48 protein-coding genes and 1 other RNA gene (2 of these 49 cut by a window edge) are annotated in these 57671 nt (G+C 72.3%); 16 read left to right on the top strand and 33 right to left on the bottom strand.

Annotated features, from left to right (window positions below; genetic code table 11):
- A protein-coding gene (locus tag OOZ19_RS16490; RefSeq protein ID WP_266091004.1) for a cytochrome P450 crosses the window boundary here: on the top strand, positions 1-72 show its final stretch. 1116 nt of this gene lie to the left of the window's left edge; the window shows 72 of its 1188 coding nt (coding positions 1117-1188); its start codon lies beyond the left edge, outside the window; the stop codon is at positions 70-72.
- Between the two features lie 263 nt (positions 73-335).
- Here OOZ19_RS16490 and OOZ19_RS16485 read toward each other — a convergent pair whose 3' ends face one another.
- On the bottom strand, positions 336-1550 hold the full coding sequence (locus OOZ19_RS16485) for a cytochrome P450 (protein WP_266090992.1): 1215 nt from the start codon (positions 1548-1550) through the stop codon (positions 336-338).
- A 351-nt stretch (positions 1551-1901) separates the two neighbouring features.
- On the opposite strand from OOZ19_RS16485, the gene panB reads away from it, so the two are divergent.
- The gene (gene panB, locus OOZ19_RS16480; protein WP_266090991.1) at positions 1902-2768 is read left to right on the top strand and encodes a 3-methyl-2-oxobutanoate hydroxymethyltransferase; all 867 of its coding nucleotides are present in this window, start codon (positions 1902-1904) and stop codon (positions 2766-2768) included.
- Between the two features lie 180 nt (positions 2769-2948).
- Here the strand turns inward: panB and OOZ19_RS16475 are convergent, their stop codons facing one another.
- From OOZ19_RS16475 to OOZ19_RS16425, 11 genes are all read right to left on the bottom strand, one after another.
- Positions 2949-3353, bottom strand: coding sequence for a DUF4326 domain-containing protein (locus tag OOZ19_RS16475; RefSeq protein WP_266090990.1), 405 nt, complete (start codon positions 3351-3353; stop codon positions 2949-2951).
- 59 nt (positions 3354-3412) lie between these two features.
- Positions 3413-4078: an NADPH-dependent F420 reductase gene (gene npdG, locus OOZ19_RS16470; RefSeq protein ID WP_266090989.1), complete on the bottom strand. Its 666-nt coding sequence runs from the start codon at positions 4076-4078 to the stop codon at positions 3413-3415.
- A gap of 384 nt (positions 4079-4462) precedes the next feature.
- On the bottom strand, positions 4463-5944 hold the full coding sequence (locus OOZ19_RS16465; RefSeq protein ID WP_266090988.1) for an RNB domain-containing ribonuclease: 1482 nt from the start codon (positions 5942-5944) through the stop codon (positions 4463-4465).
- A 6-nt stretch (positions 5945-5950) separates the two neighbouring features.
- Positions 5951-6136, bottom strand: a complete 186-nt coding sequence (locus OOZ19_RS16460; RefSeq protein ID WP_266090987.1) for a hypothetical protein — start codon at positions 6134-6136, stop codon at positions 5951-5953.
- A gap of 81 nt (positions 6137-6217) precedes the next feature.
- Positions 6218-6676, bottom strand: a complete 459-nt coding sequence (locus tag OOZ19_RS16455; protein WP_266090986.1) for a hypothetical protein — start codon at positions 6674-6676, stop codon at positions 6218-6220.
- 224 nt (positions 6677-6900) lie between these two features.
- Positions 6901-8010: a C40 family peptidase gene (locus tag OOZ19_RS16450; RefSeq protein WP_266090985.1), complete on the bottom strand. Its 1110-nt coding sequence runs from the start codon at positions 8008-8010 to the stop codon at positions 6901-6903.
- A 1-nt stretch (position 8011) separates the two neighbouring features.
- Positions 8012-8593, bottom strand: a complete 582-nt coding sequence (locus tag OOZ19_RS16445) for a hypothetical protein (protein ID WP_266090984.1) — start codon at positions 8591-8593, stop codon at positions 8012-8014.
- A 197-nt stretch (positions 8594-8790) separates the two neighbouring features.
- Positions 8791-10767 carry a hypothetical protein gene (locus OOZ19_RS16440; RefSeq protein ID WP_266090983.1) on the bottom strand — a complete coding sequence of 659 codons (1977 nt, stop codon included), beginning with the start codon at positions 10765-10767 and terminating at the stop codon, positions 8791-8793.
- Positions 10764-13667 (bottom strand): ATP-binding protein, encoded by a 2904-nt coding sequence (locus OOZ19_RS16435; RefSeq protein ID WP_266090982.1) that lies wholly within the window; start codon positions 13665-13667, stop codon positions 10764-10766. Before OOZ19_RS16435 ends, OOZ19_RS16440 begins: the two co-directional genes overlap by 4 nt.
- Positions 13642-14232, bottom strand: a complete 591-nt coding sequence (locus OOZ19_RS16430; protein WP_266090981.1) for a hypothetical protein — start codon at positions 14230-14232, stop codon at positions 13642-13644. Before OOZ19_RS16430 ends, OOZ19_RS16435 begins: the two co-directional genes overlap by 26 nt.
- 6 nt (positions 14233-14238) lie before the next feature.
- A complete protein-coding gene (locus OOZ19_RS16425; RefSeq protein WP_266090980.1) occupies positions 14239-14547 on the bottom strand; it encodes a hypothetical protein in 309 nt (102 codons plus the stop codon).
- A 567-nt stretch (positions 14548-15114) separates the two neighbouring features.
- On the opposite strand from OOZ19_RS16425, the gene rnpB reads away from it, so the two are divergent.
- Together rnpB and OOZ19_RS16415 are read left to right on the top strand one after the other, a co-directional pair.
- Positions 15115-15512, top strand: an RNA gene (rnpB, locus tag OOZ19_RS16420) — RNase P RNA component class A.
- 742 nt (positions 15513-16254) lie between these two features.
- The gene (locus OOZ19_RS16415) at positions 16255-16794 is read left to right on the top strand and encodes an NAD(P)H-dependent oxidoreductase (RefSeq protein ID WP_266090979.1); all 540 of its coding nucleotides are present in this window, start codon (positions 16255-16257) and stop codon (positions 16792-16794) included.
- Between the two features lie 9 nt (positions 16795-16803).
- On the opposite strand, the gene OOZ19_RS16410 is transcribed toward OOZ19_RS16415, so the two are convergent.
- The 5 genes from OOZ19_RS16410 to cobC form a co-directional block, all read right to left on the bottom strand.
- Positions 16804-17631 (bottom strand): polysaccharide lyase, encoded by an 828-nt coding sequence (locus OOZ19_RS16410; RefSeq protein WP_266090978.1) that lies wholly within the window; start codon positions 17629-17631, stop codon positions 16804-16806.
- 221 nt (positions 17632-17852) lie between these two features.
- A complete protein-coding gene (locus OOZ19_RS16405) occupies positions 17853-18968 on the bottom strand; it encodes a bifunctional RNase H/acid phosphatase (protein ID WP_266090977.1) in 1116 nt (371 codons plus the stop codon).
- A complete protein-coding gene (locus OOZ19_RS16400) occupies positions 18968-19696 on the bottom strand; it encodes a zinc ribbon domain-containing protein (protein WP_266090976.1) in 729 nt (242 codons plus the stop codon). Before OOZ19_RS16400 ends, OOZ19_RS16405 begins: the two co-directional genes overlap by 1 nt.
- Entirely contained in the window at positions 19693-20541 is an 849-nt protein-coding gene (locus OOZ19_RS16395; protein WP_266090975.1) for a Nif3-like dinuclear metal center hexameric protein, read from the bottom strand. The genes OOZ19_RS16400 and OOZ19_RS16395 overlap by 4 nt, the downstream gene beginning before the upstream one ends.
- Before the next feature lie 31 nt (positions 20542-20572).
- Positions 20573-21607: an Rv2231c family histidinol phosphate aminotransferase CobC gene (cobC, locus tag OOZ19_RS16390; RefSeq protein ID WP_266090974.1), complete on the bottom strand. Its 1035-nt coding sequence runs from the start codon at positions 21605-21607 to the stop codon at positions 20573-20575.
- A gap of 147 nt (positions 21608-21754) precedes the next feature.
- Between cobC and OOZ19_RS16385 the strand changes: the two genes are divergently transcribed.
- The 3 genes from OOZ19_RS16385 to OOZ19_RS16375 all read left to right on the top strand — a co-directional run bounded on the left by OOZ19_RS16385 (position 21755) and on the right by OOZ19_RS16375 (position 24103).
- Entirely contained in the window at positions 21755-22213 is a 459-nt protein-coding gene (locus tag OOZ19_RS16385; RefSeq protein ID WP_266090973.1) for a low molecular weight protein-tyrosine-phosphatase, read from the top strand.
- Between the two features lie 87 nt (positions 22214-22300).
- On the top strand, positions 22301-23167 hold the full coding sequence (locus OOZ19_RS16380; RefSeq protein ID WP_266090972.1) for a fructosamine kinase family protein: 867 nt from the start codon (positions 22301-22303) through the stop codon (positions 23165-23167).
- Between the two features lie 105 nt (positions 23168-23272).
- Complete coding sequence (locus tag OOZ19_RS16375; RefSeq protein ID WP_266090971.1) at positions 23273-24103, top strand: SURF1 family cytochrome oxidase biogenesis protein; 831 nt, start codon at positions 23273-23275, stop codon at positions 24101-24103.
- 427 nt (positions 24104-24530) lie between these two features.
- On the opposite strand, the gene OOZ19_RS16370 is transcribed toward OOZ19_RS16375, so the two are convergent.
- Positions 24531-25475, bottom strand: a complete 945-nt coding sequence (locus tag OOZ19_RS16370) for a cobalamin biosynthesis protein (RefSeq protein ID WP_266090970.1) — start codon at positions 25473-25475, stop codon at positions 24531-24533.
- A 360-nt stretch (positions 25476-25835) separates the two neighbouring features.
- On the opposite strand from OOZ19_RS16370, the gene OOZ19_RS16365 reads away from it, so the two are divergent.
- The 4 genes from OOZ19_RS16365 (at position 25836) to OOZ19_RS16350 (ending at position 34189) form a co-directional block, all read left to right on the top strand.
- Entirely contained in the window at positions 25836-27470 is a 1635-nt protein-coding gene (locus OOZ19_RS16365; RefSeq protein WP_266090969.1) for a TIGR02677 family protein, read from the top strand.
- Positions 27467-28720, top strand: a complete 1254-nt coding sequence (locus OOZ19_RS16360) for a TIGR02678 family protein (protein ID WP_266090968.1) — start codon at positions 27467-27469, stop codon at positions 28718-28720. Before OOZ19_RS16365 ends, OOZ19_RS16360 begins: the two co-directional genes overlap by 4 nt.
- 77 nt (positions 28721-28797) lie before the next feature.
- Positions 28798-32910 (top strand): TIGR02680 family protein, encoded by a 4113-nt coding sequence (locus tag OOZ19_RS16355; RefSeq protein WP_416309444.1) that lies wholly within the window; start codon positions 28798-28800, stop codon positions 32908-32910.
- Complete coding sequence (locus OOZ19_RS16350) at positions 32903-34189, top strand: TIGR02679 family protein (protein ID WP_266090966.1); 1287 nt, start codon at positions 32903-32905, stop codon at positions 34187-34189. The genes OOZ19_RS16355 and OOZ19_RS16350 overlap by 8 nt, the downstream gene beginning before the upstream one ends.
- A gap of 39 nt (positions 34190-34228) precedes the next feature.
- Here OOZ19_RS16350 and OOZ19_RS16345 read toward each other — a convergent pair whose 3' ends face one another.
- Together OOZ19_RS16345 and OOZ19_RS16340 are read right to left on the bottom strand one after the other, a co-directional pair.
- Positions 34229-36802: a tetratricopeptide repeat protein gene (locus OOZ19_RS16345; protein WP_266090965.1), complete on the bottom strand. Its 2574-nt coding sequence runs from the start codon at positions 36800-36802 to the stop codon at positions 34229-34231.
- Positions 36803-37028: 226 nt separating this feature from the next.
- Positions 37029-38288 (bottom strand): DegT/DnrJ/EryC1/StrS family aminotransferase, encoded by a 1260-nt coding sequence (locus OOZ19_RS16340; protein WP_266090964.1) that lies wholly within the window; start codon positions 38286-38288, stop codon positions 37029-37031.
- 247 nt (positions 38289-38535) lie between these two features.
- Here OOZ19_RS16340 and OOZ19_RS16335 point away from each other — a divergent pair, with 247 nt between their 5' ends.
- From OOZ19_RS16335 to OOZ19_RS16325, 3 genes are all read left to right on the top strand, one after another.
- Entirely contained in the window at positions 38536-40059 is a 1524-nt protein-coding gene (locus tag OOZ19_RS16335) for a peptide deformylase (RefSeq protein ID WP_266090963.1), read from the top strand.
- Between the two features lie 488 nt (positions 40060-40547).
- On the top strand, positions 40548-41741 hold the full coding sequence (locus tag OOZ19_RS16330) for an alpha/beta hydrolase (protein ID WP_266090962.1): 1194 nt from the start codon (positions 40548-40550) through the stop codon (positions 41739-41741).
- Between the two features lie 104 nt (positions 41742-41845).
- Positions 41846-42415, top strand: a complete 570-nt coding sequence (locus tag OOZ19_RS16325; protein WP_266090961.1) for a VOC family protein — start codon at positions 41846-41848, stop codon at positions 42413-42415.
- Positions 42416-42578: 163 nt separating this feature from the next.
- Here OOZ19_RS16325 and OOZ19_RS16320 read toward each other — a convergent pair whose 3' ends face one another.
- The 8 genes from OOZ19_RS16320 to OOZ19_RS16285 form a co-directional block, all read right to left on the bottom strand.
- A complete protein-coding gene (locus OOZ19_RS16320; RefSeq protein WP_266091003.1) occupies positions 42579-43631 on the bottom strand; it encodes a saccharopine dehydrogenase family protein in 1053 nt (350 codons plus the stop codon).
- A gap of 327 nt (positions 43632-43958) precedes the next feature.
- Positions 43959-44537 (bottom strand): TMEM165/GDT1 family protein, encoded by a 579-nt coding sequence (locus OOZ19_RS16315; protein WP_266090960.1) that lies wholly within the window; start codon positions 44535-44537, stop codon positions 43959-43961.
- A gap of 378 nt (positions 44538-44915) precedes the next feature.
- Positions 44916-45788, bottom strand: a complete 873-nt coding sequence (locus OOZ19_RS16310; RefSeq protein ID WP_266090959.1) for an SAM-dependent methyltransferase — start codon at positions 45786-45788, stop codon at positions 44916-44918.
- Positions 45789-45953: 165 nt separating this feature from the next.
- The gene (locus OOZ19_RS16305; protein WP_266090958.1) at positions 45954-46733 is read right to left on the bottom strand and encodes a putative hydro-lyase; all 780 of its coding nucleotides are present in this window, start codon (positions 46731-46733) and stop codon (positions 45954-45956) included.
- A 4-nt stretch (positions 46734-46737) separates the two neighbouring features.
- Positions 46738-47613, bottom strand: a complete 876-nt coding sequence (locus OOZ19_RS16300; protein WP_266090957.1) for a 5-oxoprolinase subunit C family protein — start codon at positions 47611-47613, stop codon at positions 46738-46740.
- The gene (locus OOZ19_RS16295; RefSeq protein WP_266091002.1) at positions 47610-48221 is read right to left on the bottom strand and encodes a 5-oxoprolinase subunit B family protein; all 612 of its coding nucleotides are present in this window, start codon (positions 48219-48221) and stop codon (positions 47610-47612) included. Before OOZ19_RS16295 ends, OOZ19_RS16300 begins: the two co-directional genes overlap by 4 nt.
- Before the next feature lie 5 nt (positions 48222-48226).
- Positions 48227-48997 (bottom strand): LamB/YcsF family protein, encoded by a 771-nt coding sequence (locus OOZ19_RS16290; RefSeq protein ID WP_266090956.1) that lies wholly within the window; start codon positions 48995-48997, stop codon positions 48227-48229.
- Between the two features lie 25 nt (positions 48998-49022).
- Positions 49023-50231: an NRAMP family divalent metal transporter gene (locus OOZ19_RS16285; protein ID WP_266090955.1), complete on the bottom strand. Its 1209-nt coding sequence runs from the start codon at positions 50229-50231 to the stop codon at positions 49023-49025.
- 310 nt (positions 50232-50541) lie between these two features.
- Between OOZ19_RS16285 and OOZ19_RS16280 the strand changes: the two genes are divergently transcribed.
- Both OOZ19_RS16280 and OOZ19_RS16275 read left to right on the top strand, forming a co-directional pair.
- The gene (locus tag OOZ19_RS16280) at positions 50542-51264 is read left to right on the top strand and encodes a GntR family transcriptional regulator (protein ID WP_266090954.1); all 723 of its coding nucleotides are present in this window, start codon (positions 50542-50544) and stop codon (positions 51262-51264) included.
- Between the two features lie 130 nt (positions 51265-51394).
- Positions 51395-52234, top strand: coding sequence for an SAM-dependent methyltransferase (locus OOZ19_RS16275; RefSeq protein ID WP_266090953.1), 840 nt, complete (start codon positions 51395-51397; stop codon positions 52232-52234).
- A 7-nt stretch (positions 52235-52241) separates the two neighbouring features.
- Here OOZ19_RS16275 and OOZ19_RS16270 read toward each other — a convergent pair whose 3' ends face one another.
- The 5 genes from OOZ19_RS16270 to OOZ19_RS16250 form a co-directional block, all read right to left on the bottom strand.
- Positions 52242-53048: an ABC transporter permease gene (locus OOZ19_RS16270; protein ID WP_266090952.1), complete on the bottom strand. Its 807-nt coding sequence runs from the start codon at positions 53046-53048 to the stop codon at positions 52242-52244.
- Positions 53045-53980, bottom strand: a complete 936-nt coding sequence (locus OOZ19_RS16265) for an ABC transporter ATP-binding protein (RefSeq protein ID WP_266090951.1) — start codon at positions 53978-53980, stop codon at positions 53045-53047. The genes OOZ19_RS16270 and OOZ19_RS16265 overlap by 4 nt, the downstream gene beginning before the upstream one ends.
- A gap of 104 nt (positions 53981-54084) precedes the next feature.
- Complete coding sequence (gene mshB, locus OOZ19_RS16260) at positions 54085-54927, bottom strand: N-acetyl-1-D-myo-inositol-2-amino-2-deoxy-alpha-D-glucopyranoside deacetylase (protein ID WP_266090950.1); 843 nt, start codon at positions 54925-54927, stop codon at positions 54085-54087.
- 112 nt (positions 54928-55039) lie between these two features.
- Positions 55040-56029, bottom strand: coding sequence for a DUF3048 domain-containing protein (locus tag OOZ19_RS16255; protein ID WP_266090949.1), 990 nt, complete (start codon positions 56027-56029; stop codon positions 55040-55042).
- Between the two features lie 423 nt (positions 56030-56452).
- A protein-coding gene (locus tag OOZ19_RS16250; protein ID WP_266090948.1) for a xanthine dehydrogenase family protein molybdopterin-binding subunit crosses the window boundary here: on the bottom strand, positions 56453-57671 show its 3' portion. Its footprint extends 860 nt past the window's final position; the window shows 1219 of its 2079 coding nt (coding positions 861-2079); its start codon lies off the right edge, out of view; its stop codon occupies positions 56453-56455.

Here is a 57671-nt window from a genome sequence, read left to right as displayed (position 1 = left end):
CCCTCGGTGTGGATGCGCGGGCTCGCCGCACTACCGGTGCAGTTCAGCCCTAGTTACACGGTCGGGTCTTGAGCCGGTCGTTCTGCGTAGGGGGCGGGTAGCGGAACCTGAGCGGTCTTCTCGCTGCGGGATCAATTTTCCGAGTGGCTCCCCACACGCAAAATTGCTGTCCTCGCGAGAAGACCGCTCAGAACCCGCCGGTGACCGGCTTTTCGACGTGGGCCATGCGCTTCGCGCATACAAGCACGGCCTACGGCCGCAAGGCAGGCGTGGCTCCGCCCGCCCTACTGCACGGCTTCGCTTCGAGGCAGGCTTCGCCGGTGTTGGGGCTTCGGTCAGTTGGGGGTGAAGCGGACCGGGACCGATTGCGGGCCTCGGGTGAACACGCCCTGTTCGACGGGGTCGAAGCCGGGGGCCAACTCGGCGTCCGGCATCGCGTCGAGCAGGTCGTTGATGCCGACCTCGATCTCGGACTTCGCCAGCAGGGCGCCGACGCAGAAATGCCTGCCCAGGGCGAACGAGAGGTGGTCTGCGGCGGCCGTGAACGCCGTGCGCGCGGGCAGGTCCTCCCGGAACACGTCGAAGCGGTCCGGGTGCGAGTAGTGCCCGTCGTCCCGGTTCGCCGCCCCGATCAGGCAGGTCACCGTGCTGCCCTTGGGCACCACGCCACCGCTGAGCTCAACGTCCTCCGCGGGCTGGCGCATGATCATGTGCACCGGCGGGGAGAAGCGCAGCGTCTCGGCGAAGGCCTGCGGGATCAGATCGCGGTCGGCCTGCACCGCGGCGAACTGGTCCGGGTGCTGCAGCAGGTTCAGGAACAGGGCTGCGATGGCCTTGTCCGTGGTCTCCCCGCCCGCGGCGAGCAGCAGGCTGCAGAACGCCTTGATGTCCTCGTCGCTCATCTGGGTGCCGTCGATCTCCGCGGTGCACAACGTGGAGAGCAGGTCGTCGCCCAGGTTCGCGCGGCGGTCCTGGATCACCGGGATCATGTACTCGGCGAACTCGGTGCGGGTCCGCACGCCCGCCTCGACGACGTCCGGGTCCTGGCTCAGGTTGCCGAGGAACGCGATGATCGCCGTGTACCAGCCCTGGAACCGGCCGCGATCCTCCTCCCGCAGCCCCAGCATGTCGGCGATCACGTTGATCGGGAACTTGGTCGCGTAGTCGGCGACGAGGTCCACGCTCCCGGTGCCGCGGAACCGGTCGATCAACGCCCGGGAGTTCCGCTCGATCACCGGCAGGAACTTCTCGTGCAGTTCGCTGCCGCGGAACGCCGGAGCGACCAGCGCGCGGCGGACGGCGTGCTCCCTGCCGTCCAGCTGCAGGATGGTGCGGCCGTGCACGGGTTCGAGCTGCCAGTCGTAGTTCTGAGTGGTGAAGACCGGTTCGCGGAACGCCCGCTTCACGTCCGCGTAGCGCGACACGATGTAGCTCTGGGTCGCTTCGTGCCAGAGCAGGGGGAAATCATCTCGCAGCACTTGGTAGGACGGGTTCGGATCGATGGCGAATTCCGGGGACAAGATGTCTGGAGCTTCTTTGGCCGCGGTCATGCTGCTCCCTCTTTGGTGCGTTGCAACGCGATCAGGCTAGGCAAAATGCCCGAACCAGGTCCAGTAGATGATCTTGACTTGACCCGGAGGGCCCAACGCGCTGGGCTGAAGGTGCGTACGGACGCCGCTGCCTGCTGCGTTCGGTTGCCACCACCTGGCTCCACTGGGCGCAACGCCGATGCATCGATGCAACACCGGTCTCGCAGCCGCCCCGGCGGCCTCCGCCGAGCTGTGACGTGTGTCGTCGAGGGCTCCTGGGCGGCGCCGGGGCGTGCGACCCTGGCAAGCGCAAGACGTCGCATAACGCCCAGGGACCCGCAGTGCGGGCCTTGAGGAAAGGGACGGTCAAAGATGACTGCTGCACACTCTTCGCAGCCTGCCCAGAGCGAGACCGCCGCCCCGTACGGGAGCACTCCCGCCCGGCGCCGCGTTCGCATCCCCCACCTGCAACAGCTCAAGGAGCGCGGCGAGAACTGGCCGATGCTCACCTCCTACGACATGTACACCGCGCGGATCTTCGACCAGGCCGGGATCCCGGTGCTGCTGGTCGGCGACTCGGCGGCCAACAACGTCTACGGCTACGAGTCCTCGCTACCGGTGACCGTGGACGAACTGCTGCCGCTGGTCCGCGCCGTCACCGGCGCCGCCGAACACGCCCTGGTCGTCGCCGACCTGCCATTCGGCTCCTACCAGGGCTCCCCGGAGCAGGCGCTGGCGACCGCTGCCCGCTTCATGAAGGAAGGCCGCGCGCACGCGGTGAAGCTCGAAGGCGGACGGCGCTACGCCGCGCAGGTCGAAGCGCTCGTGTCCGCCGGGATCCCGGTGATGGGGCACATCGGGTTCACGCCGCAGAGCGAGCACGGGCTCGGCGGCTACCGGGTGCAGGGCCGGGGCGACCAGGCCGCGGAACTGCTCGCCGACGCGCAGGCGCTGCAGGAGGCCGGTGCGTTCGCGGTCGTGCTGGAGATGGTTCCGGCCGAGGCGGCCAAGCACGTCACCGCCGAACTGCGGATCCCCACCGTCGGCATCGGGGCCGGGCCGGACACCGACGGGCAAGTGCTGGTGTGGACGGACATGGCGGGCATGAACACCGGGCGCACCGCCCGCTTCGTGAAGCGCTACGCCGACCTGGGCGGCGTCCTCGCCGACGCCGCGGGCCGCTTCGCCGACGAAGTCCGCGGCGGCTCCTTCCCCGCCGCCGAACACTCCTTCAACTGACGGTGGGGAGTGAACGGACCGTTCGTCCCCTCTCGTTGGGCGAACGGTCCGTTCACCCGATCCCCGGCGGAGCCGGTCTCACGGCGTCGGTCTCACGGCGTCGGTCTCGCGCTCCGGTGGGGAGTGAACGGACCGTTCGTCCCATCGCATCGGACGAACGGTCCGTTCACCCCTGTGCCGTCAATCGGCGCGGTGGGCGAGGACGTCGGCGTGGCAGATCTCCGGGGCGCACCAGCAGCCGAGGGCCCGGCCGCTCAGCTCGCCCTCGCGCAGCCTGCGCACGAGGTCGGGCTGCTGGTCCAGCCACTGCTCGTAGTGGCGGACCATCGCCTCCCGGTCCGCCTTCGCCTCCCGCACGAACGGACTCGCGAACTCGGAGGCCGCCCACGAGTGCCGCGGACCGGAGTGGCCGACGTAGGTCAGCAGCCCCTGCCGCTGCAGCCACGGCACCAGATGCCGGTGCGGCCCCTGCTTGCGCACGTTGACCACGGTGGCGTGGCCGTCGAGCAGCTGGCTGGCGCGTTCCCGCTCGTCGTCGGTCCAGCTCGTCGCCTCCGACGGCAACTGGGTCTGCTGCCGCACCATGCGAGTCCCTCCTCCAGGCCGCGGCTCCTCCCGCGAGGGTGCCCCGCGGGAACGCGAGCTCACACGTCGGTGACCCGCACGCCGGCGTGCGCCTTGTAGCGGCGGTTGATCGCGATGAGGTTCGCCGTGAGCGCCTCCACCTGGTGCGCGTTGCGCAACCGGCCACCGAAGATGCCGCGCACACCGGGGATCGCGCCGGCGAGTTCGCGCACCACGTCGGTGGCCTCGCGGTCATCGCCGAGCACCAGCACGTCCAAGTCGACGTGCTCGACGGACAGGTCCGCCAAGGTCACCGCCGAGACGTGGTGGAACGCCGCGGTCACCCGCGAGTCCGGCAGCAGCGCGGCGGCCTGCTGAGCTGCGCTGCCCTCCGGCACGGCCAGCGCGAACGGGCCCTGCTTGTCGAACCCGAGCGGGTTCACGCAATCGATGACGATCTTGCCCGCCAGCTGCTCGCGCAACGCTCCCAAGGTGTCCGCGTGCGCGTCCCACGGCAACGCGGCCAGGACGACGTCGGCCGCGGCGGCGCAACCCGCGTTGTCCTCCCCGGTGACCTGCCCGTCGGCGGTCTCGGCGATCTCCCGCGCCGCGGCCTGGGCGCGTTCGGCCTTGCGCGAGCCGACCACCACGCGCAGCCCGGCCGCCGCCCACCTGATCGCCAGGCCCTTGCCCTGTGCGCCGGTGCCTCCGAGCACACCGACGGTCATCTCGCGCACCTCAGCCACGCTGGGCCTCCTCGTTGTCACGTTGCGACGCTGCCCTTCCACGATCCGCATCCACCGGAGCCCGCGCTAGACGAGCCCCCTGTGCTTCCCCCCACTGAACAAGCCTCTCAGAACCCGTCTTCGAACTCGTTCCGCGTAGCGGTGCGGGGAGCGGAACCTCAGAGCCCGTCTTCGACCTCCCGTTCCGGCGTGCGCGTGGTCGTCGTCCCGTCAGCGGCGAAGCCGCGGAGCGGCGACCACGCGAGCAACGGGCACCGCCGCGGGTTCCTCGCGAGGACGGCGATTTCGCCGCGCACGGGACGGCGCGTCGCGGCGAGCAGGCCGCTGCGGTTCCGCCACCCGCCCGCCACGCGGCACAAGACCGAAGGCAGGTTCCGGCGGAGGTCACGCCTTCGTGAAGTCGACTTCGCGGCGGTGCGGGTCCGCGCGGGTGAGGCGGACCTGGATGCGCTGGCCCTCGGTGAGGTCGTCGCCGGCGCACCGCGCGATCACGGGCGGCTCCGGGATGAAGACCTCGCCGTCGCCGGAACCCGTCCGCAGCACCGTCGCGGGGAACACCGAACCCACCCGGTTCGCCAGCGACCACGCCTGGGCCTGCGCGAGGCACGCCCGCTCCACCTGGGTCGCCACCCGGTCCGAGGAGCCCATCGCGGAGGGCAGCGCGGGCAGCGCCTCCCGGACCCATGCCGGTACTTCGCGGCCCTCGCCCACCGCCAGGCACACCTCGGCGCCGTACCGATCCACCAACCGCCGCAGCGGAGCCGTCACGTGCGCGTACGGGGCGCCGATCCCGGCGTGGCGCGGTTTCGACGGGGCGGTCGACTCGAACGAGGTGTAGCCCGCTCCGCGCAGCAGCCGCGTCGCCGCGACGTGCACCGCCAGCGCCTCCGGCCGAACCGGGTCGAGCCCCGCCAGCGCCTCCGCCGGCGGCAGGTCCTCCGGCCACTCCACGCCCAGCCGGGCCGCGGAGCGCCGCAGCGCCGCCACCGTCGGCGGCTCCGGATCAGGCACGGTGCGCAAGATCCCGATGCCGGCCTCCAGCATCATCTCGGCCGCGCACATGCCGGTGAGCAGGGAGATCTCCGCGTTCCACTCCTCCACGACCAGCCGTGGCCGCAGCGCGACCCGCCAGCCGCCGGACTCGTCGGCCTCCACCTGCTGCTCCGGCAGGCCCAGTTCGATCGCGCCGCGCCGCAACGCCTGCGCCCGGCGCAACCTCCCGATCACCGGCAGCAGCGCGATCGACGGGTGCGCGAGGCCCGCCCGCAGCGCGCGCTGCACGCCCTCGTAGTCGAGCTGCGCGACCGAGCGCACCAGCGCCCGCCGCACCCGTGTGCGCACCGCCAGCCCGTCCGAGTCCAGGTCGATCGTCCACAGCACCGCGGGCCGCACCTGATCGGGCAGCAGACTCGCCGCGCCCTCCGATAACAGCGTCGGGTGCAGCGGCACGTTCCCGTCAGGCAGGTACAAGGTCTGGCCGCGGCGCCGCACCTCCGCGTCCAACGGGCCGCCAGGGCGCACGTACGCGGCCACGTCCGCGATCGCGTACTCGACGCGGAACCCGGTGCCCCGACGGGTCAGCAGCACCGCTTGATCGAGGTCCTTCGCGCCCACCGGGTCGACCGTGACCAGCGGCAACTCCGTCGCGTCCACCCTGGCCGCCTCGAACACGGGTTGCGCGACGGTCTGCTCCACCTCCGTCAGCGCGGCGGTGGGGAACTCGGCGGGAAGGCTGAAATCCTTGCGCACGGCGGCGAAATCGCACAGTCCGTCCGCGGGGCGGCGGGGGTGTGGCGGCGGCCCGGCACCCAGCCGGGTTGCTGCGACGGCATCGGTGCCACCTCGTGGTACCTGTGCCGTCGCCATCGGAGCTCAGTCCTCCTCGGCCCAGCGCCGATCGGCCTCGTCGGCCGCGTCGGTGCGCTCCTTGGCGAGTTCCAGAGCGTGCTCGGCCGTGGCGCGATCAGGGTAGGGCCCCAGCCGGTCGGCGGCGCGGCATCCCGCAGCGGGCTCGACCTGCTGGTGCTTCAAGCAGAAGTACCAACCTTCGCGGGCCATGCTCCGAGCCTCGCACGGGAGACCGCCTCATGTCACGCCGCCGGACGGTTCACACCGGTGATCACCCGCGGCGACCGCCGCTCACCACGCGGGCGGCGGCGGTGCTCCCGGCGCGGGCGGGCGGCCGTCCGGCTGCCTGCGGGGAATGGGGTCCAGGCAGGACACGAGGACCTGCTGGCTCTCCGGGTTCTCGATGCGGCGGCCGTCGCGCATCCGGTACTCCAGCTCACCGTTGTCGCCGACCTCCACGGTGCAGCCCACCTCGGCGAGCTGGTCGTCGTCGAGGTCCACCAACCGCTCGTACCGGGACGGCACCACCCGGTACACCGGCCACTGCAGGTGTCCGAAGGCCTGGTGGAACTCGGCGAGCAAGTGGCGCATGTGCTGCTGCCACGGCAGCGGCATCGACTCCGCCAGCGAACGGGGCAGCACCGCGTACCCGGAGTCGACCCCGTGCCCGGCGCGGGACAGATAGTCACCCAGGGGCGTGCTCGACGCCGGAGGTGCGGAACGCCTCGGAATGGGGTCTGGGGTGAACATGCTTCCTCCCGGTGTAGGGCGCCGCGGGATCCGCACCGCCACGGCGGTGCTCGTCCTGCGCACGCGGCGGAACGGGCCGCGGACCCGCTGCGCCGCCAGGTCGGGCCATCGGACGGCCCCGCCCAAGATTGCCACAGCGAACCGCCTCGATCAGCGGTCCGAACCTTCCGCGCTGCCCGTGTCGCACCGCGCCGGACGGTGCTGATCCGGTTGCCCGGTACCGGCTACACCGGCTGTCGCACCGGGTGACCGGCCGGCTGCGACCCGGCCGGGCCGGGCGCGGGCAGCACGCCGACGGGTTCCCCGGTGCTCGGCGGAACCGGCTGGATCGAGGGCTGCTGCGGAGCGACCTGCGGCGGCGCCGGGGCGTCACCGCCGGGCCGGACCACCGTCGGCAGCAGCTCACCGCCGTCCCACATCTCGGTGCGCTCCACCGATTCACCGGGCTGCGGCGCGTGCAGGATCTGGTTGTCGCCCAAGTACAGCGCGACGTGGTGGATCGCCCCAGGTTCCCGGCCCGCGCCCCAGAACACGAGGTCGCCGGGCTGGGCCTGCGCCAGCGGGATGTGCGCCCCGCCGTCGGTGTACTGGGACCGCGAGTACTTCGGGATGTGCACTCCGGACTCCTTCCAGGCCATCTGGGTGAGCCCGGAGCAGTCGAACGAACTCGGTCCGGCCGCGCCCCACACGTAGGGCTTGCCGATCTGCTGGTCGGCGAAGGAGATCGCCTTGGTGGCGAGCACGCCCGCCGAGGGCAGGTCCTCGCAGCCGCTGAACCCGGAGACCTGGCCTTCGACGCTGACCAGGTGCGCGGCCATCGGCTCCCACTCGTGGTAGCGCAGCGGGTAGGCGGAGCGCTCCACGCGCTGCGCGGCGGTGCCCGGCTGCAGCCCTTCCCAGTCGGGGACTTCCAGCAGCACGTCGTAGAACTTGTTGATCTGGTACTGCACGTCGGTGACCTGCGCGACGCTGCCCCAGCCCATGGAGGGCCGCATCTGGAAGATGCCCAGCGAGTCGCGGTCGCCGTGGGTCAGGTTCGCCAGGTTCGACTCGGTCTTGCCCGCCTGGATCGCGACCTGCCACGCGCGCGGCGGCAGGTTGCGCTCCTTGCCGATCTTGATGATCTCCTTGGCGATGGCCACGGACTCCTGGTCGAGGCTGCTCGCGTCGCTCTCGCCGCGGCCCCTCCCGTCGCCCGACGGGCCCAGGCCCGCGCTGCACCCCGACCAGCTCTGCGCGCCCTGCATGCCGGAGAGCACGATCACGAACGCGCCCAGTCCGACCAGTCCGGCGAAGCCGGACAACACCACGACCGCCACCAAGAGTTTTCGCATGTCAGCTCACCTTGTTGTAGCCGGAGACGCGCCATCCCTGCGGGGTTCTCATCAGATCTACTTCGATGTCGCCGGCATCGGTCGACAACCGGGCGCTCATCGCGTTGGTGGTGGAACGCAACGGCTGCGGCGGTCCGGTGATCGCCGTCGACGGCACGTTCGCGGGGTCCACCGAGGCCATCTCGGTGATGAACTCGTCGGTGGTGTACGGGCGCAGGCCCTCGACCCACTGCGCCGAGGCGGTGCCCGGCGGGTGCGTCGCCCACTTCTTGCCCCAGGCCTCGACGACCTTCAGCCCGGCGGGGTCGGCGGGCGCGGGCGGCGGCGGGGTGTCGGGCACCGAGAACGTCGGAGGCGCGGGCGTGCGAGTCGGCGACGCGGGGGCCGCCTCGTACTGCTCGGTTCCCTGCGACTGGTCGCGGTAGTTCCGCGCAGGCAGGGGCTCGGGCAGCATGAGCCCGATGATCGTCGCGGCTGCCGCGAGCACGATCACCGCGGTCACCAAGTGCTTCGGCGACCGCAGCGGCCAGCCCCACAGCCTCCGGTAGACCGCGGCGCGCCCCCGATGCGTCCGGATCGGCATGGCCCGTTCTCCTTCACCCCGCCGGCCGGGTTCGCACCCGTCCGGCCCGCTCTCGCCGTTGCGTGGTCCTTGCGGAATGGTCTTCGACCGGCGTCTCGCCGGCGGCGGAGCCGCTGAGCAGCGACCGGCTCGAGCAACCGGTACCCGGCCCGCTGCGCAAGCCATCCCGCACGGACGTCTCAGTCCACTGCGGCCGGTCAGTCCTCATCGGCCACCTCCAGTCCGCGCGACGGCCGGTACACGACGTACACCGGCTTGCCCGCGACTACTTCCATGTCGGCGCGGCGCGGCGCGGTCGCTTCGGCCGGGGCGGGCATCGGCGCGTGGTCCGACAGGGACGGCACCAGCACCGGCTCCTCCTCCCGCCGATCCCACTGGGTGTCGGAGACCGGAGCCGTGTCCACCACGCGGCTGGCCCTGCCCTCCGGCAACGCCGCGGCCGGACCGCCCGGTCGCCGCTCCCCCGCGGGGCCGGACGCGGGCAGCGCGGGCGAACCCATGCCGCCGCCGGTGGGTGCGCCGCTGCCGGGCAACGCCGCCCACGGCCCCCCTTGCCGGTCGAGCCGCTGCGCCGTGGCCGACATCGCCTGGTGATCGGCCTCCGGGCGGGTCTGCCACCGGCCGCGCTGACCAGCGGGGTCCGGCGGCGGGGCGTCCGGATCGGACTCACGCACCTGCTCCCAGAAGTCACCGCTCGGGTCGTCGGCGGGCCTGCTCCCGCGGAACCGGCCGAACACGCCGCGCGAAGCCTGCGCCACGCCACCGGTGCCGCCGACCGAGAGCTGCACCATCTGGCCCATCCGGCGCACCGGCTTGCCGATCATGATGAACACGACCGTCACCAGCCCCGCCAGCAGGATCTGGAGGAGCACGTCGAACGGCGTCGGTCCGTTGAAGATCCACATCAGCACCCAGGTGTGCAGCCCGGCCATCGCGGCGATCACCAGCACGTTCAGCATCGCCGCACCGGCGATCCGCCCGACCGCGCGCAGGATCTGGTGGTTCAGCAACGCCACCAAGCCGATCAGCGGCCCCGCGAGGATCAGCACCCGCAGCAACACCTGCGCCAGCAGGATCGCGGCCTTCGCCATCAGCTGGAACGAGGCGAACGCGAGGCCCTGCACCAGCGACAGCATCGCGGCCCCGACCCGGCTGCCGTCCTTGCCCTGGAAGTAGCCGTAGGCGCTGGTGCTCTGCAACTGGCTCGCGACGTCGGTGAACGCGTCGGTCTTCGGCGTCGCCGGGCCCTTGTCGGCGTTCGCCTCGACCTCCTGCTTCGTCCACGCCTGGGCGCGCAGCAGCTGCGGGCCGAACCGCTCGGCCTCCGGCGCGTCCGGCGCCCCGAACTCACCGCGCAGCCAGTTGTTGTAGACCACCTGCTTGTGCAGCTCCGTCGGCAACGAGTTGGTCGCGTCGCCCACACCGACCTGTTGCAGGAACCCGGACTGCACCACGGAAGTCCCGGTGATCACGACCTCGTCCAAGGCGTGCGTGTAGATCATCGGAGTGAGGTAGGTGGCGGAGGCGAACCACAACCCGGCCAACGCCCACATGGTGCGCTTGCCGATCGTGGCCAGATCGCCCTGCCAGATGTAGCGGAACAGCAGCACCGCCAGGACGAGCGCCGCGACCCCGAACCACGGGGTGAACACGCTGTCGTAGAGCGCCACGGTGCCGGTGGCGATCAGGTCGTCCAGCGGCCCCATGAGGTTGCCGTTGATCAGCGCGTAGTGCAGCCCGTTCGTGGCGCCGACGAGGTTCTTGGACACGTTGAACAGCTCGTTGCCCAGCCACGTGTCGACCAGCGCGTTCGGGTTCATCATGCCCTGCGGCCCGCAGCCCAGGTCGTAGTTGTGCCAGACGTGGCCGGCGTAGCCGAACTCGTCGTAGGGGCTGCCCGGCACACCCGTGCCCAAGGGCGCGCGGTCGATCGCGCCGACCATGCCGGACTGCGGGCGCTCCGGGCTCGGCGGTTCCTTGCAGTCCAAGCCCTGCGCCGAGACCGGTGCCCCGATCAGCGCCTGGATCGCGACCAGCGCACCGACCAGCAGCACCGCCGGACGACGGCCCCTGCGGCGCGCGGTGCTCATCCGCCGGGTCGCCGCCCGCTTCGCGGCCCAGATCACCGCCACGATCACCGCCGCCATGATCGTGGATGCGAGCAGCACGCTCACCGCACTTCGTCTCCGCCTTGACCGGGCCGCTGCTGCGAGCGGTCGGTTCCGTTGCCGCGTTCCTCGCCCGGCCCGATGCCGACGGTTTCGAGTTCGAACTCGTCGAAGCCGTCGATGTCGTCCGAGTAGTCGTCCTCCGGCACCGGCGGCGGCGACGGCCGCGGCGGGGTGTCGGAGTTCGCCGCGCCACCGGATCCGGGCAGCGCGCGCTGGTCCAGATCGGCTTCGCGGCTGCCGGGAGTGGTGTCCAGCGCGTCGCGCAGGTGCTCCAAGTGCGGGCCGCCGAAGTCGATGCGGATGCGTTCCACACCGCCGGCGCCGTCGCCGAAGATGAACTGCCGCGGCGCCCGGTCCCGCTCGGTGCTGTTGCGCGCCGGTCCGGGCCTGCGCCCCAGCGCGGAGACGACCTGCTCATAGCCCGCGCCGACCGGAACCTTCAGCAACCGCAACGCGTCCGCCTGGGCCTGCTCGTCGTCGAGCCTGCCGACGAACACCGAGTCCAGCAGCGACACGAAGCCCTGGATGCGCAGGAAGTCCGCCGGGATCTGGCTCGACAGCAGCACCCGCACGTTCCACTTCCGCGAGTCGCGGGCGAACCGGTTCATCAGCACCCGGCCCGTCGGGACCTCGGACAGGAAGAACGCCTCGTCGATCCAGACGCCCTTGCGCTCGTCCTTCGGCCGCTCGTAGACGGAGCGCTGGGTCAGCCACGCCGCCAGGTTCAGCATCTCCACGCCGAGGGCTTCCGCGTCGGTCCAGTGCTCGCGCCCGACGCCGTCCTTCGGCAGCGCCAGCCCCGCCATCGTGAGCACCGTCAGCCGGTCCTCGCGGGTCTCCGAGTACGGGTCGGCGTCGGCCTCCGGGATGAGCAGCGACATGCGCTCGCGGATCTCGTCGAGGAAGTCGGCGACCACCACCGCGTGCTCGTGGTGCTCGGAAGCGTCCCGGCGCAGCGCTTCGAAGACCATGCCCGGATGCGCGTCCGGCCGGCCGCCCACGGCCCGCACCGCGCGCAGCAGCACGATCCGGGTCTGCGGCAGCCGCGCGACCTCGTAGGGCAGCAGGCCGGTGAGCACGTCCAGCACCAGCCGCCGCCGGGTCGCGGCCGACAGCGCGCGTTCCCGGCGCCAGCTGCGCTCCGGGTCGTCCTCGTCGACGAAGTGCTCCAGCTGCGGCTCCGCCACCACCCGGTACGGGTTGAGGATGCCGGGCTGGGCGTTGAGCAGGTTGATCGGCCGCGCGTACGGCCGCAGCTCGGGGAGCTTGCACAGCTCCGCCAGCGGCCCCGACGGGTCCAGCAGCGTCCAGTGCGCGCCGGCCCGCAAGGTCTTGTAGACGGTGCCGCCGCCGAGGAAGGACTTGCCACCGCCCAGACCGGCGACCATCGCCGTCAGGCCCGAGGCGTCGCGGACCTCCTGCGCCATCCACGGGTCCCAGGCCACCGGGCGCCGGGTCGCGGTGCACGTCTCGCCGAGCAGGATGCCGCGCCGGTCGCCCACCTCCGCGGTGGCCTGCGGAACCGAGGCCGCGGCCCACAGCACCGAACCCCGCCGCATGTACGCGCCGGAGGCCAGCTGCTCACCGGGGATGAACTCGCGGGCCATCGCGTACTGCGCCTCGGGGTGCTCGATGGCGACCTTCGGCTTGTACAGGTCCAGGATCTGCTGCGCGAGGCGCAGCGCGTCGCGCTCGGTCGGCCCGGACACCGCCAGCCGCCACCACGAGCGGACGCGGGTGGCCAGCGCGGTGAACCCGGTGGTCATCTCGTCGTCGATCTCCAGCACCCGGCCCGCTTGGCGGGCCAGCGAGGTCGGCGGCTCCAGGCCGTGCTCCTCGGTGTAGTGCCGGACCTGCGAGCGCACCTTGTTCATCTGGCGCTGCAACTCGCCGCCGACGTCCTCGGGGCGGCGCACGTAGATCCGCGCGGACCACTCGACGGGAGCGGGCAGCCGGTCGGAGTGCTGGATCCACGGGTCGTCGATCTCCGGGATCTGCAGGCCGTGGGTCTGGCCGACGGTCAGCACGGCGACGTGCCGGGTGATGCCCGCGTTGGAGCCGGTGCGCCCGCGGACCGTGGCGGTCGGCGAGTACGGCTCCTGGTACATGTCGGCGGCGTCGGTGAACGACGCCAGGTCCTCGGGTTCCCACTCCGCGCCCGGCACGGCGGGCAGGTTGCGCGGCGCGGGCAGGCCCAGCGAGCAGGACCGGTGCATCAGCCAGGAGATCTCCTCGGCCGTCACCGGACGCCCGTCCAGCCCGGCGGAGCCGATCACCTGGTCCAGGTGCTCGATCTCGCTGTCCAGCGCGACGAGCTCGGCGTCCACGGCCTCCGGGAACACCCGGCGCAGCAGCGGCGCGGCGCGTTCCACGGCGCGGTCCACCACGTTGCGGGTCTGCACCTGGACGCCGAGGTAGACCTCCTTCTCCGCCATGGAGCGGCCCATCAGCTGCTGCTGCTCGCCGACCATGTAGTCGTCGAAGCTCAGCGCGCCGGGGGCGTCGGGCAGCGCGCCGCGCGCGTTGTGCACGTGCGCCTCCGCCCACATCCGGATCGGGTACGGGCGGCTGGTGACCCGCAGGTGCATCCAGCGGCCCTGGAGCTCCGCGTACTGCCCGGCGATGGCGGCGATCAGGTCCTGGCGCTGCGAATCGGAGCGGAAGGACCAGCGCTGCGGCGACAGCCGGTACCAGGCGAACACGTCCTGGCCGGTGCGCAGCAGGTGACCGTCGATCGACCTGGCGGCGATGGAAGGCGTGTAGCTCGGCAACGACTGTTCGTCAGGAAGCCTGCGGTCCTGCCGTTTCGCCTTGCCCCGCGCCTTGCCCCTGCCTTGCGGGGCACGCTGGGGCGCGCCGGGGCCCTGGGGCTGGCGCTCACCGCCTCGACGGCGACCGAACACCGCGAACCTCCTTGCTACGCGCACGCCCGCCCGCGGACTTGGTGCGTCCCGCGGACTTCCTGGTGCGGCGGACTTGCCTGGTCGAACCGCCGGTGGGCTGGCCTCCGTAGGGGGGCCGGCCGGTTCGCCGGGCCTGCGGGGCCTGCCCGCCCCGGCTTCGCCGAGTGGGCTGCTTTGCTTGTCTGGGCTGCTTCTGCTTCGGCCGGGGTCGCTGGGTGCGCACCTTGATCCGGGCCGCGCCCGCCGCCCCGCCGCGTCCGGCGGAACGTTCACGAGGTGCGGTCAGTTCACGCAACCACATCACCATCACGGCTCCCAGCGGCCGTTCGTGGGTGATCCGGGAACACACGATCCGCGTAACGAGGATCGTGATGACGACCGCCCAACCGGTGGAGAACAGGCCGAAGCCGATGTTCATCCGACGTTCGATGGCGAGCACCGCCAGGAACACGATGGTGCCCACGCCCCAGGCGACGTAGCGCGCCCGCCACGGGAACGTCGCCTTGGGCGGGCCGAGCCACACGGCGTCGACCCGGTAGACCTCGTCATCGGTGCGGATCCGCACTGGCGATCACCCGCTGGTGCTGAACAGGCCGGCGATGAACGTGCCGATGTCCACGCCCGCGCCGGTGACCGCGAACCCGATCAGGGCCAGCGCCACGAAGACGCCCATCACGCGGCGCATCACGCCCGCGTTGTCGCCCTTGCCGCCACCGAGCCACAGCAGCAGCAGCGCCACCGCCAGCAGCAGCAGCGGCAGCAGGTTGTTGAGGATCCAGCCGCGGATGCCTTCCGTCCCGAGACCTGTCTGCTGCGCCAACGGGTCGAGCGCGGCCAGCACGTGCACGTGCGCCAACGTTTCCAGCGGCATGGCGGTCATCTTGTTACCCCTGAGTGCGTGAAGGGTCGTCGGGCAGGTACGTCGGCCGACAGGATCTTCCCGACGCGACGATACGAGTAGAACATGACATGGTCACCAGCAGTAGTGGTTGATCCAGCACCACCGGAGACGTCGGCAGGCCGGCTCACTCGCCGAATAGGCCGTTCGGGCTTGACTCGGATGGAGCAATGAACGCGGAGGAGCGAGGGGCGGACATGCGCTGGATCGGGAACCCCTGATCGTTCACTCTGATGCGAGCCCCTTCCTCACGCACAGTGCATGAATCGGCCGGTCAGTGGAATTCGGCACACCTCTCGACGGCGCACCGAAACCCGTTCAACGGACGTCGACCGGCGATCGTGTCACCGCGTCATCGACCGCCACCCGGACGTGATCTTGACTGCATCCAGCGTAGCGGCTCCACCGGTCACCGCCGCGTCCAGGTCGCTCCACGGGCAGTGACCAGCGACCGACTTCGTCACCGTCTGAAATGCCCGGATCCTCAGCGGCGACGAGACAGGCGGCACCGAGCGCGGAGCCGCGGTCGCTAGACTGGGGACTGGTGGATGAGTCGGCCGGGCGGCCGCGTCGCGGGCACCGTCCGCGTCGAGGAAAGTCCGGACTCCACAGGGCAGGGTGGTTGCTAACGGCAACCCGGGGAGACCCGCGGGACAGTGCCACAGAGAACAGACCGCCCGGACGGTTCGCCGACCGGGTAAGGGTGAAACGGTGGTGTAAGAGACCACCAGCGCCCCGGGCGACCGGGGCGGCTAGGTAAACCCCGCCCGGAGCAAGGCCAAGAGGACGCCGATCAGCGTCTGCGCAGGTGTTCGAGGGCTGCCCGCCCGAGCCTGCGGGTAGGCCGCTGGAGCCTGCCGGCGACGGCAGGCCGAGATGGATGGTCGCCGATCGGGACGTCGCGAGACGCCCGGGAACAGGATCCGGCTTACAGGCCGACTCCTCCACCTTTCCCCGCCTCGTGGTGGGGGCTTCGCAGTCTCCCCGGCTTGCCGTGTGGGCGGCTTTGAGGCCTTCCCCGGTTTGGGTGTGTGGTTGCTGTGGTGCGGTGGAAGGTCTTCTTTAGTGATTGCTTCCACGGCTCGTGTTGCTTTGGTGGTTGGGTGGCGGGTTCTCAGCGGCTTCCTCGCTGCGGGATCTTTTTCCCGAGTGGCTCCGCCACGAGGGAAAAAGCTGTCCTCGCGAGGAAGCCGCTGAGAACCCGCCGGTGAGCGGCTTTTCAACGTGGGCTAAAGCGCTTCGCGCTTTACAGGCACGGCCTTCGGCCGCAAGGCAGGCTTCGCTTCGCTCGCCCACTGCACGGCTTCGCCGCAAAGGCACGGCCTTCGGCCGCAAGGCAAGCATCGCTTCGCTCGCCCACTGCACGGCTTCGCCGCCAGGCACGGGCCTTCGGCCGCCAGGCACGGCTTCGCTTCGCTTGCCCTTCGCGGGCTTCGCCGCCTACTGCACGGCTTCGCCGCGAGGATTTGGTTTCGGCGGGCGGGGCTTCGGGACGGATCTCGCCGGGTGGGAGTGGATTGACCGGTTTTCCGGGGCTTGGTGTACTGCGCCGGTGACCACCGCACCGCTGACCCGCTGCCGCTACGTGGACTACGCGCGCGTCAACGGTGCCTGCTGTTCGTCCTGCTGAACGCGCCCGTCACGCTCATTCGCGGCCGATTTCGGGCCGATCGCAGGAAGAACGCGCTCATGTCCACCGTCATCACGGTCTCCAGCAGCCCGCATTCCCTGTCCCGCCTGGAAGAACTGCACCGCGCCACCGGCGACGCGCTGCGCGCCGACGGGTTCCGGGTGCGCGGGCTGCCGCTGAACCTGCTGCCCGAGTCCGCGCTGCTGACCGGCCGAGCCGACGCCCCGTCGCTGCGCTGGGCGCGCAGGCTGCTGGACGGCGCCGACGGGATCGTGCTGATCACGCCGTCCTACGAGGTCTCCGGGAGCAGGCTGCTGCGGGCCTGGCTGGACCTGATGCCCTCGCCCGCGCGGCGCCCGGTGCACGCGGTGTGCCTCGGGTCGACGCAGGCCCAGTCGAGCACCGCGGACTACGCGGTGCGTCGCCTGCTCACCGACCACGGCGCCCACCGGGTGGCACCCACCAGCTTCCTGTTCGACAAGTGGCTCACCTCCACCGCCGAGGGCTGGGACTGGGACTCGCGCGCCGCCCGGCGGCTGGCCGACGGGCTGGCCGCGTTCAGCCGAGAGCTGAACCCGGGCCTGCCCGCCGCCGCCTGAGCCGCGCGGCTACTCCGGCGCGCCCACCTGGAAGTCCCGGAACTGCGCGCGCACGTCGTGGTCCGGGCCCCATTCGGTGGCGTGGCCGCCGAAGAAGGTGGAGAAGAAGATCCCGGCGAACGGCACGTCACCGATCTGCTCGATGCCCACGACGTCGAGCACCTCCTGATCGTCGTAGCGCACCACGATCCGCCCGGTGTCGCGGTCCACGGACTGCTCCACCGCGTGCCACTGGTCGTCGGCCTGCCACTGCCACGCGCCGCGGCCCACGTCCTCGCCGTAACCGTCGCCCAGCGACGGGTCGTAGACGTACACCTCGCCGTCGCCCGCTCGGGCATCGTGGCCCTCGTCGTTGCGCCACATGAACCGCGTCGACCACGCCTGCCCGTGGTTGCCGCCACCGGCCTCGCCCGGCGGGCCGCCGTAGAGGCCGGGCAGCTTGCCGCCCTTGCCGAAGTCGTAGTCGGCCGGGAACCGCACCTGGTAGCTCAGCTTCAGCTCGCGGGCCTGGGACAGGTCCTCGCGCCCGAGGTCGTCGAAGTCGGTGTAGAACTGGCCGCCGCCCTCGCTCGGGCAGTCCTCGCACGACGGCGCGGACGAGCCCTGGCCGTAGAACACCTCCAGCGAGCCGTCCTGGCCGGACATCCGGTCGAAGCCGAACCGCCCGTCGTCGAGCACGCCCCACCGCTGCTCCCAGGACCCGCCGGGGAAGTCCCCGAAATCACCGGTCCACGGTTGCGGCGCCGCCCCGGCCGTGGCGGGCAACGCCACCACCCCGGCCAGCACGAGCCCGAGAATCCCACTGCTGCGCCGCGATCGGCGCGTCCGTGCACTCATCCGCGATCACCTCGCGATGAGCAGATACCCGCCACCCGCCCCGGTCAACGCTCCGGCGCAAACCGGCCAGCCGGGCGACCCGTCCTCAGAGCCGGTCTTCGATCTCCCGTTGTGCGCTCGGTGTCGTCACCTCGACAGCGGCGAAGCCGCTGAGCAGCGACCACCCTCGCGATCGGCACCGCTGAGGTTCCACCACGCACGACAAGATCAAAAACAGGTGGTCAAGCGAGGTGGGAGATGTCGTTGACCAGGCGGACGGAGGCGTTGCCGTCCGGGTAGAACTCGACGATCGACAGCGACGCCAGGTCCAGGTGCAGGCGGTAGTACAGCGACGGCCCCACGTCGAGGCCGAGCCGCAGCAGCGCCTTGATCGGCGTGACGTGGCTGACGACGATCACCGTGCGCCCCTCGTGCCGCGCCAAGATCTCGTCGCGAACGGCAGCGACCCGGTGGAACACGGCCTCCAGGCTCTCGCCGCCGGGCGGTTCGACGGTGGAGTCGCCGAGCCAGGACCCGTGCAGCTCGGGGTACTTCTCCGCCGCCTCCAGGAAGGTCAGGCCCTCCCAAGAGCCGAAATCCGTCTCCAGCAGGCCGTCGTGGAACGTGAGCTCGCTGCCGGCGGCGGCGGCGACGGCCTCAGCGGTCTGCCGGGTGCGCCCCAGCGGGGAGGCGAGCACCGGAGCCGCTCCGTCGGCGGTGACGACGCCATCCATCTCGGCGAGCCGCGCCGCCGCCGCCCGAGCCTGGCGCTCGCCCAGGTCGGTCAGCGGCACGTCGCCGCGACCCGAGTAGCGGCGGTCCACCGACATCGCGGTCTGCCCGTGCCGCACCAGCAGCAACTTCGTCGGCGCACCGAGGGCACCGTTCCAGCCGGTGGGGCGCACCCGGTCCGAGGTCGTCGCGGGCGCGGCGTCGGCCTGCCCGGTGCGCTCGGCGTCGTCGCGGGTGTCCATCGCCTCGTTCGCCAACCGGTCCGCGTGCGCGTTGCTCGCCCGCGGGATCCACTCGAAGGTCACCCCCGAGAAACCGGCGACGAGCTCCTTCGCCTGCTCCGCGAGGGATCGCAGCGCCTCGTGCTTGATCTTCCACCGGCCGGAGAGCTGCTCGACGACGAGCTTGGAATCCATCCGGGCGTCGACCTCGGTGGCGCCGAGCTCCGCCGCCGCGCGCAACCCGCACAGCAGGCCCTCGTACTCAGCGACGTTGTTCGTCGCGACACCGAGCCAGCGCGAGCGCTCCGCGAGCACCGCGCCGTCCGCGCCGCGCACCACCGCGCCGCACCCGGCGGGTCCCGGATTGCCGCGGGAACCGCCATCGGCTTCGACGACGACGCGCATCAGGAATCCTTGGTGCGAACCAGGATCGCGCCGCACTCCTCGCAGCGGACCACGTCGTCGGCGGCGGTGTCCCGCAGCTCGGCGAGCTTCGAGCGGTCCAGCTCGATGCGGCAGGCACCGCAGCGGTTGCCCTGCAGCGGCCCCACCCCGACGCCCTTGGAGGCGCGGATCCGGTCGTAGAGGGCCAGCAGCGGCTCCGGCAGCGCGTTGGCCGCCGACTGGCGCTCCACCGTGCGCTTGGCCTCGGCGGTGTCCAGGTCGGCCATCGCCTCGTCCCGGCTGTGCTGCACGTCGGCGAGCCGCTGCTCCGCCTCGGCGACACCGGCGCGGGCGCGTTCGACGTCGGACTCCAGCGCCTCCCGCTGCTCCATGACCTCCAGCAGCTCGTCCTCCAGGTTGCCCTGGCGGCGGGCGAGGGTCTGCAGCTCGTGCTGCAGGTCCTCCAGCTGCTTGGCGGAACCGCCGGACTCCATCAGCTTGCGGTCGCGGTCCTCGCGCTTGCGGACCTGGTCGACCTCGCCTTCGAGCCGCTTCGCGTCCCGGTCGATGTCACCGAACGAGGTCTGCGCGGCCACCAGCGAATCCCGCTGTGCCTGCAGCTCACGCTCGCGGTGGCCGATCTCCTCCAGTTCGGGCAGCGTGCGGCGGCGGTGGTTGACGCGGTTGAGCTCGGCGTCCACCTCCGCCAGATCGAGCAACCGGCGCTGCACGGCGGGGTCGGCTTTCACGCGGGAGTCCTCCCAGAGTCGGGGGCCGTACCGGCGGCGTGAGCGGTCCACGGGTCGGTGCGGCAGGTGGAGACGAGAACCTCGACAGTATCCGGTAGCGCCGCGCCGACGACGTCGGCAGCCTGCTGGCACCACGGCCACTCGCTCGCCCAGTGCGCCACGTCCACCAGCGCGGGCACCTGAGCGCCGCGGGCGAGGTGCTCACTCGCCGGGTGATGCCGCAGGTCGGCGGTCACGTAGGCGTCGACGCCGGCGGCCTGCGCGGTGCTCAGCTGGGAGTCGCCCGCGCCGCCGCACACCGCGACGGTCCTGATCTCCCGGTCGAGATCACCCGCGCCGCGCACGCCCCAGGCGGTGGTCGGCAGGTTCTCCGCGACCCGCTGCACGAACCGGCCGAACGGTTCCGGCTCCGGCAGCGAACCGATGCGGCCCAGCCCGGTGGCCGAGCCCGGCGAGTGCGGGGCGAGCGGCCCGGTGACGGTGAGGCCGATCGCCTCGGCCAACGCGTCGGACACGCCGACCGCGGCGGTGTCGGCGTTGGTGTGCGTGCAGTACAGGCCGATGCCGGAGCGGATCAGCCGGTGGATCAGCCGCCCCTTCGGATCATCGGCGGGCACCCCGTGCACGCCGCGCAGCAGCAGCGGGTGGTGCGAGACCAGCAGCTGGGCGCCGAACCCCACCGCTTCGTCCACAGTGGCCTCGACGGGATCCACGCAGAACAGCACCCGCTGCACGACGGCCCGCGGATCCCCGCAGACGAGCCCGACCGCGTCCCAGCTCTCGGCCAGCTCCGGCGGGTAGGCCGCCTCCAGCGACTCCACGACGTCCTGAATCCGCACGGTCATCCGAATCGCACCCCTTGGTTCGGTCTTCGCACTATCCGAGAAGCTCGCGCAACGCCCGGACCAGAGTCGCGTTGCGTGCCGCGTCCCGCACCGCCACCCGCAGGTGGTCCGGCCCGAGACCGGGGAAGGTGTCGCCGCGCCGGACCGCGATGCCGCGCTCCCGCAAGGCGTGGCGCACCTTCGCACCATTGTGGACGCCGAGCAGCAGGAAGGACGCGCGGGCGGGCCCTGCCACGGAGATCCCAGGTATTGCGGCCAGTTCCGCAGCGAACCGGTCCCGCTCCGCGGAGATCTCCACGGCGGCGCGTTCGGCCTCCGCGACGGCTTGCGGCGCGCAGCAGGCGGTGATCGCTGCCAGCGCGAGGGTGCCCAGCGGCCAGTGCGGGCGGGGCGCGCTCAACCGGCTCAGCAGGCCGGGTTCGCCGAGCGCGTACCCGGCGCGCAGCCCCGGCAACGCCCAGGTCTTGGTGAGGCTGCGCACCACGAGCACACCCGGAATCCGTTGCGCCGCCAGCGATTCCGGTTCGCCCGGCACGGTGTCGGCGAACGCCTCGTCCACCACGACCACCCGGCCCGGCCGGGCCAGGGAGCGGATCGCCTCGGCCGGGTGCAGCACCGAACTCGGGTTCGTCGGGTTGCCCAGCACCACGAGGTCCGCGTCGTCCGGGACGAGCGCGGGATCCAGCCGGTGGTCGTCGAGCAGCACGCGGGTCACCGGCACGTCCGCGGCGCGCAGCGCGAACTCCGGTTCGGTGAACGACGGGTGCACCACCGCGGCCAGCTCCGGGCGCAGCGCGGGCAGCAGCGAGAAGCACTCCGCGGCGCCCGCCAGCAGCAGCACGTCCGCCGGGTCCCGGCCGTGCCGCTCGGCGACGGCGGCGCGGGCGGCGAGGTCGTCCGCGGCGGAGGGGTAGCGGCCCAGGTCGTCCAGCGCGGCGGCGAGGTGATCGCGCAACCACCGCGGCGGTCGCTCCAGCCGGACGTTCACGGCGAAGTCGAGCAGGCCCGGCGCGGCATCCACGTCGCCGTGGTGGCGCAACAGCTCGTGCTCGTTTCCGCTCGTCATCCCGGGCAGTCTAACCACCGGAAGACGATCTTCGGCGGGCCCGGAGCGCCCCCGCCGGAACGCACCCCCGCAGCCCGTACCGTCGACACCCGACCGCAGCCCCGGAGACCTGGCGCCGGCCCCGAGCAAGCGAAGGAACACCGCACCATGCACGTTTCGTTCATCTGCACTGGGAACATCTGCCGCTCGCCGATGGCGGCGGTGGTGTTCCGGGAGCACGTCCGCCGCGCGGGGCTCGAGGACCAGGTGGAGGTCAGCAGCGCGGGCACCGGTCCGTGGCACATCGGCGAAGGCGCCGACCCCCGGACGCTGAAGGTGCTCGCCGATCACGGCTACCCCACCGAGCACGTGGCCGCGCAGCTCGGCGACGAGCACCTGGACGCCGACCTGCTGCTGGCGATGGACGCCGGGCACCTGCGGGTGGTGCGCGACGCCCTCGGCGAACCGGAGCGGGTCCGGCTGCTGCGCTCCTTCGACCCGGACGCCGCCGACGGCGCCGAGGTGCCCGACCCGTACTTCGGCGGGGACCGCGGCTTCGAGGACGTGCTGGCGATGATCGAGGCCGCGGTGCCGGGACTGCTGGAGTGGACCCGCGAACGGCTCTGACCTGCCACGGCGACGCCGCGCAGCGGCCGATCGGCGTCGCATCGGAGACACTCGGCCGCGAACCGCTCGGCGATCGGAGGGCGTGCGATGGGCGAGATCGACGATGTGGTGCTGCGGTGCACCGGCTCGGTGGCGGTGCGGGTCCGGGAGCTCGGCGGCGGGGACGCGGGAACGTCCCGATCGGTGCTGCTGGCGGACGGCAGGCAGGTGTTCGTGAAGACGAACCCGCCCGACATGCCCGGTGCCGTCGCCGCCGAGGCCGCCTCGCTGCGGTGGCTCGCGGAGCCCGGCGCGCTGCCGGTGCCCGACGTGCTCGGCGACGGCGACCGGCACCTCGTGACCGAACACCTCGCCCCCGGTTCGCCCACCCCGGCGGCGGCCGAGGAGTTCGGGCGCGGCCTGGCCCGGTTGCACGCCGCGGGGGCGCCCGCGCACGGGAGCCCACCACCGGACGGGCCCGCCGACGCGTGGATCGGACTGGCTCCGATGCGCAACGAGCCCACCCCGGACTGGCCGTCCTTCTACGCGGAGCACCGGGTGCGGCCCTACCTGCGCCGCGCGGTGGACACCGGGCTGCTCGGCGCCGAGGACTCCGCGCTCGTCGAACGGGTCTGCGACCGGTTGCCCGCGCTGACCGGCTCCGACGAACCCGCCGCCCGGCTGCACGGCGACCTGTGGACCGGCAACGTGCACTGGAGCGGCGGGGCCGCGTGGCTGATCGACCCAGCCGGGCACGGCGGGCACCGGGAGACGGACCTGGCGATGCTCGCGCTGTTCGGCTGCCCCCACCTGGACCGGGTGCTGGCCGCCTACGAGGAGGTGCGCCCGCTCGCCGACGGTTGGCGGGGCCGCGTCGGTGTGCACCAGCTGTTCCCGCTGCTGGTGCACACCGTGCTGTTCGGCGGCGGCTACGCCCGCCAAGCCGTCGCCGCCGCCCGCACCGCACCCGTCTGACCCCGGTCGTCGCTCGCCTTCGGACGACACGTCCCGGCGTGTGCGGGGCCGCAGTGCGCCGGGGGCGGGCGGGACCGCTGCCGCGGGGCCGCCTACCGTGGAGGCGTGCGCCTGAAGTTCCTGCTTCGACCGGGGTGGATCGGACTGATCCTGCTGGTCGTGCTGTTCGCCACGATGTGCTTCACGCTGCTCGCTCCGTGGCAGTTCGGCCGCGACGACGAGACGCAGGCCCGCAACGACGCCATCACGCGGTCCTTCACGGCGACCCCGAAACCCCTCGGCGAGGTGCTGCCCGCGAACCGGGCGCCCGACGCGTCCACCGAGTGGACCAAGGTCGCCGTCACCGGCGAGTACCTGCCGGAGCACGAGACGCTGGCCTGGCTTCGCTCCGTGCAGGGCGAGCCGGCGATCGAGGTGCTCACCCCCTTCCGCGCCACCACCGGCGAGACGCTGCTGGTCGACCGGGGCTTCGTGCGGCCGGTGGGCACCGACGCACCCGAGTTCGCCGCCGCGCCCACCGGTCAGGTCACGATCACCGCGCGGGTGCGGATGGACGAGAAGGACCAGGAGAAGCGCCCCGTGTTCGAGCGACAGGGGCACAGCTGGACGTACTCGGTGGATTCGCGGGTCGTCACCGACGGCACCGGCGTCCCGCTGCGGCCCGGCTACTTCGCGCTGGTCGACGGGCAGCCGGGCGGCCTCGCCGCGCTGCCGCTGCCGCAGCTGTCCGCCGGCCCGTACTTCTCGTACGCGCTGCAGTGGATCGCGTTCGGTGTGATGGCGATCGCGGCGATCGGATACCTGATCTACGCGGAGCTGCGGCCTCCGGAGCAGACCTCGGGCACGGTGCAGAAACCGCGGAAGATGTCCGTCGCGGAGGCCGTCGCCGAAGACGAGCGCCGAGAGCGCGAGGAAGCGTCCTCCCGCCGCGAGTGAGCCGTCCCTCCCGGCGCCCGCGCAGTGGGTCGGGGCAGGGGAACTTGAGGCGCCGTCCGCCCGGCGGCGAAGCCGATGAGCGGTGACACCGCCCCACCGGTCGAGGTCCCGCTACCGGGCACCGAAGCCGACCGAGTCGAATGCGCGCACCTCAGCGGTGCTTGCCGCCGGGAGGTCGGCGGTACGCGAACGTGATCACGCCGACGACGGCGATGATGGCGAGCGGCAGCAGCAGCCCCGGCAGCGCGGTGGCAAGATCGAGCATGTGACCTCCTCCGGTCCCCTCCACCACTACCTGAGCGGGCCCCAGATCACCTGCTCAGGAGCCTTGCACCCCACGATTGGACGACGTACCGGACACGCACCGTCAGCACGGCGGCTGGTCCTGGGCACCGACCTGGCGAAACCCGGCGCACGAACGAGCGGTTCACCGGCCGCGCGCGCTCAACGCCACGACCGCCGCCGCGGCGAGCACGCCGGTGACCGAACCGACGACCCGCGACAGCTCCACTCCGCGCGTCACGTCGCCCGCGTCGGCGGTGCGGCCCTCCCCCATGATCGGCCGCTGCTCGGTGGTGTGGCCGTAGACGGTGCGACCGCCGAGGCGGATCTGCAGCGCCCCGGCGAACGCGGCCTCGATCTGCCCCGCGTTCGGGCTCGGGTGGGCGGCGGCATCGCGCCGCCAGGTCCGCCAGGCCCCGCCCGCGGAGCCGCCGACGACCGGCGCGCACGCGGCGGTGAGCATCGCCGACAACCGGGCCGGAGCCAGGTTCAGCGCGTCGTCGAGCCGAGCCGCCGCCCAGCCGAACCGCAGGTAGTGCGGGCTGCGGTGCCCGACCATCGCGTCCAGGGTGTTCGCCGCCCGGTAGCCGAGCAGGCCCGGTACGCCCGCGATCGCACCCCACACCAGCGGGGCGACCACGGCGTCGGAGGTGTTCTCCGCGATGGATTCGACGGTGGCCCGCGCGAGGCCCTGCTCGTCGAGGTGCGCGGCCTCCCGGCCGCAGAGGTGGGCGAGCCTGCCGCGGGCCGCGTCGAGGTCTCCCGCGTCGAGCAACCGGCCCATCGCGGTGCCCTCGTCGGCCAGCGAGGCGCCACCGAGCACGACCCAGGTGGTCAGCGCCGTGGTGACGGCTTCCAGCACGGGGCTGCGGCGGGCGACGCGTTCGGCGACCACGCCCAGCGTCGCGGTGCCGCCGACGAGCAACCCGGTGTAGAGCACCCCGGCGCTCCGGCTGTCGCGGTGCAGCACGCGTTCGGCGGTCTGCGCGACGCGGCCGAAGGCAGCGACGGGATGCCCCCGTCGTGGGTCACCGAGTGCGGCATCGGCCGCCACTCCGAGTATCAATCCGACCGCTCGTCCCGCTCTCACCGGTGATTCTCCCCCTTCGTTCCCCCGACCAGGCAGCACAGAACGCTACCGCCGACACAACGACGCACCACGAGCGGCTGCCAGGCGATGAGTCCGCGAACGCTCTTTGATCCTTGTCCTGTCAGCGGCGAAGCCGATGAGCAGCGACCAGCTCGAGCAAGCCGACCACCGGCGGGTTCGCAGCGGCTCCCTCGCGAGGACAGCCATTTCGCTGAGTAGGGAGCTACTTGAGAAATGGATCCCGCAGCGAGGGAGCCGCTGAGGTTCCGCTGAGTGACCCACCACGCAGGTCACTCAGCAGGAACCCTTAGCCGGGCTCTTGACAGGGAGTGTCGGCGGCTCGGGTTATCGTGGCCGACCGTGACGGCCCCGGATCACGAAGCTGACGTGCTGCGCGCGGGGGTGGCGGGCACCGAAGCCGAGTCCGCCTCCTCCGCGCAGGCACCTGATGACGTTCAGACGGACCAGCAGCGGTTGCGGCTGTTCGCCTACTTGAGCGCGCGCGAGCACCGCACCTACTTGGCGGTCATGCGGTTGTTCACCTCGACGCTGCTCGCGGACCTGTCGATCGGCGAGGTGACCGCGGCGCTGGCCGCCGCCGAGCGGGAAGGCCGCATCGATCCCGGCGAGTCCGAGCTGGACACCGTGGTGGAGCGGCTCAAGCAGCTGCGGCTCTGGGGGAACCTGGTGCTGGGCCGCCGCGAGACGATCGCCGCCAGCATCGCCGAGTTCCAGCACGGCAGCGTGCGCTACCAGGTCAGCAAGCTCGCCGTCCGGGTGCAGCGCGACGTGGACGCGCTGCTGCGGGTCCCGGAGGGCGCCCGCGAGGTGTCCCGCGAACTGCTGCCCGCGATCGAACGCGGGCTCGGCGAGATCGGGTCGGCGCTGTCGGCCGCGGTCGCCGCGGAGAGCGCCGAACCCGGCTCGAAGCGGGCACGGCGCACGCGGGAGCGGTTGGCCGAGCACGTCACGACGGTGTTCCTGCAGCACGCCGAACTCGCCGCGACGGTGCGGGACTTCTACGCCTACCTGGGCGAGGTCGTCACCCGGCACCACTTGGCGCCGGACGAGATCTCCGGGTTCCGGAACCTGCTGGTCGAGTACATCCAGATGGTCGTGGAGGACGTGCTGCGGCACACCGAGACGATCGCGGGCTCGCTGGCGGGCCTGGCCGGGGTGCGCGGCGAGCTGATCCGGCTGCTGGGTCCCGCGGACCAGCTGGGCACCGAGGTGGAGCGGGCGCGCGGGCGGACCGCAGCGGACTGGCAGGAGCTCACCGACTGGTTCGTGGACGCCCCGGGGCGCCCGAGCCAGGTGGCGGCGCTGCGGGAGGCCACCGCGCGGGCCATCGGTTCGCTGCTGGCGAGCGTGAAGCGCGCGACCTCCGGTGGCGGTCTGCTGCCGGGCCGCCGGGGCGAGCTGCTGAAGCTGGCGCGCTGGTTCGACGAAGCGGAGCCGCCCGAGGCGCACCGGATCTACGCCGCCGCTTTCGGGCTGTACTCGGCGCGGCACCTGCTGCCCGCGCCGGACTACGACAGCGACAACCACGACGTGCCGTGGCGCGACGGCCCGGTGCAGGACGTGACGGTGAGCGTGCGCAGCCGCGGTGACCGCGGGGCGCGCGGGCGCACCTCGCGGGTGCTCGACGACCCGATGACCGAGGAGTCGCTGCTGGCCGAGGCGCGCGAGGAGGACGCCCGGCGCGGGGCGGCCGTGGCGGAGCTCGCCTCGGCGGGCGACCGGCTGGCCGACACCCGGCTGTCCGGGGAGGCGCTGAGCGTGCTGTGCGAGCTCCTGACCCTGGCGATGGCGCAGCGCGACAGCTCCGACGATCCGGGTTCGGCGCTGGACCCGGTGCACCGGCTGCGGGTGACGATCCGCCCGGAGGCGGGCACGCACACCCGCATCAGCAGCAGCGCGGGCACCCTCACGCTGACCGATGCGGTGCTCGACGTGCACGGCGACGGCGCGATCCCCGCGGAGGCGACCCGATGAGCGCGACCAAGGCCTTCGACGAGCTGTCCTCGATCGACGCCTCGAACGTGGTGCGGTGCGCGCGGGCGCTGCTGCGCCGCCCGCTGCTGCGGGAGGGCGCTCCGGACGGGGACCTGCTGCCGATGATCTACCGGCAGCGGGCGGCCTTGCACGAGGTGTTCTCCTCGCTGCTGGGCTACCGGCTCGTGGTGGAACGCCGGTTCGCCCGGCTCTACAAGGCCGGTCCGGGCGCGGACGCCACGCGCGGCGAGCCCGGCCTGACGCCGCGCGGCTACGCGTACGTGGCGTTGACGCTGGCGACGCTGACCGGCATCGGCAGGCAGGTGCTGCTGTCCCGCCTGGTGATCGATGTCCGCGCCGCGGCCGTGGAGGCGGGCGTGCCGGTGGTGGACGATCCGGCGGATCGGCGCGCGCTGACCGCCGCGCTGCGGCACCTGGTCGCGCTCGGGGTGATCAGCGAGACCGAGGGCACCGTGACCGCGACTGATTCCACCGCGGAGGCGCTGATCACCATCGACACCGACCTGCTCGGCCAGTTGCCCGCCGGGCCGATCGGCGCCTCGGCCGGGCCCGCCGAACTGGTGGCGTCCGCCGCGCAGGCCGGTCCCCGCAGCGTGGAGCACGTGGTGCGGCGGCGGCTGGTGGAGGACCCGGTGGTGCTCTACGCGGACCTGCCCGCCGAGCAGCGGGAGTGGCTGCTGAAGAACTTCGGCGTGGAATCCCGCCTGCTGGAGCGGTTCTTCGGCCTGGTCACCGAGGTCCGCTCCGAGGGCGTCGTGGTCAGCGACCCGGAGGACTACCTGACGGACACGTTGTTCCCCGGCACCGGCACGGTCGCGCGCGTCGCGCTGCTGGCGCTGCCGCGGCTGCTGGAATGCGGTGACCCCAGGGAGCCCGACGGCAGGCACCCCGTGACCTGGGACGATCTCACCGAGGTGTGCGGTGAGCTGATCGAGTCGTACCCGGCGGCGTGGTCGCGGCAGGCCACCGAGGAACCGGCGGAACTGGTGCGGTCCGTCGCGGACCTGTTGCGGCGGCTCGGCGTGCTGCGCGGCGAGGCCGCCGACGGCACCGCCACCACCGGGGAGGATCATGGCGAGCTCACCTGGTGGTTGAGCCCGGCCGCGCACCGGTGGCTGCCGGAACCGGACGCCACGCCCGTGCCCGGGCGGGAGCCCGAACCCGCGCCGGCACCGGAGCCGCCGGGCCTGTCCCTGTTCGACGATCTGGAAGAGGACGGTTCACGGTGAGCCCCGACGACGCGAACGCAGCGGTGCAGCCCGCCTCCCCGGAGCAGCCGGGCGACGCGACGCTGTCCGCGGGACCGGTGCACCGCTGGCGGCTGCACCGCGGCGGGATCGTGAACATCTGGCAGTACGCGGAGAACACCTTCGACCTCTCCGGCGGGCGCGCGATCTTCCAGGGCACCAACGGTTCCGGCAAGTCCCGGACGTTGGAGCTGCTGCTGCCGCTGTGCCTGGACGGCGATCTGCGCCAGCTGGGCTCGAAGGGCTTCGACACGGTCAGCATCCGGCGCCTGATGCTGGACGAGTACCCCGGCGGCCCGAACCGCATCGGCTACGCCTGGGTGGAGCTGCGCCGCGAAACCCCGGACGGCGGCGAGGAATTCCTGACCTGCGGTGTCGGCGTGAAGGCGTCGAAGACTTCGCAGGCGATCAGCGACTCGTGGCGGTTCATCACGGGTCGCCGGGTGGGCCACAACCTGCACCTGGTGGGCCCGGAGCGGGTTCCGCTGGGCCCGGCTCAGCTGCGGGAGCTGCTGGGTGCGGACTGCGTGCTCGACGACCAGGGCTTCCGCGCGAAGATCGCCGCGCAGGTCTACGGCGTGCCCGCGGCCCGCTACGGGGACCTGCTGCACCTGCAGCGGACGCTGCGCAACCCGGACGTCGGGTTGAAGGTGCTGGAGGGGCAGCTGGAGCAGATCCTCTCGGACGCGCTGCCGCCGCTGGAGCCCGCGCTGATCGAACGGCTGGCCAGCTCCTTCGACGACCTGGAGTCGATCCGGGAGAACATCGTCCGGCTCACCGGCGCGGACAAGGCGCTGAGCGCGTTCCTGTCGACGTACTCCGGTTACGCGCTGGGAGCGTTGCGGGAGCGCGCGGAGTCGACGCGTTCGGCCCAGGACCGGCTCGCGGCGTTGCGCAAGGAACTGGCGAAGCTGGACAAGCAGGTCACCGGGCACCGCGAGGAGCGGGATTCGGCGCAGCGCACCGTCGCCGAGCTGGAGCAGCGCGAGGGCACGCTGGAGTCGAGCATCGAGTCGCTGCGCTCGCACCCGGCGTACGCGGAGCTGCAGAACCTGCGGGACCGGGAACGGGTCGTGGAGGGCTCGCGTTCGGCCGCGGTGTCGGCGCTGGAGACCGCGGCGCGGCACCGCGCGCAGGAGGAGCGTTCGGCGGAGTCGGTGCTGGGCACGCTGCGCAGGCTGGTGGGCGACGCGGAGTCCGCGGAGCAGGCGGCGCAGCGGGCGAACCGGCAGCTGGCGGCGGCGGGCTTGGACGGCGATCTGGTGCCGCGCCCGCCGGAGGTGCCGAAGGCGGAGGCGATCAGCACCCCGGACCGGGTGCGGACCGTCCCGGAGCCCGACGCCGGTCCGGTGGACGTGGACCGGCTCAGCGCCCCCGAAGTCGACACCGACGAGCTGGCGCAGCGCTTCCGCGCGGCGGCGGACCGGGCCGCGCAGGCGAGCACGGTGGCGCAGCGCCGCGGCGCGCTGACGTTGACGCTGCACCAGCAGGCCGTGGAGCTGGACCGGCAGCGGGAGCAGGTCACGAAGCTCCAGCAGCAAGCGCGCCAAGCCCAGCTGATCTCGACGGAGGCCGTGGGCCGGCGCAACGTAGCGCAGCAGCGCCTCTCGGAGGCCGCCGACGAGTGGCGGCAGCGGGCGCAGCGCTGGGGTTCGGAGCACCCGGAGTCCGCTGTGGACGATCCGGTGCCGGAGGTGCCCGCGGTGGACCGGCTGCTGGCAGAGCGGGCCGTGGCGCGGGAAGCGCTGGAGCAGGCGCGGCGCTGGGCACGGCCGCGGTTGCAGGAGGCCCGGCAGCGGATTTCGGCGGTGGAGCGGGAACTCGGCGAGTTCCGCGACCGGGTGCGCACGGGCGAGCAGGAGCTCGCGCAGCTGCGCGCCGGGGTGGAGCGCACCCCGCAGCGCCCGGAGTGGGCGGCGGCGGACCGGCCCGAGGAGACGGGCCGCGCGTTCTACCGGCTGGTGGATTTCCGGCCGTCGCTCGACGAGGCGCAGCGGGCCGGGCTGGAGGCGGCGCTGCAGGCGAGCGGGCTGCTCAACGCGTGGGTCTCGGAGAAGGGCACCGTCGCCGAACTAGCGGACGTGCTGGCCGTTCCGGGCGTGGAGGGCTCGGCGGGCACGCTCGCTGACCTGCTGGTGCCCGCACCGGAGCCGGACGGTCCCGTTCCCGCCGAGCACATCGGCTCCCTGCTCGCCTCCGTGTCCATCGTGGACGGTCCGGGCCTGGTGGTGGGCACCGACGGCCACTGGCAGGCCGGGGTGCTCTCCGGAGCGTGGCAGAAGGAATCCGCCGAGTACGTCGGCGCGGGCGCCCGCGAAGCCTCCCGAGCCCGGCGCATCGCGGAACTGGAGGAGGAGCTCGCCGCGCTGCGCGTGCGGATCGGCGAGGTCGAACGGCGCCACCGCGACGCCGCCGAGCACGGCGAATCCCTGGAACGGCACCTGGAATCGTTCCCCGACGACTCCGACCTGGTCACCGCGCACGCCCAGGTCGCCACGGCCACCGACGCGGCCGAGGACGCCGACCGGCACGCCAAGCAAGCCCGCGGCGAGCTCGACCAGACAGATCAGCGCTGGCAGGCCACCCGCTCCGAGCTGGTGCGCGCCGCGGGGGAAGCGGAGCTGCCACCGGAGACGCAGGCGCTGGAGCACGCGAACCGGGCCGCGACCGAAGCCCGCTCGGCGATCGACGCGCTGCACGAGGTCGTGGAATCCCGATGCCTGGCCACGCTGGCCGACCTGCGCGACATCGCGCTGCACCACGACGCCGCGGTGGCCGACCGGATGGAGGCCGAGTCGCAGGCCGAGCAGCGCTGCGCCGAGCACACCGAGCAGGCCACCGGCCTCGCCGAGCTCAGCGACGCCGTGGGCGGCGCCGCGCAGGAGATCTCCGGCAAGGTCGGCGAGCTGGAACGCGAACGGGCCCGGCTGCGCAAGGACCTGCCGACCGCGCGGGAGCGGATCAGCACCGCGCGCGAACAGGTGGTGCGGCTGGAAACCCAGTGGGAGACCAAGCACTCCCAGCTCGCCGGGCGGGAATCCGACGCCGAGACCGCGGCGTCCGCGTTCACCGCCGCGCTGCGGGTGCCGGGGGTGTGGGCCGCGGCCGACGTGCTCCCGGCCGCCGAGGACGGCGCCGAACCCGGTCCGCGCGCCGTGGAACCACCCGGCCCGGCGGAGGCCGCGGAGCTGCTGGCCGCCGCCGCGGACCGCAAGACGGCGGGCGAGACCGCGGTGCTCAACCGGTTCCAGGCGTTGCAGCAGTCGCTCAGCGGCGGCTACGACATCACCGCGGGCGACCAGCAGGGCCTGCTGACCGTCACGGTGACCGGCGAGGAAGGGCCGCAGCCGGTGGCGGACGCGGCCCGCCGGGTCGCCGAACGCCTCGCCGAACAGCGCGGATTCCTCAACGAGCGGTACCGGTCGATCTTCGCCGACTACCTGATCCGCGACCTCGCCGAGCGGCTGCGCGGGCAGGTGACGGTGGCGGAGAACCTGTGCAAGCGGATGAACGAGGTGCTCGACGGCGCCCGTTCCAGCCAGGGCGTGCACGTGCAGCTGGAGTGGGAGCCCTCGCCGTCGCTCGGCGACGACATCAAGCAGGCCATCGACCTGGTGCGCACCCCGTTCGCCGATCGCAGCGACGACCAGGACTCGTTGCTGCGCAAGGTGTTCACCGACCTCATCGAGGCCGAACGCGACAGCGCCTCCGGCGGTTACGCGGAGATCCTGTCGCGGGCGCTGGACTACCGCTCGTGGTTCGCGTTCACCGTGCGCGTGCGCGACACCGGACCGGAGGGCAAGCCCCGCGTGCGGCGGCTGCGGCAGCTCTCGTCCGGCGAGACGCGGCTGATCTCCTACGTGACGTTGTTCGCTGCTGCGGCGGCGTTCTACGACGCGGTGAGCGTGTCCTCCGGCGGGCGCGGGCCGCTGCGGCTGGTGCTGCTGGACGAGGCGTTCGAGCGGCTCGACGATCCGACGATCGCGCGGATGCTGGGGCTGCTGGTGGACCTGGACATGGACTGGCTGATCACCTGGCCCAGCGGCTGGGGCGTGTCGCCGAAGATCCCGAAGATGCACATCTACGACGTGCTGCGCCCGCGCAGCGGCCACGGCATCGCCTGCACGCACACCACGTGGGACGGTCAGGACATGGAGCGCACCGATGGCTGACGGCGACCTCGCCCACGTGTCCGGCCAGGTCCGCGCGGACGTCCACGAGGCGTGGGGCGGTGAGGCGCTGCGCGGGTTCTGGGAGCAGGCACGCGAGGCGCTGGAATCGCCGAAGCGGCCGGACCGGTTCAGCGTCGCGCTGCCTGACGAACCGACGCGCGCCGCGGTCAGCGCGGTGTACGGCCGCGAGCTGTACCTGGGGCATTCCCGGATCATGCTGGTGAAGCTGGACAAGGTGCTGCGCGCCGATCCCCGCTTCGGGCTGCCCCTGCCGCAGGTGCTGGAGATCCTGCACGGCAGGCCCATCGCCTCCCCCGAGGCCGCCCCGGCGCGGGCGGAGGAGTCCGACCCGGCGCGGGACGCGCTGGCCGCGCACGGCTTGGGCGCGGCGGCGTGGGCGGAGCCGTGGGTGCGCTGGCTGCACCAGTACGGCCGCATTGCCGAAGCCGAGTTCGCGCACGTCACCGGACGTGCGGCGACGGTGCTCGCGGCGCTGACGCTGGACCCGGCGGCGACTCCGGCGGTGTGGGTGTCGCGCGCCGAGCTCACCGCGGCCGACGACCCGCACGAGCTCGACAGCGGCGGCGCGCTGAGCAGGATCGTGCTGCGCGCGGCGGCGCTGGCGCACGACATCGAACCGCCGAGCGGCGAACGGGACCGGCGCGCGCTGTGGGAGCGCTGCGGGGTCGCCCAGGACGACGTGGCGGGCACGGTGCTGAGCTGGGCGCTGCCGCTCACCGGCGACGACTCGTGGTCCCTTTCGGTCGGGGCCCGCACCGGCCTGGGCCTGCCGACGCACCTCACCCTCAGGGACCTGGCCGCGGCTCCGCAACGGCTCGTCGAGGCCGGCGCGGTGATCGCGGTGTGCGAGAACGCCCGGGTGCTCGAAGCAGCCGCCCGCGCCGACATCCGGCATCCGCTGGTGTGCCTCGGCGGGCACCCGTCGCCGGTGGCGTCGTCGCTGCTGGACCGGTTGCGCGCGGATGGCGCCCGGCTGCGCTACCACGGCGACTTCGACTGGGCGGGCGTCACGATCGCCCGCTCGCTGTGGTCGGAGCACGAGGTGGGGCTGTGGCGCATGTCGGCCGCCGACTACCGGGAGGCCGTCGACCACGCCGCACGGGACCGCTCGGACCTGCCGAACCTGGTGGGCGCCCCCGTCGAGACCCCGTGGGATCCGCGTCTGGCGGAGCTGATGTCCACGGCTTCCCGTGCGGTGGAGGAGGAAACGGTGCTGCCGACCCTGCTGACCGACCTCCGCGACGCCGCGCTGAGCTGACCGCGCGCTCCCGACGTCGTTCGAGCACGGGCACTCCGCTCACGCCGAATCGGGGTCTCCGCCCAAGTTCTCGATGTTGGTCCGGGTGGCGCGGGTGTGGACGTGGTCGGGGCCGAGCACGCGCAGCATGTCGGACAGCAGCTTCTCCAACTCGGCCAAGGCCGCCCGGGGATCGTCCGCTCGCGCCCGCCAGAACGCGACGTTGTGCCGCGTGACCAGCAGGTCCGGATCGTCGCGCCCGAGCACCTGCGACTCGTCGGACAACAACGCCTCCAGTTCCGCCAGCGCGGTCGCGGCGTCGCCCGCGTATCCACGGCGGACGGCGATGGTGTGCCGCAAGGTGAAGGTGTCCGGATGCCGAGGCCCCATCACCCGGAGCACGTCCGGCAGCAGCTCCGTCAAGTCCCGCAACGCCCCGTGGTCGTCTCCGGCTTCGCCGCGCAGCTTCGCGCTGGTTCGCCGGGTCGCCAGCGTGTCCGGGTGGTCCGCGCCCAGCAGGCGCTGCCGGTCGGCGAGCAACGTCGCCAGCTCCGCCATCGCACCCTCGACGTCCCCGGCGTCGGCCCGGTTCGAGGCCAGGACGCTCCGGGCCTGCAACGTGTTGGGGTGGTCCGCACCCATCACCCGGAGGCGGTCTTCGAGCAACTTCTCGAACGAGCGCACCGCGGTGTCCGCGTCACCGGCTTCCCCTTGGCGGAGGGCCAAGTTGTGCCGGATCGTCAACGTGTCCGGATGGTCGGGCCCCGGCATGCGCAGGTGTTCCGCGAGCACTTCCTCCAGCTCGGCCACGGCGCCCGCGACATCGCCCACCTCAGCCCGGTAGCTGGCGGCCGAGAGCTTGATGCGCCGGCTCGCCCGATGGTCGGCGCCCAGCACCCGCACCACTTCAGGAACGAGGCTCCGCAACTCGGAGACTCCTCGGGCGACGTCGCCCGATCGGATCCGGGACATCGCCAACACTTCCCGGGTGGTGAGCACGCTCGGGTCGTCGGCGTCCGAGATCCGCAGCTGGTCGGTCAGCAGCCGCTCGAAGGCGGGGACCGCCGCGACCACGTCGCCCGCGTCCGCTTCGCACGTGATCAGGCATTTGCGCAGGTACAGCGTTCGAGGATGGTCGGGGCCGAGATGGTTCGCCGTGGCTACGTGCATCCGCTCGTAGTAGTGCGCGGCGGACGCGTCCAGTCCGCTGCCGCTGAGGCTCTCCGCGATCCGGTGCACCACCGGGTGCCCGCCGTGCTCGTAGAGGTGGCGGGGTTCGCGGGAGTGCAGCGCTTCGGCGTTCGCGCGCAGCGCCCGATCCGGGCCGACGACGTGCTCATCCGGTTGCCACACCTCGACCAGGCCGTCGGCCGCGGCGTGGATCGCCCGGTCCAGGTCAGCCCCGTGCAGTTCTTCCCGCGTGGCGCGCTGCACCAGCGCGTGCACCCGCACCGTCCGCTCGTCGGTGCGCGCGTCGTCGGTGGCCAGGTTCAGCCGGTGCAGGCAGCGCACCGCGCTGTGCACCGCCCGCTCGTCGACCGCCGTGCCCGTGGCCTCGGCGAGGTGCTCGCACACCGCCGAACTGCTCAGGACTTCGATCGGGATGCCGCCGGCGTCGAGCAGCGCGGCGATCTCCAGCACCCTCGGCGCCAGGCCCGCAGGGTGCAGCCTGCCCGCCAGCTCGATCGACAGCGACCAGGTGGCCGACACGGTTTCGTGGTGATCATCGGGCAGCGCTTCGGGTTCGGGCAGCACGTCGGCGAGCCTGCGATGCCGGTCGGCCAGCAGTTCGCGGTAGCGGTGGCAGTCCAGGTCCTCGTCGATGATGTACGCCGCGGCCTGGGACAAAGCCAGCGGCAGGTGACCCAGGTCCGCGGCCAGCAGCTCCGCCCCCGCGGCCTGCCGCGGATCTTCGGCCAGCCGCGCGGTGAGGTAGGCGAGCGACTCCGCCGGGACGAACTCGCCCACCGGCAGCAGGCCGCGCCGGTCGTTCGTGAGCGCCCCGTCGCGGCGCCGCGTGGTGACCAGCGTCCTGCCGCGTTCGGTCTCCGGCGGCCACAGGCCTTTGACGTCGCCCGGGCTGCGCAGATCGTCGAGCACGACCAGCCACCGCTTCGGCAGGGCGGCAAGTCCCGCCAAGAACCGTTCCGCACCGCGGCCCGATTCGCCGCCCCCGTCCCAGCCGAGTTCGGCGGCAGCGGCGGCGTAGGCGTTCATGATCGCGGCGCGCGAACCGGCGTGCACCCACATCAGCAGCTCCGCCTCGCCGCGCTCCCACATGCGTTCGGCGCAATCGGCCGCGAGCTGCGTCTTCCCCACTCCCCCCGCGCCGGAGAGCACCTCGGCCGCCGCGGGCCGGGAGCCGGTCAGCACCACGGCGTGGTCGTGCGCGATGCGTTCGTCGAGCCGCGCGGCCAGTTCGCGGTGCTGGAAGCAGCCCGCCCGCGCGGGGACCGCGCCCACGCGATGCGGCCACCGGGGCGCGGACGGCGCGTGGTGGTTCACGACCAGCCGCTCGACGGAGCCCGCTTGCACCACAACGTCGGCGACGCCGTGGAATTCGTTCACGACGGTGTGGTCACCGGGGCACGGCTCGGCGTCTCGGGGTTTCGCACCGGGTTCGTCGGGACTCACGCTGCGCACCTCCCGCGCCGACCGTGCTTCCGGTAATCACCTTTCTACCTGAGGTGATCGCCGTGGCCGGTTCGAGCGCTACGTACCCGGTCGACGACGGGCGGCGGAGCAGGTCTGCTCGTCGGGCGAGGTGTTCCCCGTCGGACGAACTCCGGTCGCCACGATTTCTCGCCGAAGTCCGGAAGTTGCCTGCGGGGGGAAATCATCCGCGGTTGGGGTGGTCGGGTCACGGGTCGGGCCCGATGAGGGCGCGGTGGTGGGCGATGACCTTGCGGAACGCTCGGACGTAGCCCTCCGCCAGATCCGGGTCATCGTGCGGGACGGTGATGGTGAGGGTGTTGCGGTGCCTGCGCTCCGCCCTCGGGTACTGGCCGGCGCGATAGCGCGGCCACCCCTCCGGCAGGTTCGGGAACAGCCGGTTCGGCGCGTCGAACAGCGGGTGCTCGTTGAGCGGGCGGGGCGCCCGCGGGTGGTCGACCTCCAGGCACCCCTCCGCGCGCAGCGCCGCGATCAGCGCGTCCACCGGCAGCCCGCCCAGGTCCTCCGGCCGGTGCAGCAACGCCAGCGCGTACCAGGCGGGCGCCGAACGCGCGGGCACCTCCGGGACGCTGATGCCGGGCAGCCCGCGCAGCTCCGAGATCATGTGCGCGGCGAGCTGCCGACGTCCACCCAACCGCCGGTCCAGCTCGTTGAGCTGGCCCAGCGCCAGCGCCGCCGCCAGCGGATGCATCCGGTGCGCGAGCCCGGTACCGGTGACGACGTAGCGCCGCAGCGGGTGGTCGATCGGGATCTCGCTGCGGCACCGGCCGCCGTCCTGGCTGTGCAGCAGCACCCGGTAGTACAGGTCGTCGTCATCGGTGAGCACGAACCCGCCCTCGCCCGCCGACAACGGCTTCGCCCCGCCCGTGCTGAACGCGGCGATGTGCCCGAACGTGCCGACCCGGCGCCCGCCCACCGCCGCGCCGTGCGCGTGCGAACCGTCCTCCACCAGGCGAATCCCGTGCCGCTCGGCGATGTCGGCCAGCGCCTCCACCCGCGCGGGCACTCCCCACAGGTGCGTGACCACGATGGCCTTGGTGAACGGCGTGATCGCCGCCTCCACCTGGAGCGGATCGATGTTGCCGAGCTCGTCGCAGTCCACCAGCACCGGTTTCGCCCGCAGGTGGAACAGCGGCGTCGCGGTCGGATGCGCGGTGTAGGCGGGCACGATCACCTCGTCCCCGTCGGTGAGCCCGAGCGCGGAATACGCCGAGTGCAGCGCGGCCGTGCCCGAGGACGTGACCACCGCTCGGCGCACGCCGAAGAACTCCGCGAGCCGGCTCTCCAGCTCCGCGACGATGCCGGTGCGCCCCGGCAGCGAGACAGCGCTGTAGAGCTGGGCGGTGACCGCGACCGCGGTGTTGATGTCGACGGGCGGCCAGGGGACCTGCGGGGCGGCGGAGCGCACCACGGGCGGGCCGCCGTGAATCGCCAAGGGGCTGCTCACGTGATCAGATCCTTCGGTTCCGCACCGCGCGAACGCGGCCGGAGGACGTGAGATTGTTGTGCGCGCGAAGACTTCGGAGGACATTTTTCGCTCAGCTACCCGCCATCTGTGTGAAACGTGTTGTCGGCGTCCGGGAACCTCGGTTCAAGGGGACCGCGACGAAGGGGTGTGTGCGTAGGCTGAGCGCCTGCTCACGGTGAGCTCACGCACACGCACACGCACGCCGGACGCGATGGGGATGGTGGCCATGACCGGCCAGGCGAAGGCCGACCTGGACGCGACACCGGAACAAGACGTGTTCGTCGCTGAATTCCGGCGGTGGCGCGACGTTCGCGGCCTGTCCAGATCGGCGCTGGCTCGGGGGATGGGGTACAGCCGGTCGTACGTGTCGAAGGTCGAAAGCGGTGGTGAGCACGCGTCGCGCGAGTTCGCCCAAGCGGCCGACAGCGCCCTCAACGCCGGCGGATCACTGCGCCGGGCCTGGCGGGAGCAGAACACGGTTCCCGCGCCGCGCAAACCCAGCCCACCGCAGCACGCCGCACCGGCCATCGAACCCGCGGGCGGGCTGGTCGTCGAGCACGATCACGCGGAACTGTTCTACGTCAACGGTTCCTACCGCGCCACCATGCGGCGGCATCTGGTCAACAACGGCACCGAGCCGATCACCCGCTACCTGATCCGCGTCTCGGTGGACCGCTTCCCCGGCGACCCCGAACGTTCCAACCGGCTCTACCGGGACAACCCGTTGACCTGGGAGGAGATCGACCTCCAAGCGTGGCACGGGGAGAAGCGCGAAGAACCGATGCGCTGGAGCGTGCAGCACGACCGGGACGCCTTCAAAGAGGTGTGGCTGCTGTTCGCCAACGACTCCGGCCGATTTCCGCTGTACCCGGGCGAAAGCGCGTGGATCGAGTACACCTACACCGTCAGCGACGACAAGTGGGGGCACTGGTTCCGCCGCGCGGTGCGGCTGCCCACGCAGCGGTTATCGGTGACGTTGAACTTCCCGACGGAACTGGACCCGGCGGTGTGGGGGCTGCACACCTCGATGACCGCCGAGTCCATGCCGTTCCACACCGCCATCGAGACCCGACACGAACAGGACCGCACGGTCTACGCGTGGTCGACCGAGGATCCGCCGCTGCACGCCCGGTACCGGCTGGAATGGCACTTCCGCAACGACTCGCCCGCCGCCGTGTCCGGGCCGCCGAAACCGAGCGAGACCATGACGGCGCTGGGCATCGTGCAGGACGGCGATCCGATGCTGCGGCGTTCGGCCCGCCCGTTCACGCTGCCCGACGAAGCCGAGGACGCCCGGCGCGTGATCAACGAGTTGCACTCGGCGACGCAACGCATCTCGAAAGCGCACACCTTCGGCAAGGGCATGGGCATCGCCGCACCGCAGATCGGCATCGAGCGGGCCGCGGCGATCGTGCGCCCGCCCGGCAGCGACGACCTGATCACGCTGCTGAACCCGCGGATCATCGAAGCCGGCGAACAGGGCGACGAGCAGTACGAAGGATGCCTGAGCTTCTTCGACGTGCGCTGCCTGGTGCCGCGGCCGGTGGTGGTGCACGTGGAACACCAGGACATCACCGGGGAACGGCGCATCACCATCTTCGAACGCGGTGTCGCGCGGCTCGTGGCGCACGAGGTGGACCACCTCTACGGCGTGCTGTGCCGCGATCACCTGGCGCCGGACGTCTCGCCGATACCAGTGGAGCAGTACCGAGGCACCGGATCGAACTGGCATTATCCTTCGGATTCCTGAGCCGGTCTTCTGCTCTGGTGGTGGGGTGGCGGAACCTCGGCGGCTTCCTCGCTGCGGGATCTTTTTCCCGAGTGGCTCCGCCACGAGGGAAAAACCGTCCTGGCGAGGAAGCCGCTGAGAACCCGCCGGTGAGCGGCTTTTCGACGTGGGCTAAAGCGCTTCGCGCTTTACAGGCACGGCCTTCGGCCGCAAGGCAGGCTTCGCTTCGCTCGCCCACCGCGCGGCTTCGCCGCCAGGCACGGCCTTCGACACGAGGGAGGCGGGGGCGGTCAAAGGTCACACCCCAGGGAAACTACTCTAAGTAGTTTTCTGTCGCTCGAATTGGGGCTTTATCAAGATCAACGCACGTTTCCGCACGTATATTCGGGTAGTGTGCGGGCGTGTTGCTTGGTCCATCTCACCTGGTGCGAGACCATCGGAACACAGGCTCAGGACACCGGGTTCTCCCTGGCAGACCGGAAAAAGACCCTGAGTCGACGGAGGCGGCCATGTTCACCTTTCCCGTGCATCCCGCGGAACTGTTCACCGAGCGTGCCCGGCAGTTCCAGAGCTGGGGTGTGTCACCGAGCGTGATCTCCCGCGTCCGCGACCGGATCGACGACATGTGGGGGCACGGCCGCACCGGCTGGGTCCCGGTGTGGGCTGAAGAGGCCCGGCGCGCGGAGTCCGAACAGGACTGGGCGCACGCCGCCGCGTGCTGGGGCGCCGCCCGGTTCCCGTGCCTGGCCACCGCGGATCGCCGGGAGGCCTACGCCCGCCAGCTGGAATGCTTCGGCCACGCCTCGACGGGCCTGCCCGTCACCTTCCGCCGCTACGCCCTCGACGTCCCGTACCGGCAGCGCAGCACCCGCGTCACCGCGCACGTCTACCGCCGCCCCCGGGCGGTCAGCGACCAGTTGCTGCTGCTGTGCGGCGGAGTCGACACTTGGAAGGTGGAGCTGCACCGGATGGCGCTGCTGATCTCCCTGATCAGCGGCCTCACCGTCGCCGCCGTCGACATGCCCGGAACCGGCGAATCACGCGTCCCGCTGGCCGCGGACTCGGACCTGCTGCTGGCCGCGACCGCCCGGCAGCTCGCCGACCGGACCCGGTGCTCGAAGACCGCGTTGCTGGGCCTGAGCTTCGGCGGGCACTGGGCGGCGAAGCTCGCGCTCACCGGCCGGGTCGACGCCGCGGTCGACTTCGGCGGACCCATCGGGGCGAACGGCACCGCGGTCGACGTGCTCGGACTGCCGAACGGGATGGCCGGGGTCATCGGCAACGCGCTCGACCTGCCCGCGCTGCCGGACCGGGCCGACGCGGACCGGTTCTCGTTGGAGTTCTCGCTGCGCAGGCAAGGACTGCTGAGCTCGACCTCGGCTTCACCGCTGCTGGCGATCAACGGCACCGGCGACCCGTACGTGCCGCTGCGGGACACCATCGCGCTGGCCGACCGGCCGGCGGCCGAGGTGTGGCTGGTGCCGGGCACCGGGCACTGCGGGCAGGAACGGCTGCCGCGCGTGCTGCCGCCCGCGATCGGTTGGCTGCTCGCGGAGCTCTCCCCCAGGTCCGTCCGCCGCCAGCTGATCTCCCGCGCGCTGCGCGCCTCGCTGGGCGAGACCGTCACCGGGCCCCGGCACGTCGCCGGGGAGCACGAACGCACCGAGGCGACCGGCGCGCGGATGCTGACCGCTCGCCCTTGAGCCGTCCGGTTCACCGGGGCGCCGCAGGGCGGCTCCGGATCTCGCGGCGCGAGGTGCGCGGATGCGGATGCGGCCCGTTCGGCGGCGGCCTAACCTCCGGGCTCATGACCGGTACGGGGTTCACCGTCGAATTCGCCACCGCACGACCCGTGCAGTTGGCGCGGTGGTGGGCGCAGGTGCTCGACTGGGCCGTCGACACCAGCGCCGCCGACCCGGTGGTGCGAGCCGCCGGTCCCGGAGTTCCGCTGCTGTTCACCGGTGCTGCTCAGGAGAAGTCCGGGAAGAACGGCGTCCACCTCGACCTGCGCAGCGAGTCGCACGACCACGAGCGGACCATGCTGCTGCGACTGTTCAACGCGGGCGCGCGCTTCGCCGACATCGGGCAGGGCGAGGACGTGCCGTGGGTCGTCATGACCGACCCGGACGGCAACGAGCTCTGCCTGCTGGAACCCCGGAAGTCCGATGTGGACACCGGGGCGGTGCATTCGGTCGTGGTCGACTCCGCGGACCCGGCGCGCGACGCGCGGCGGTGGACCGAAACCACGTCGCTGATCGTCGTGCACCGCGAACCGCACCTGGTGGCACTGCACTCCCCGGACCGCAGCGGGCCGTACCTGGAATTCCTCAGCGCCACCGGCCCCGGCACCACCCTCCGCGTCCTTCCCCGGCCGTGACGATGCCGCTTCGCGCAGGGTCGGAGTGAACGGCCCGTTCGCCCAACCGCATCGGACGAACGGTCCGTTCACCCGCTCCCAGGCACCACACCGCCCCGAGACAGGGGCTGTCGTGAGTGAACGGCCCGTTTGCCCACGGGGATTGGGCGAACGGGCCGTTCACTCAACCGCTGATCGGGCCCGGTTCGACGACGCGGACTCCGTGCAGGCGGCGGACGAAGTCGGCACCGAAGGCGGTGGACGGGGTGTGCGCGCCCGGACGGGCTCCGCCGGTCAGCAGGCCGCCGACGGCGCGCAGCACCGCGTCCACCGTGAACTCGTAGGTGTCGGGGCCGATCAGCGCCGCCGTCACCGAGCGGCCGGTGTCGTCGGTCGCCTCCGCGAAGACCTCCACCCAGCTCCGCGCCCGCTGCGCCGCTCCGGGCCCGCCGACCAGCGAACCGATCACGGCCTTGCCGAGGCGCTGCGCGACGGGCCGCCCCAGCACCGCCCGGCCGAGCACCGTCGCCCGCGGCCCCAAGCGGTGCAGCCCAGGCAGCCGGGTGAAGGTGGTGATGTTCGGAATGCCGGTGCTGCGGTAGGCCGTGCTGACATCTCCCCACGGCAGCGAGGACACCCGGTGGTGTCCGGACGGGAACGGCACTTCCCGGTGCCGCCAGCCCATCGGAACCGCTCGCAGCGCACCGTCGATGCGAGCCCGCCCGCCGAGCGCGGCACCTTCCAGCGCGCTCTTCAGCGTGCCGCCGCTGATCCCGCCGCCGGACTGGAACGCCAGATCGAGGTTCGTGGCGCCCGGCAAGGCGGCGGCGACCAGCGCGGCCAGGCAGTCGGTCGGCACCACGTCGAACCCCGCGCCGGGCAGCAGCACCACCCCGGCGTCGACGGCGTCCTCGTGCCGGGCGAACGCGGACTCGAACACGTCGATCTCACCCGTGATGTCCACGTAGTGCGTTCCCGACGCCAGGCAGGCCGCCACCATCGGCGCCGAAGTCGCCGAGAACGGTCCGGCGCAGTGCGCCACCACGTCGACGTCGGCCAGCGCCGCCGCGGCGGCGGTCTCGGTGCGCAGGTCGAACACGCGGTACGGCAGCCCCATCGGAGTGGCGACGCGAGCGAGCTTCGCCGGGTCCCGCCCGGCGAGCACCGGTCGCTGCCCCCGGTCGAGGGCGCGTTCCGCGATGAGCCGCCCCGTGTACCCGGTAGCGCCGTAGATCATCCAGGTCACGCGAACCTCCGAACCGTCGTTGCCCGTACAACGAGAACCCGCCATCGCCGTCACGGGTTGCCTTCCGGGCCCGACCTGTCCGCAACCCGCCATCCGGCGAAGCGGTGAACGGCCCGTTCGCCCAACCGCATTGGACGAACGGTCCGTTCACTCCATCCGCCCGGCGCGGTCGTGAGCGGGGCTGGTCCGGGGTGAACGGCCCGTTCGTCCATTCGGATCGGACGAACGGTCCGTTCACCCCGTCCAGCCGGGAGCGACGAGAACGGCCCGCTCGTCCGGCGGGGGAACCGGAGGAGCGGGCCGTCGCGTCAGGTGTGGTCAGAGGAGGCCGAGGGCGGATTCGACGATCAGCCAGCCACCGAAGACGGCGAACAGCGCGGCGGCGCCGTAGCGGATGAAGCGCTCCGGCAGGTGCTTGCCCAGCAGCAGGCCGATGCCGATGGCGAGCGCGTCGGCCAGCACCATGCCGACGGTCGACCCGATCCAGGTGCCCAGCCAGTGGTGCTGCGAGGCGAGGGTGACCGTCGCGAGCATCGTCTTGTCGCCGAGCTCGGCGAGGAAGAACGCTAGCGTCACCGCGATCACCGCCGAGCGGGCGGTGCGACCGGCCTTGCTCTTCTCCGCGTCGGTGAGGTGGTCACCGCGCAGCGTCCACGCGGCGAAGCCGAGGAAGGCGATACCGGCGACCAGGCCGATCCACTCGGTGGGCAGCAGCGCGCCCATGCCGAATCCGAGGGCGACCGAAGCGGCGTGCACGACGGTGGTGGCGAGCGTGATGCCCAGCAGCACCTGCCAGGCGCGGTAGCGGGTGGCGAAGGTCATCGCCATCAATTGGGACTTGTCACCGAGCTCGGCCACGAAGATCGCCGCGGAGCTCACGGCGAAACCGGTCAACACGGTACGAACACCTCTTCCCTGCTTGGACCAGGGCGCGTCACGCCTCCGATCCGATGTGTCTCGGATCGAAGGTCTCGCCCGCCTGCGCATCGAGAGGCTCCGCGACCGGGCGCGCGTCATTGCCGCCAGCATGTCGATCGCGAATTGAGGGCTACTCCCCTTCTGCTGAATAGATTACCCGCCATACCGGAACAATCAAGCGGTCAACCCCGAATCGAGAACGCGAATTCGCGCCGACCACTCGGCCAAACAATTTTTTCGGCGCGCCGCAAATTATTGTTCCGAATTCCTCGACCGGCATTTCCGAGCGGGACGAACAGGCCCCTCACCAGTAGTTTCACCACCTCGGAGGCGCCACCCCCGGAGAGCGGCACCGCCTCAGCGAGAGACGAGGCGCAATGCGGTCGGAACAGGGCGGGACACCAGCATTCCCACCGCCGAACAGGTGTCCACCTCGAGCGGCTCGTGCTCTCCGACGGGCGGCTCACCCAGTTCCGGGCGCCACAGCGCCGTCCGCAACAGCCCCGGATCGGCCAGTTCGTACCCGTTGAACACGCTGCGGAAGTCGTCGGGCGAGCGCCAGATCGGCCGCCGCCCGATCCGCTCCGCCACATCGCCGAACCTGCAAACCTGCTCCGCCGTGGCGGTGACCGTCGACAGGTGCGAGCAGACCAGCGCGCTGCCCACCGAGCACGCGTCCCGGTACGCCGCGACCACACCGGACAGCTCGTCGTCCTCGGTGATGAACGGCAGCGCCGCCATCGCCAGCACCGCGACCGGGCGAGTGAAGTCCAGCAGCCCGGTCACGCCCGGCGCGGTCAGCACGCTGGCCGGTTCGCACAGGTCGGCCTCGGTGACCGTCACCCCGCGCACCCCGTGCAGCTGCGCCTCGGCCAGCCGCACCGTGAACGGGTCGGCGTCGACGTAGGCGATCTTCGCCGCCGGATCCACCCGCTGCGCGGTGCCGTGCACATCGCCGACCGTGGGCAGCCCCGTTCCCAGGTCGAGGAACTGGTCGATGCCGCGTTCGGCGAGGTAGCGCACCGCGCGGCTCAGGAACGCGTGGATGACCTGGATGTGCTCGGCGATGTTCGGCAGCACCGGTCTCAAGTCCTCGGCGAGCCTGCGGTCGAGCTCGAAGTGGCTCGTCCCGCCCAGCAGGTAGTCGAAGACGCGCGCCATCGAGGGCTGCTCCGGCTGCCCCAGGCCCGCCAGCCGTCGTCGCCCGTCCGTGTCGGACGAAGTTCCCATCGCACACCCCCAGGTTCGCGAATTCCCCCAGCCTAGATCGTCGGGGCCCGCCTCGACAGGTGATCGGCACAGGTGCGGCGGGTCACTCCGCACCTCGGGAACAGACGGCGCGGTCGGGCGCGTTGCACGGCCCGGTGCTCCCCCGCCCCTCTCCTCGGGCGGGGGTCACGGCACCAGGTGGTCGCTGTCGCGCGCGTCGGTGACGGCCATGTGGCCGGGGGCGTGCCCGATCGCGAGCGCCGGCCGGGACCGCATGACCGCCGCCTGCGGGGTCACCCCGCACGCCCAGAACACCGGGACCTCCCCCGGCCGGATCGGCACCGGTTCCCCGAAATCCGGTGCGTCCAGGTCCCGCACCCCGAGTTCGGCGGGCGACCCGATGTGCACCGGTGCGCCGTGCACCGCGGGGTAGCGGGAGGTCACCCGCACCGCGGTGGCCACTTGGTCGGCGGGCATCGGGCGCATCGACACGACCAGCGGCCCGGCCAGCGCGCCCGCCGGGCGGCATTCGCGGTTCGTCCGGTACATGGGCACGTTGACGCCCTGCTCGATGTGCCGCACCGGAACACCCGCTTCGAGCAGCGCGGCCTCGAAGGTGAAGCTGCAGCCGATGAGGAACGACACCAGGTCGTCCCGCCAGAGGCCGGTGACCTCGCCGCACTCCTCGACGAGCTCGCCGTCCCGGTAGATCCGGTAAGCGGGCAGGTCGGTGCGCAGATCCCCGGCGAAGATCGACGCCGCCGTCTCGCCCGGTTCGGTCACGTCCAGCACCGGGCAGGAGCGCGGGTTGCGCTGCGCGAACAGCAGGAAGTCGTAGGCGTCCGCGCGCGGCAGCGTCAGCAGGTTCGCCTGCGTCCACCCCGAGCTGTAGCCCGCGGTCGGCGTCCGGAGCCCCGCGCGGAACGCGGCCCTGGCCTGCTCGGGTGTCATCGTCGCGGGCTGCATCCGCTCACCTCTTCGTTGGAAGTCCTGCTGTCACTTGACGAAATCGCACGCGCTGCCCGGGACGGGCCTGGGCGGCCCGGTCCACGTCGGCGGCGACCACCACCGCGATCACCGGGTACCCGCCGGTGACGGGGTGGTCGGCGAGGAACAGCGTCGGCCGCCCCGACGGCGGGACCTGCAAGGAGCCGAGCGCCATGCCTTCGCTGGGCAGTTCCTCGGTGCGCGACCGCGGCAGTTCGGGCCCGTCCAGGCGCATGCCCACCCGGTTGAGGTCGGCGCTGGCCACGAACGCCTCCCCCAGCAGCGTGCTGACGGCGTGCTCGGTGAACCAGTCCGCGCGCGGCCCCAGCACGACCGACAGCTCCAGATCGCCGTCGCGCGCGGAGCGGACCGGAGCCTGGTCGACGACCGGGAAATCGGCGGGCGGCGGGCCGACCGGCAGCCGGGTGCCCGCGGCGAGCCGCGGCGGCCCCAGGCCGGAGAGCACGTCGGTGGCGCGGGAGCCGAGCACCGGCTCCACCTCGATCCCGCCGCGCACCGCCACGTACCCGCGCAGGCCGCGCGTCGGCACGCCGATCCGCAGCGACGCTCCGGCGCGGACCCGCAGCACGGTGTTCACCGGTTCCGCCCTGCCGTCCACGGTCAGCTGGGAATCGGCACCGGTCACCGCCACCGCCACGTCCCGGTCGGGCCGCAGCAGCAGCCCGCCGAACGTGGTCTCGATCGCCGCCGCGCCCTCCGCGTTGCCGACGAGGCGGTTCGCCAGCCGCAGCGAGCCCCGATCGGCGGCGCCGGAAACACCGACCCCGATGCCCGCGTGCCCGGTCCGGCCCAGGTCCTGCACGGTCGCCAGCGGACCGGGCTCCACGATCTCGATCATGAGACTTCCTCGAACCGGACGCGCACACCGGGCCGCAGCAGCGCGGGCGGCTCCCGGTCGGTGCGCCAGATCTCCAAGTCGGTGCGGCCGATGAGCTGCCAGCCGCCCGGCGACTCCCGCGGGTAGACGCCGCTGAACTCCCCGGCCAGCCCCACCGCACCCGCGGGCACGCGAGTCCGCGACTCGCCCCGCCGCGGCACGGCCAGCTTCGGCGAGCCACCGGTGAGGTAGCCGAAGCCGGGGGCGAACCCGCCGAAGGCGACCGTCCACGGGTGCTCGGTGTGCTCGTGCACGACCTCCCGCTCGGTGAGCCCCGTCAGCTTCGCGACCTCCGCGAGGTCCGCGCCGTCGTAGACCACCGGTACCCGCAGCAGCCCGCCGTCGTCGCGGCGCCGCTCGCCGACGCGGACCTCGCGCACCGCCCGTTCGACGGCCGCCGGGTCCGCGCGGTCCGGGTCCAGCCGCAGCATCAGCGTGCGGGCCGCGGGCACCAGGTCGAGCACGCCGTCCGGGGTGGATTCCCGCAGCTCGCCGTGCAGCGCCTGCACCGCGTGCAGGTCGGCCAGCTCCACGAGCAGCGCCGAATCGGCGCAGCGCAGCACCCGCACCTCGCTCACCTCGACCGGTCCGGCGCGAACGGGGCGAGCTCGACGCCGTCGGCCCGCAACCGGTCCCGCACGGTTTCGGCGATCCGCACGGCTCCGGGGCTGTCGCCGTGCACGCAGATCGACTCCGCGGACACCGCGATCTCGGTGCCGTCGACGGCCTCGATCGGCTCGCCGCGGGCGATGCGAAGGCACCGCCGCGCGATCAGCTCCGGGTCGTGCAGCACGGCGCCGGGTTCGCGGCGGGACACCAGGGTCGCCTCCGGGGTGTAGGCGCGGTCGGCGAACGCCTCCCGGAACACCCGCAGGCCCGCGTCGGCCGCCTGCGCGAGCCACGTCGAGCCGGGCAGGCCGAGCACCGCGAGCGCCGGGTCGTAGGAGCTCACCGCTTCGACCACGGCCGCGGCCTGCGACTCGTCGCGCACGATCGCGTTGTAGAGCGCGCCGTGCGGTTTCACGTAGGTCACCGCGGTGCCCTCGACGCGGGCGATGCCGTCGAGCGCGGCCAGCTGGTACAGCACCTCGTCGGTGAGTTCGCGCGGCGGCACGTCGATGAACCTGCGGCCGAATCCGGCGAGGTCCCGGTAGCCGACCTGGGCGCCCACCGCGACCGACCGCGCCGCCGCCTCCGTGCAGGCCCGGCGGATCACGCCGGGGTCGCCCGCGTGGAAGCCGCACGCCACGTTCGCGCTGGTCACCACGCCCAGCAGTGCGCTGTCATCGCCGAGCTCCCACCGGCCGAAGCCTTCGGCGAGATCCGAGTTCAGGTCGATCCGCATGTCCCCTCCGTTCCTGCCCCGCCGGTCACTGCCACAGCTGCGCGATGCCGCTCAGCGAGTTCACCCCGAAGTACAGCGACAGCAGCCAGGCGAGCACGCCGATCACCAGCAGCCAGCGCGGGTAGCGGTACCCGCCCAGCAGATCACTGCGCCGCGCCGCCACCCACAGCAGCACGCCGAAACCGACGGGCAGGATCAGCCCGTTGAGCGCGCCCGCCATCACCAGCAGCGTCGTCGGCGCCTGGTCCAGCACGAGGAACACGGCGGTGGACACCGCGATGAACCCGACGACCAGCCATGTCCGGGCCCGCTCCAAGCCTGCCGAGAACGTCACCAGGAACGACACCGAGGTGTAGGCGGCACCGACGACCGAGGTGATCGCCGCGGCCCACATGATCAGCCCGAACAGCCGGACGCCGATGTCCCCGGCGGCGTGGCCGAACGCCTCCGCGGTGGGGTTGGCGGAGCCGAGCGTGGCGCCCGCCGCGACCACCCCGAGCACCGCGAGGAACAGCACGGCCCGCATCACGCCGGTGACCAGCAGCGACAGCACCGAGCTGCGGCTGACTTCGACGATCCGCTCCGGCCCGGTGACGCCGGCGTCGACCAGCCGGTGCGCGCCCGCGTAGGTGATGTAGCCGCCGACGGTGCCGCCGATGAGCGTGGTGACGGCGAGGAAGTCGACCTGGTCGGGCAGCACGGCCTGCCGCATCGCCTCCCCGACCGGCGGGTCGGACACGATGGCGACGTAGGTGGTGAGCCCGATCATGAGCACGCCCAGCACGACCACGATGCGGTCCATCGCCACGCCCGCGCGCTTGCTCAGGAAGATCACGATGGCCAGCAGCGCGGACAGGGTGCCGCCGATCTTGGCGTCCAGCCCGACCATGGCGTCCAGGCCGAGCGAGGTGCCGGACACGTTGGCCACGTTGAACACGAGCCCGCCGAACACGACGAGGGCGGCCATCGCGTAGCCGAGGCCGGGCAGCACCTTGTTGCCGAGGTCCTGGGCGCGCATCCCGGAGACGCCGATGATGCGCCACACGTTGAGCTGCACGGCGATGTCGATCAGCACGGACAGCACGATGACGAAGGCGAACGCCGCGCCGAGCCGCATGGTGAAGTCGGTGGTCTGGGTGATGAAGCCGGGCCCGATGGCGCTGGTGGCCATCAGGAAGACGGCTCCGATCAGCGCGCCGCGGTGGGCGCCGGTCTTCGTGCTGGTGCCGCTCATGCGTGTCCTTCCGGCCTCCGGGTCGAGCCTCGGACGCGGCTCGCCACCCGTGGTCGTGCGCTGGGGTTTCCCAGTGGTCGCACCCGCCGTGCTCGGCGGTGTCGTCACGATAGGGGTCGTTCAGCGAGGGTTCAATAGTCTGTTCCGACATATCAACGATCCCCTTGTAGGGCGTTCGATCGTTCAACAATCCACCCATGCACCTCGCAGGCTCCCCAGCTGCGAAAATCGGCCGATTGTCGGACACGCCCACAATCCCGGAGGGCTGGTTACACTTTGGTTTCCGATCACTCCAGTCCTTGGGAGAGGCATGACCAGCGCGCAGTGGGTCGACCGGTTGGCAGCGGACCGGTCCCTGCTCGAACGGACCAGCACCGTCGAGCGGGTCACCGACCTGCTGCGGCAGCGCATCATCCAGGGCGAGCTGCCACCCGGGACCCAGCTCTCCGAGGTCAGCGCGAAGGACGCGCTCGGCGTCTCCCGCAACACCCTGCGCGAAGCGTTCCGGCTGCTCGGGCACGAGCGCCTGCTGGTGCACGAGATGCACAAGGGCGTCTCGGTGCGCAAACCCACCAGCGCCGACGTGACCGACCTCTACCGGCTGCGGCGGATCATCGAAGTGGGCGCCGTGCGCAACGCCGCCACCACCAAGCCCGACCTGGTGCAGGCCGTGGCCCGCGCGGTGCGCGCTGGCGAACAGGCCGGCGAGGACGGCGACTGGGGCGAGGTCGGCACCGCGAACATGCGCTTCCACGAAGCGCTGGTCGGACTCGCCGACAGCCCGCGCATCAACGACGCGATGGCCGGCCTGCTGGCGGAGCTGCGCCTGGCGTTCCACGTGATGTCCACCGACGACAAGGGCGAACTCGACCCGCGACGCACCCGCGGCTTCTACGAGTCCTACGTGGAGCGCAACCGCGCCATCGCCGACAAGGTCGCCGAGGGCGAGCTGGAATCGGCCGCCGCCGACCTGGAGGGCTACCTCGCCGACGCGGAGTCCCACCTCATCGAGGCCTACGCCGCCCGAGGCTGAAGCCCTTCCGACCGGGGACGCCGTCGCCACCCGAGCCCCGCAACCGGCCTGCGGAGTCCGCTACCGGTCGCTCCGAACGGACTCCCCGCTCCGGTAAGATCATCACCGCCGTCCCCGTCCGGAGGTGTCGATGTCCGACGAGCAGTCCTGGATTCCGCCCCGGGTGGACGTCACCGTGCCGAGCGTGGCGAGGTGCTACGACTTCGCGCTCGGCGGCAAGGACAACTTCGACGTCGACCGCGCCGCGGTGGCCGCCGCCAACGCGGTCGCCCCGGAAGCGAGCGAGCTCGCGAAGGTCAACCGCTCCTGGCACATCCGGGCCACCCGGTTCCTCGCCGAACACGCCGGGATCACCCAGTACCTCGACCTCGGCGCGGGCCTGCCGACGGCGGAGAACACCCACGAGGTGGTGCGGCGGATCAACGGCTCGGCGCACGTGGTCTACGTCGACAACGACCCGGCCGCCGCCGCGCACGGCCGGGTGCTGCTCGACGACCACCACCTGACCCGCTACGTCGAGGGCGACCTCACCGAACCGGACGAGATCCTCGACCACCCGGTCGTCCTCGGACACCTCGACTTCACCCGGCCGATCGCCCTGTACCAGAGCGCGACCATGCACCACCAGCCCGACGACCTCGACCTGCCGGGCATCATGCGCCGCTACGTCGACGCGCTGCCCGCCGGTTCCTACGTGGTGCTGAGCCACTTCTGGGACCCGGGCGGCGAGGCCGGTGCTCCGGTGCGGCGGATCCGGGAATCGATGCTGGCCCACGGCCTCGACGCCGACCACTTCCGGTCGCGGGAGCAGATCGAGCGCCTGTTCCCCGGCCTGGAACTCGTGCCGTCCGGCCCGAACTCGGCCGACGGCCTGGTACCGCTGCTCGACTGGTGGCCGGACGGTCCCCTGCTCACCGAACCCGGCCCGGTGCAGCGGTGCATCATCGGCGCCGTCGGCGTCAAGCGCTGAGGGCACCTCAGTCGATCAAGCGGCGGCGCATCGCCGTGTAGGCGAGCAGCCACATCAGCCCGGCGAACAGCGCCAGCGCACCCACGTGCAGCAGGTCGATGCCCGGCCGCAGGCCGAAAGCGGCGTGCCGGACGAGCTCCACGCAGTGGTAGAGCGGGTTGAACGCCGCCACCGCGCTCGCCCAGCCGGGCAGCTGGTCGACGGGGAAGAACGTGCCCGCCACCAGGAACAACGGCGTGATCACGGCGCTCACGATGTAGTTGAACGAGTCGATCGAGGGCACCACCGCCGAACACCAGATCCCGAACAGCGCGAACCCGAGCCCGGTGATCAACCCGATCAGCGGCACCAGCAGCATGCCCGGCGCCGGATCCAGGCCGAACACCATCGCCACGAACAGCGGAGCGCAGCCGTACACGCCCGACTTGGTCGCGATCCACAGCGCTTCGGCGGCGACGAGCTCGTGCACGTCCACGGGCGCGGCGAGCATCGCGTCGTAGGAGTGCTGGAACTTGCGCCGCACGAACGTGGTGAACATCCCGGCGAACGCGCTGGTGAACAGCACCGAGGTCGCCACCACGCCGGTGCCGAGGAACTCGATGTACGGCAGCCCGCGAATGGTGGCGATCAGCGACCCGAGCCCGAAGCCGAACGCCAGCAGGTAGATCGTCGGCTCCACCACCGAGGAGAACGTGCTCGACAGCCAGTACCGCCGGAACAGGGTCAGCTCCCGCCGCCACACCCCGGCGAACGCGGCCAGTTCGAACCGCCGCAGCCGTTCGGGCGCGCGGCCCGCGACCCGCGCGTTCGTCATTCCACGGCCTCCCCGGTGAGCGAGACGAACACGTCCTCCAGGTTGCTGACCCGGCGGTGGCCGGGGCCGAGCCGCCGGGTCGTCGCCTCGGACATGCTCTCGGCGCGCAGCACCGACACGGCCGGACCGGTGCGACGCGTCGTCAGACCCGCTTCCAGGGCGATCGCCTCGACTTCGGCGAGCCTGCCCGGCGGGCCGTAGTACTCGACGACGTCCCGCCCGGCGTGCTCCCCGCGCAGGTCCTCGGGGGTGCCGCTGGCGATCACCCGGCCACCGGACATCACCGCGACGGCGTCGGCGAGACGTTCGGCCTCTTCGATGTAGTGCGTCGACATCAGCACGGTGACGCCGTCGGCGCGCAACGCGTCGATCAGCGCCCACAGCTCCTGGCGGACCTGCGGATCGAGGCCGACGGTGGGTTCGTCGAGCAGCACGATCCGCGGCGAGTGCACCAGCCCGCGGGCGATCAGCAGCCTGCGCCGCATGCCGCCGGAGAGCTCATCGGTCTTCGTGTCGGCCCGCTTGCGCAGCTGCGCCAAGTCCAGCGCCCGTTCCACCGCCTCGGCCCGGCTGGCCCGCGGCACCCGGTACAGGTGGGCGAAGACCTCCAGGTTCTGCCGAGCGGTGAGCTCCTCGTCGAGGTTGTCCAGCTGCGGCACCACGCCCATCGCGGTGCGCGCCCGCTTCGACTCGCGCGGCACGCGGAACCCGAGCACTTCGATCTCACCGGCGTCGGCCCTGGTCTGCGCGGTGATCAGGCGCATCGTGGTGGACTTGCCCGCGCCGTTCGGACCGAGCAGCCCCAGGCAGGTCCCGGCGGTCACGGTGAGGTCGAGCCCGTCGACGGCGGTGATCTCGCCGTAGCGCTTCACCACACCGCGCAGCGACAGCGCGGACGCCGTCACGGTCTCGACCCGCTCCCGTGTCGTCATGCACCTACCCCCAGGTGGTCGACGGACTCCGCCAACCGTACTTGCTGACCGGCCTGATCAGGCCGAACGAGGCCGCGGCCACGGGGGCGGGTAGCCCCGGCCCCTCAGCCGAGCCCGGCGAAGAGATCCTCCTCCGCCCCGTGCGGCCCGCCGCCGGGACCGCGATCGCCACGCACGAGCAGGTAGTGCTCGGTCGCGAACTCGGGGCGCCGCACCAGCTGGGCGAAGAACCCGTCGTCGTCCACGTCGACCTGGCTCCGGTAGTGGCGCAGCGCCGCGATCTTCGCCTCGTGGTGGGCGGCGCCGTCGAGCACCGCCGTGATGTCGGCGTCCGGGACGGTGTTGGGCTTGAAGTCGTCGAACCCGGCCTCCCGCATCCGCGTGATGAAGGATTCGGGCAGCACGGTCCAGTAGGTCTTCGGCACGTCCCAGGCCGCGCCGAGCTCCGGGGCGAACTCCGGATCGGCCGCCGGGTCGAGCGCGTCCATCAGCGCCCGGTGCGCGGCGATGTGGTCGGGGTGGCCGTAGCCGCCGAAGTCGTCGTAGGTGATCACGACGTGCGGCCGTTCGGCGCGCAGCAGCTCCACCATCTCGCGGGTGACCTCGGCCGGGTCGGCTGCGGCGAACACGCCTGCCGCGGAGTTGCTCTCCAACCCCGCCATACCGCTGTCGCGCCACCGGCCGGGGCCGCCCAGCCAGTGGTGGCGGACGTCGCCGAACTCGGCGAGCGCGGCTTTGATCTCCCCCCGGCGGTGCTCGCCGAGCGCGTCCGGGGAGTCGCGCAGGTGCGCGAGGTCCTCGGCGACGACCTCGCCGAGTTCTCCGCTGGTGCACGTCACCAGGCTCACGGTGGCGCCTTCGGCGGTGTACCGGGCCATGGTGGCGCCGGTGGCGGTGGCTTCGTCGTCGGGGTGGGCATGCACGAGTAGCAAGCGGCGTTCGCTCATGCTTTCGAGCCTAGCCAACGTCCCCGACAACGCCGCCGGGTTCCCGGCTCTGCGCGGGGAATTGCTCCGCGTGCGCGACGCCGAGCCGCTGGCCGCCTCCGGCGCGGTCACCTCACAACCGGTCGTTCAGCGCGACCCACACCGGACCCGGCGCGAACGGCAGCGGTTCGCCGGAGGCCGTCGTGTAGGTGGTGCCGACGTCCGGGCTGGGCCGGGACCAGCGGGCGTCGAACGCCTTCCCGTCGCGCAGCACCACGGCCCGGCCGGACCCCACGGTCTCCGCGTGCGGCGAGACGCTCCCCGCGCTGTCGCTCAGCGAGGAGTCGCGGACGCGCACCTCCTGCAGCACCACCGTCCCCGCGCCGAGCCGCCCGCTGTCGGTCGCCGCGGCCGGCTCGCCGTCCATCGACACCAGCCACCGCTGCTGCTCCGGCGACCAGGTGAAACCGGTGGACGCGGCCAGGTAGTCGACCTGCGCGGACTCCCGCGGCACGCCGCCCGCCGGAGCCGGGCCGAACACCAGCGGCGCCTTCGGCGACCAGGCCGCTCCCGCCGGGACCTCGTCGGGGCGGACGAACAGGTTGTGCGGAACCGGGCGGTCACCACCGCGGAAGAACGCTCCGGGCAGCTGCTCGGGCCGCACCGGATCCACGGGAGCCGAGTCGAGCTTCGGCAGCAGCTCCGGGGCCGCGCCGGAGAACACCAGCGTCGGCCTGCCGAACTGGGACAGCAGTTCCAGGTCCGTCTCCCGCGCGCTGCGCACCGGCCCCACCACCGGTGGGCGCTTCCCGCCGAACACCGCGACGAGCCTGCTCAGCCCGCCTTCCACCGGTTCCACGACGACCACGTCCGCCGAGCCGATGCCGGTCGGCGGTCGCGCCTCCGGCACGTTGTCGATCTTCACCGCGAGCACCGGCGGGCCGTTGCTCGGTGCACCGGCGGAGGGTGGCTCAGCCGTCGGTTCGGGCGGCGCGGCGCCCTGGGGTGCGTCCGGGGCGCGCTGGGTCCGGGCCGGTTGGCACGCGAGGCCGCCCGCCAGCACGGTCGCCAACACCGCGAGCAGCACCGCCGCCCGCACCAGAACTCCTCGGAATCGCACCATGGCCCACCCCTCACTCGGAGCCCCAGCGTGCCCCCTCTTTCGGGTGACAGGCAAGACCCGCAAGCCCCTGACCAGGTGTTGTTCTTGAGCGAGCACCCCCGAGCGTCACGACTTCCTCCCACGACCAGACCAGTAGCGAGACCAACGCTCCGCCCATCCCGGACAGCAGTGAACGGACCGTCCGACCAACCGAAACGGACGAACGGTCCGTTCACCCCGAACCGACGCCCCGCCGAGCGGAGGCAGGAACGAGTGAACGGACCGTTCGTCCAACGACATTGGGCAGACGGTCCGTTCACTCGACGAGTTCGCCGCCCCGCGAGCACGACCGCAAGCGGAGTGAACGGACCGTTCGTCCAATCTGGTTGGACGAACGGTCCGTTCACCCGAATCCGCCGCAGCGTCGAGGCGGGTGCGCTCGGGTCAGCCGCGAAGGAGCTTGTCCGGTGTGATCGGCAGGTCCCGCACCCGGATGCCCGTGGCGTGGTGCACGGCGTTCGCGATCGCCGCCGGCGAGCCGACGATCCCGATCTCCCCGACGCCGCGGCTGCCCATCGGGTTCGAGTGCGGATCCTGCTCGTCGAGCCAGATCGCCTCGATGTCGGCCACGTCGGCGTGCGCGGCGATGTGGTACTGCGCGAAGTCGTGGTTGATCACGTGCCCGAACTGCGGGTCGAGCACGCTGTGCTCGTGCAGCGCCATCGACAGACCCATGGTCATGCCGCCGATCAGCTGCGAACGCGCCAACCGCGGGTTGACGATCCGCCCCGCGGAGAACACCCCGAGCATCCGCGGCACCCGCACCTCGCCGGTGTCGGCGTTGACCCGCACCTCGGCGAAGTGCGCGCCGAACGAGTGCATCGAGTACCGCTGCGCGTCCGGGTTGTCGGGCATCGCCCCTTCGGCTTCGTCGCCGTCGTCCGGGTCGGTTCCGAACTTCTCCCGGAACCGCCGCGCCGCGTCGACCACGGTCGCGCCCCACGACCCCAGGCCGGACGAGCCACCGGCGACGGTGGCGGTGGGCAGATCGGTGTCACCGATCTCCAAGCGCACGTCGTCCACGTGGCAGTCCAGGGCGTCGGCCGCGATCTGGCTGAGCGCGGTCCAGGTGCCGGTGCCGATGTCGGCGGCCCCGATGCGCACCTCGTACCGCCCGTCGTGGCGGCGGATCGTGGCGGTGGAGCCGGGCATCGCGTGCCGGGGGTAGGTGGCGCTGGCGACTCCCGTCCCGACCAACCAATCCCCGTCCCGCCGGGAATTCGGGGCGGGGTCGCGCTCGGCCCACCCGAACCGCTCGGCGCCTTCCCGCAGGCATTCCGCGAGATGGCGGCCCGAGAACGGCAGGCCGGTCGCTTGATCGACGGCCGGTTCGTTGCGGGAGCGCAGGTCGATGGGGTCCAGCCCGCACGCTTGGGCGAGTTCGTCCATGGCGACTTCGGTGGCGAACATGCCGGGCGCCTCACCGGGTGCCCGCATCCAGAACGGGACCGGTACGTCCAGCGGGACGAGCCGGTGCGTGGTGCGCCGGTTCGGCGCCGCGTACATCGTCCGGGTGCCGACCGCGGTCTGCTCGGCGAATTCCTGCACGGTCGCGGTCTGCTCGATCACGTCGTGGGTCACCACCGACAACGTCCCGTCGCGG

The organism is Saccharopolyspora sp. NFXS83, from assembly GCF_026241095.1.
Classification (GTDB): domain Bacteria; phylum Actinomycetota; class Actinomycetes; order Mycobacteriales; family Pseudonocardiaceae; genus Saccharopolyspora_C.
Note: the sequence above shows the minus strand (reverse complement) of the source record. Positions and strands in the feature narration are given on the sequence as shown.

Bases quoted from the DNA above. Each gene is read 5' to 3' on its own strand.
- OOZ19_RS16460 (WP_266090987.1), bottom strand. From the start codon at position 6,136: ATGGCCCGCGAAGGTTGGTACTTCTGCTTGAAGCACCAGCAGGTCGAG.
- OOZ19_RS16285 (WP_266090955.1), bottom strand. From the start codon at position 50,231: ATGAGCGGCACCAGCACGAAGACCGGCGCCCACCGCGGCGCGCTGATC.
- OOZ19_RS16350 (WP_266090966.1), top strand. From the start codon at position 32,903: ATGGCTGACGGCGACCTCGCCCACGTGTCCGGCCAGGTCCGCGCGGAC.
- OOZ19_RS16325 (WP_266090961.1), top strand. From the start codon at position 41,846: ATGACCGGTACGGGGTTCACCGTCGAATTCGCCACCGCACGACCCGTG.
- OOZ19_RS16395 (WP_266090975.1), bottom strand. From the start codon at position 20,541: ATGACCGTGCGGATTCAGGACGTCGTGGAGTCGCTGGAGGCGGCCTAC.
- mshB (WP_266090950.1), bottom strand. From the start codon at position 54,927: ATGAGCGAACGCCGCTTGCTACTCGTGCATGCCCACCCCGACGACGAA.
- cobC (WP_266090974.1), bottom strand. From the start codon at position 21,607: ATGACGAGCGGAAACGAGCACGAGCTGTTGCGCCACCACGGCGACGTG.
- OOZ19_RS16265 (WP_266090951.1), bottom strand. From the start codon at position 53,980: ATGACGACACGGGAGCGGGTCGAGACCGTGACGGCGTCCGCGCTGTCG.
- OOZ19_RS16330 (WP_266090962.1), top strand. From the start codon at position 40,548: ATGTTCACCTTTCCCGTGCATCCCGCGGAACTGTTCACCGAGCGTGCC.
- panB (WP_266090991.1), top strand. From the start codon at position 1,902: ATGACTGCTGCACACTCTTCGCAGCCTGCCCAGAGCGAGACCGCCGCC.
- OOZ19_RS16280 (WP_266090954.1), top strand. From the start codon at position 50,542: ATGACCAGCGCGCAGTGGGTCGACCGGTTGGCAGCGGACCGGTCCCTG.
- OOZ19_RS16335 (WP_266090963.1), top strand. From the start codon at position 38,536: ATGACCGGCCAGGCGAAGGCCGACCTGGACGCGACACCGGAACAAGAC.
- OOZ19_RS16385 (WP_266090973.1), top strand. From the start codon at position 21,755: ATGCACGTTTCGTTCATCTGCACTGGGAACATCTGCCGCTCGCCGATG.
- OOZ19_RS16465 (WP_266090988.1), bottom strand. From the start codon at position 5,944: ATGGCGACGGCACAGGTACCACGAGGTGGCACCGATGCCGTCGCAGCA.
- OOZ19_RS16475 (WP_266090990.1), bottom strand. From the start codon at position 3,353: ATGGTGCGGCAGCAGACCCAGTTGCCGTCGGAGGCGACGAGCTGGACC.
- OOZ19_RS16445 (WP_266090984.1), bottom strand. From the start codon at position 8,593: ATGCCGATCCGGACGCATCGGGGGCGCGCCGCGGTCTACCGGAGGCTG.
- OOZ19_RS16275 (WP_266090953.1), top strand. From the start codon at position 51,395: ATGTCCGACGAGCAGTCCTGGATTCCGCCCCGGGTGGACGTCACCGTG.
- OOZ19_RS16485 (WP_266090992.1), bottom strand. From the start codon at position 1,550: ATGACCGCGGCCAAAGAAGCTCCAGACATCTTGTCCCCGGAATTCGCC.
- OOZ19_RS16270 (WP_266090952.1), bottom strand. From the start codon at position 53,048: ATGACGAACGCGCGGGTCGCGGGCCGCGCGCCCGAACGGCTGCGGCGG.
- OOZ19_RS16405 (WP_266090977.1), bottom strand. From the start codon at position 18,968: ATGCGCGTCGTCGTCGAAGCCGATGGCGGTTCCCGCGGCAATCCGGGA.
- OOZ19_RS16360 (WP_266090968.1), top strand. From the start codon at position 27,467: ATGAGCGCGACCAAGGCCTTCGACGAGCTGTCCTCGATCGACGCCTCG.
- OOZ19_RS16425 (WP_266090980.1), bottom strand. From the start codon at position 14,547: ATGACCGCCATGCCGCTGGAAACGTTGGCGCACGTGCACGTGCTGGCC.
- OOZ19_RS16310 (WP_266090959.1), bottom strand. From the start codon at position 45,788: ATGGGAACTTCGTCCGACACGGACGGGCGACGACGGCTGGCGGGCCTG.
- OOZ19_RS16410 (WP_266090978.1), bottom strand. From the start codon at position 17,631: ATGAGTGCACGGACGCGCCGATCGCGGCGCAGCAGTGGGATTCTCGGG.
- OOZ19_RS16380 (WP_266090972.1), top strand. From the start codon at position 22,301: ATGGGCGAGATCGACGATGTGGTGCTGCGGTGCACCGGCTCGGTGGCG.
- OOZ19_RS16255 (WP_266090949.1), bottom strand. From the start codon at position 56,029: ATGGTGCGATTCCGAGGAGTTCTGGTGCGGGCGGCGGTGCTGCTCGCG.
- OOZ19_RS16450 (WP_266090985.1), bottom strand. From the start codon at position 8,010: ATGCGAAAACTCTTGGTGGCGGTCGTGGTGTTGTCCGGCTTCGCCGGA.
- OOZ19_RS16455 (WP_266090986.1), bottom strand. From the start codon at position 6,676: ATGTTCACCCCAGACCCCATTCCGAGGCGTTCCGCACCTCCGGCGTCG.
- OOZ19_RS16290 (WP_266090956.1), bottom strand. From the start codon at position 48,997: ATGCGGATCGACCTGAACTCGGATCTCGCCGAAGGCTTCGGCCGGTGG.
- OOZ19_RS16415 (WP_266090979.1), top strand. From the start codon at position 16,255: ATGTCCACCGTCATCACGGTCTCCAGCAGCCCGCATTCCCTGTCCCGC.
- OOZ19_RS16320 (WP_266091003.1), bottom strand. From the start codon at position 43,631: ATGATCTACGGCGCTACCGGGTACACGGGGCGGCTCATCGCGGAACGC.
- OOZ19_RS16305 (WP_266090958.1), bottom strand. From the start codon at position 46,733: ATGCAGCCCGCGACGATGACACCCGAGCAGGCCAGGGCCGCGTTCCGC.
- OOZ19_RS16300 (WP_266090957.1), bottom strand. From the start codon at position 47,613: ATGATCGAGATCGTGGAGCCCGGTCCGCTGGCGACCGTGCAGGACCTG.